65 protein-coding genes and 1 pseudogene (1 of these 66 running past the window's edge) are annotated in these 55,239 nt (G+C 45.3%); 49 read left to right on the top strand and 17 right to left on the bottom strand.

Features of this window, described 5'->3' with window-relative positions; translation table 11 throughout:
* Together cyoE and cotT are read right to left on the bottom strand one after the other, a co-directional pair.
* Nucleotides 1-674: pseudogene (gene cyoE, locus ACQXR1_RS18610) on the bottom strand (heme o synthase) (it extends 317 nt beyond the left edge of the window).
* A gap of 121 nt (nt 675-795) precedes the next feature.
* Nucleotides 796-1,032 (bottom strand): spore coat protein CotT, encoded by a 237-nt coding sequence (gene cotT, locus ACQXR1_RS18605; RefSeq protein WP_069149406.1) that lies wholly within the window; start codon nt 1,030-1,032, stop codon nt 796-798.
* Between the two features lie 252 nt (nt 1,033-1,284).
* On the opposite strand from cotT, the gene pdaC reads away from it, so the two are divergent.
* Entirely contained in the window at nt 1,285-2,688 is a 1,404-nt protein-coding gene (pdaC, locus tag ACQXR1_RS18600; protein WP_430772641.1) for a peptidoglycan-N-acetylmuramic acid deacetylase PdaC, read from the top strand.
* 38 nt (nt 2,689-2,726) lie between these two features.
* Here pdaC and ACQXR1_RS18595 read toward each other — a convergent pair whose 3' ends face one another.
* The gene (locus tag ACQXR1_RS18595; RefSeq protein ID WP_071580529.1) at nt 2,727-3,200 is read right to left on the bottom strand and encodes a YjfA family protein; all 474 of its coding nucleotides are present in this window, start codon (nt 3,198-3,200) and stop codon (nt 2,727-2,729) included.
* A 124-nt stretch (nt 3,201-3,324) separates the two neighbouring features.
* Nucleotides 3,325-3,492: a YjfB family protein gene (locus ACQXR1_RS18590; protein WP_014476499.1), complete on the bottom strand. Its 168-nt coding sequence runs from the start codon at nt 3,490-3,492 to the stop codon at nt 3,325-3,327.
* 125 nt (nt 3,493-3,617) lie between these two features.
* On the opposite strand from ACQXR1_RS18590, the gene ACQXR1_RS18585 reads away from it, so the two are divergent.
* Nucleotides 3,618-4,517: a DUF2268 domain-containing protein gene (locus ACQXR1_RS18585; RefSeq protein WP_071580531.1), complete on the top strand. Its 900-nt coding sequence runs from the start codon at nt 3,618-3,620 to the stop codon at nt 4,515-4,517.
* An 8-nt stretch (nt 4,518-4,525) separates the two neighbouring features.
* Here the strand turns inward: ACQXR1_RS18585 and ACQXR1_RS18580 are convergent, their stop codons facing one another.
* Nucleotides 4,526-4,912 carry a DUF2809 domain-containing protein gene (locus ACQXR1_RS18580; protein ID WP_306289894.1) on the bottom strand — a complete coding sequence of 129 codons (387 nt, stop codon included), beginning with the start codon at nt 4,910-4,912 and terminating at the stop codon, nt 4,526-4,528.
* 101 nt (nt 4,913-5,013) lie between these two features.
* Entirely contained in the window at nt 5,014-5,589 is a 576-nt protein-coding gene (locus tag ACQXR1_RS18575) for a YjgB family protein (protein WP_430772640.1), read from the bottom strand.
* A gap of 145 nt (nt 5,590-5,734) precedes the next feature.
* On the opposite strand from ACQXR1_RS18575, the gene fdhF reads away from it, so the two are divergent.
* From fdhF to ACQXR1_RS18555, 4 genes are all read left to right on the top strand, one after another.
* Complete coding sequence (gene fdhF / locus ACQXR1_RS18570) at nt 5,735-8,692, top strand: formate dehydrogenase subunit alpha (RefSeq protein ID WP_430772639.1); 2,958 nt, start codon at nt 5,735-5,737, stop codon at nt 8,690-8,692.
* On the top strand, nt 8,685-9,245 hold the full coding sequence (locus ACQXR1_RS18565) for a DUF1641 domain-containing protein (protein ID WP_430772638.1): 561 nt from the start codon (nt 8,685-8,687) through the stop codon (nt 9,243-9,245). Before fdhF ends, ACQXR1_RS18565 begins: the two co-directional genes overlap by 8 nt.
* Nucleotides 9,246-9,443: 198 nt before the next feature.
* Nucleotides 9,444-10,088: a DUF4352 domain-containing protein gene (locus tag ACQXR1_RS18560; protein ID WP_040083404.1), complete on the top strand. Its 645-nt coding sequence runs from the start codon at nt 9,444-9,446 to the stop codon at nt 10,086-10,088.
* Nucleotides 10,089-10,159: 71 nt separating this feature from the next.
* Nucleotides 10,160-10,786 (top strand): NUDIX hydrolase, encoded by a 627-nt coding sequence (locus ACQXR1_RS18555; protein ID WP_430772637.1) that lies wholly within the window; start codon nt 10,160-10,162, stop codon nt 10,784-10,786.
* Nucleotides 10,787-10,816: 30 nt separating this feature from the next.
* Here the strand turns inward: ACQXR1_RS18555 and ACQXR1_RS18550 are convergent, their stop codons facing one another.
* A complete protein-coding gene (locus ACQXR1_RS18550; protein WP_040083402.1) occupies nt 10,817-11,095 on the bottom strand; it encodes a hypothetical protein in 279 nt (92 codons plus the stop codon).
* Nucleotides 11,096-11,482: 387 nt separating this feature from the next.
* On the opposite strand from ACQXR1_RS18550, the gene yjiB reads away from it, so the two are divergent.
* Nucleotides 11,483-12,673 (top strand): monooxygenase YjiB, encoded by a 1,191-nt coding sequence (gene yjiB, locus ACQXR1_RS18545; protein ID WP_326274111.1) that lies wholly within the window; start codon nt 11,483-11,485, stop codon nt 12,671-12,673.
* A gap of 22 nt (nt 12,674-12,695) precedes the next feature.
* On the top strand, nt 12,696-13,874 hold the full coding sequence (locus tag ACQXR1_RS18540) for a glycosyltransferase (protein WP_326274109.1): 1,179 nt from the start codon (nt 12,696-12,698) through the stop codon (nt 13,872-13,874).
* A 43-nt stretch (nt 13,875-13,917) separates the two neighbouring features.
* On the opposite strand, the gene ACQXR1_RS18535 is transcribed toward ACQXR1_RS18540, so the two are convergent.
* Entirely contained in the window at nt 13,918-14,106 is a 189-nt protein-coding gene (locus tag ACQXR1_RS18535; RefSeq protein WP_003232781.1) for a hypothetical protein, read from the bottom strand.
* A 171-nt stretch (nt 14,107-14,277) separates the two neighbouring features.
* Between ACQXR1_RS18535 and ACQXR1_RS18530 the strand changes: the two genes are divergently transcribed.
* Nucleotides 14,278-15,090 carry a uroporphyrinogen-III synthase gene (locus tag ACQXR1_RS18530; protein WP_326274108.1) on the top strand — a complete coding sequence of 271 codons (813 nt, stop codon included), beginning with the start codon at nt 14,278-14,280 and terminating at the stop codon, nt 15,088-15,090.
* Nucleotides 15,091-15,135: 45 nt separating this feature from the next.
* Here the strand turns inward: ACQXR1_RS18530 and ACQXR1_RS18525 are convergent, their stop codons facing one another.
* From ACQXR1_RS18525 to ACQXR1_RS18515, 3 genes are all read right to left on the bottom strand, one after another.
* Nucleotides 15,136-15,888, bottom strand: coding sequence for an ABC transporter permease (locus ACQXR1_RS18525; protein WP_040083398.1), 753 nt, complete (start codon nt 15,886-15,888; stop codon nt 15,136-15,138).
* Nucleotides 15,888-16,640: an ABC transporter ATP-binding protein gene (locus ACQXR1_RS18520; protein ID WP_014663607.1), complete on the bottom strand. Its 753-nt coding sequence runs from the start codon at nt 16,638-16,640 to the stop codon at nt 15,888-15,890. Before ACQXR1_RS18520 ends, ACQXR1_RS18525 begins: the two co-directional genes overlap by 1 nt.
* Nucleotides 16,641-16,760: 120 nt before the next feature.
* Nucleotides 16,761-17,735 carry a DMT family transporter gene (locus tag ACQXR1_RS18515; RefSeq protein ID WP_430772636.1) on the bottom strand — a complete coding sequence of 325 codons (975 nt, stop codon included), beginning with the start codon at nt 17,733-17,735 and terminating at the stop codon, nt 16,761-16,763.
* Between the two features lie 129 nt (nt 17,736-17,864).
* Between ACQXR1_RS18515 and ACQXR1_RS18510 the strand changes: the two genes are divergently transcribed.
* The 13 genes from ACQXR1_RS18510 to ACQXR1_RS18450 all read left to right on the top strand — a co-directional run bounded on the left by ACQXR1_RS18510 (nt 17,865) and on the right by ACQXR1_RS18450 (nt 32,952).
* The gene (locus tag ACQXR1_RS18510; protein WP_430772635.1) at nt 17,865-18,362 is read left to right on the top strand and encodes a cupin domain-containing protein; all 498 of its coding nucleotides are present in this window, start codon (nt 17,865-17,867) and stop codon (nt 18,360-18,362) included.
* A gap of 387 nt (nt 18,363-18,749) precedes the next feature.
* On the top strand, nt 18,750-19,172 hold the full coding sequence (locus ACQXR1_RS18505) for a DUF1641 domain-containing protein (RefSeq protein ID WP_014663610.1): 423 nt from the start codon (nt 18,750-18,752) through the stop codon (nt 19,170-19,172).
* A 39-nt stretch (nt 19,173-19,211) separates the two neighbouring features.
* Complete coding sequence (locus tag ACQXR1_RS18500; protein ID WP_014663611.1) at nt 19,212-20,390, top strand: NAD(P)/FAD-dependent oxidoreductase; 1,179 nt, start codon at nt 19,212-19,214, stop codon at nt 20,388-20,390.
* 197 nt (nt 20,391-20,587) lie between these two features.
* Nucleotides 20,588-22,009, top strand: coding sequence for a glucuronate isomerase (gene uxaC, locus ACQXR1_RS18495; RefSeq protein WP_430772634.1), 1,422 nt, complete (start codon nt 20,588-20,590; stop codon nt 22,007-22,009).
* A gap of 67 nt (nt 22,010-22,076) precedes the next feature.
* Nucleotides 22,077-23,456: an MFS transporter gene (locus ACQXR1_RS18490; protein WP_430772633.1), complete on the top strand. Its 1,380-nt coding sequence runs from the start codon at nt 22,077-22,079 to the stop codon at nt 23,454-23,456.
* A gap of 105 nt (nt 23,457-23,561) precedes the next feature.
* On the top strand, nt 23,562-24,575 hold the full coding sequence (gene allD, locus ACQXR1_RS18485) for an ureidoglycolate dehydrogenase (protein ID WP_071580543.1): 1,014 nt from the start codon (nt 23,562-23,564) through the stop codon (nt 24,573-24,575).
* Nucleotides 24,576-24,580: 5 nt separating this feature from the next.
* Nucleotides 24,581-25,600: a zinc-binding alcohol dehydrogenase family protein gene (locus ACQXR1_RS18480; RefSeq protein WP_134975770.1), complete on the top strand. Its 1,020-nt coding sequence runs from the start codon at nt 24,581-24,583 to the stop codon at nt 25,598-25,600.
* 24 nt (nt 25,601-25,624) lie between these two features.
* Nucleotides 25,625-26,704 carry a mannonate dehydratase gene (uxuA, locus tag ACQXR1_RS18475; protein WP_430772632.1) on the top strand — a complete coding sequence of 360 codons (1,080 nt, stop codon included), beginning with the start codon at nt 25,625-25,627 and terminating at the stop codon, nt 26,702-26,704.
* Complete coding sequence (locus ACQXR1_RS18470; protein WP_430772631.1) at nt 26,701-27,537, top strand: SDR family oxidoreductase; 837 nt, start codon at nt 26,701-26,703, stop codon at nt 27,535-27,537. Before uxuA ends, ACQXR1_RS18470 begins: the two co-directional genes overlap by 4 nt.
* Nucleotides 27,538-27,584: 47 nt before the next feature.
* On the top strand, nt 27,585-28,853 hold the full coding sequence (locus ACQXR1_RS18465) for an MFS transporter (RefSeq protein ID WP_430772630.1): 1,269 nt from the start codon (nt 27,585-27,587) through the stop codon (nt 28,851-28,853).
* A gap of 87 nt (nt 28,854-28,940) precedes the next feature.
* The gene (locus ACQXR1_RS18460) at nt 28,941-29,942 is read left to right on the top strand and encodes a LacI family DNA-binding transcriptional regulator (RefSeq protein WP_430772629.1); all 1,002 of its coding nucleotides are present in this window, start codon (nt 28,941-28,943) and stop codon (nt 29,940-29,942) included.
* A 77-nt stretch (nt 29,943-30,019) separates the two neighbouring features.
* Entirely contained in the window at nt 30,020-31,462 is a 1,443-nt protein-coding gene (locus ACQXR1_RS18455; RefSeq protein ID WP_243571944.1) for a tagaturonate reductase, read from the top strand.
* On the top strand, nt 31,459-32,952 hold the full coding sequence (locus ACQXR1_RS18450; protein WP_430772628.1) for a UxaA family hydrolase: 1,494 nt from the start codon (nt 31,459-31,461) through the stop codon (nt 32,950-32,952). The genes ACQXR1_RS18455 and ACQXR1_RS18450 overlap by 4 nt, the downstream gene beginning before the upstream one ends.
* A gap of 38 nt (nt 32,953-32,990) precedes the next feature.
* On the opposite strand, the gene ACQXR1_RS18445 is transcribed toward ACQXR1_RS18450, so the two are convergent.
* Complete coding sequence (locus ACQXR1_RS18445; RefSeq protein WP_014663623.1) at nt 32,991-33,755, bottom strand: sulfite exporter TauE/SafE family protein; 765 nt, start codon at nt 33,753-33,755, stop codon at nt 32,991-32,993.
* 222 nt (nt 33,756-33,977) lie between these two features.
* Nucleotides 33,978-34,442, bottom strand: a complete 465-nt coding sequence (locus ACQXR1_RS18440; protein ID WP_014663624.1) for a DinB family protein — start codon at nt 34,440-34,442, stop codon at nt 33,978-33,980.
* Nucleotides 34,443-34,590: 148 nt separating this feature from the next.
* Here ACQXR1_RS18440 and yjoB point away from each other — a divergent pair, with 148 nt between their 5' ends.
* From yjoB to phrA, 3 genes are all read left to right on the top strand, one after another.
* Nucleotides 34,591-35,862: an ATPase YjoB gene (gene yjoB, locus ACQXR1_RS18435; RefSeq protein ID WP_147771788.1), complete on the top strand. Its 1,272-nt coding sequence runs from the start codon at nt 34,591-34,593 to the stop codon at nt 35,860-35,862.
* 144 nt (nt 35,863-36,006) lie between these two features.
* Nucleotides 36,007-37,143, top strand: coding sequence for a response regulator aspartate phosphatase RapA (gene rapA / locus ACQXR1_RS18430; protein WP_430772627.1), 1,137 nt, complete (start codon nt 36,007-36,009; stop codon nt 37,141-37,143).
* Entirely contained in the window at nt 37,133-37,267 is a 135-nt protein-coding gene (gene phrA / locus ACQXR1_RS18425; RefSeq protein WP_014663627.1) for a phosphatase RapA inhibitor PhrA, read from the top strand. Before rapA ends, phrA begins: the two co-directional genes overlap by 11 nt.
* A 30-nt stretch (nt 37,268-37,297) precedes the next feature.
* Here phrA and ACQXR1_RS18420 read toward each other — a convergent pair whose 3' ends face one another.
* On the bottom strand, nt 37,298-37,552 hold the full coding sequence (locus ACQXR1_RS18420; protein WP_069149431.1) for a YciI family protein: 255 nt from the start codon (nt 37,550-37,552) through the stop codon (nt 37,298-37,300).
* 121 nt (nt 37,553-37,673) lie between these two features.
* Here ACQXR1_RS18420 and ACQXR1_RS18415 point away from each other — a divergent pair, with 121 nt between their 5' ends.
* Complete coding sequence (locus ACQXR1_RS18415; protein ID WP_430772626.1) at nt 37,674-38,627, top strand: N-acetylmuramoyl-L-alanine amidase; 954 nt, start codon at nt 37,674-37,676, stop codon at nt 38,625-38,627.
* A 37-nt stretch (nt 38,628-38,664) separates the two neighbouring features.
* On the opposite strand, the gene ACQXR1_RS18410 is transcribed toward ACQXR1_RS18415, so the two are convergent.
* Nucleotides 38,665-39,042: a PH domain-containing protein gene (locus ACQXR1_RS18410; RefSeq protein ID WP_014479546.1), complete on the bottom strand. Its 378-nt coding sequence runs from the start codon at nt 39,040-39,042 to the stop codon at nt 38,665-38,667.
* Between the two features lie 104 nt (nt 39,043-39,146).
* Here ACQXR1_RS18410 and ACQXR1_RS18405 point away from each other — a divergent pair, with 104 nt between their 5' ends.
* The gene (locus tag ACQXR1_RS18405) at nt 39,147-39,749 is read left to right on the top strand and encodes a poly-gamma-glutamate hydrolase family protein (RefSeq protein ID WP_243571941.1); all 603 of its coding nucleotides are present in this window, start codon (nt 39,147-39,149) and stop codon (nt 39,747-39,749) included.
* Between the two features lie 76 nt (nt 39,750-39,825).
* A complete protein-coding gene (locus tag ACQXR1_RS18400; protein WP_014663631.1) occupies nt 39,826-40,662 on the top strand; it encodes a manganese catalase family protein in 837 nt (278 codons plus the stop codon).
* A 43-nt stretch (nt 40,663-40,705) separates the two neighbouring features.
* Here the strand turns inward: ACQXR1_RS18400 and ACQXR1_RS18395 are convergent, their stop codons facing one another.
* A complete protein-coding gene (locus tag ACQXR1_RS18395) occupies nt 40,706-41,302 on the bottom strand; it encodes an ImmA/IrrE family metallo-endopeptidase (RefSeq protein ID WP_151256957.1) in 597 nt (198 codons plus the stop codon).
* A gap of 163 nt (nt 41,303-41,465) precedes the next feature.
* Nucleotides 41,466-41,804 carry an HTH-type transcriptional regulator Xre gene (gene xre, locus ACQXR1_RS18390; protein WP_014663633.1) on the bottom strand — a complete coding sequence of 113 codons (339 nt, stop codon included), beginning with the start codon at nt 41,802-41,804 and terminating at the stop codon, nt 41,466-41,468.
* A gap of 178 nt (nt 41,805-41,982) precedes the next feature.
* On the opposite strand from xre, the gene ACQXR1_RS18385 reads away from it, so the two are divergent.
* The 21 genes from ACQXR1_RS18385 to ACQXR1_RS18285 all read left to right on the top strand — a co-directional run bounded on the left by ACQXR1_RS18385 (nt 41,983) and on the right by ACQXR1_RS18285 (nt 55,100).
* Nucleotides 41,983-42,162 (top strand): hypothetical protein, encoded by a 180-nt coding sequence (locus ACQXR1_RS18385; protein WP_003232712.1) that lies wholly within the window; start codon nt 41,983-41,985, stop codon nt 42,160-42,162.
* On the top strand, nt 42,149-42,985 hold the full coding sequence (locus ACQXR1_RS18380; protein WP_243571939.1) for a phage portal protein: 837 nt from the start codon (nt 42,149-42,151) through the stop codon (nt 42,983-42,985). Before ACQXR1_RS18385 ends, ACQXR1_RS18380 begins: the two co-directional genes overlap by 14 nt.
* Complete coding sequence (locus ACQXR1_RS18375; RefSeq protein WP_083252812.1) at nt 42,885-43,685, top strand: ATP-binding protein; 801 nt, start codon at nt 42,885-42,887, stop codon at nt 43,683-43,685. Before ACQXR1_RS18380 ends, ACQXR1_RS18375 begins: the two co-directional genes overlap by 101 nt.
* A complete protein-coding gene (locus ACQXR1_RS18370; RefSeq protein ID WP_071580555.1) occupies nt 43,685-43,852 on the top strand; it encodes a hypothetical protein in 168 nt (55 codons plus the stop codon). The genes ACQXR1_RS18375 and ACQXR1_RS18370 overlap by 1 nt, the downstream gene beginning before the upstream one ends.
* 84 nt (nt 43,853-43,936) lie before the next feature.
* A complete protein-coding gene (locus tag ACQXR1_RS18365) occupies nt 43,937-44,287 on the top strand; it encodes a phage portal protein (protein WP_069149434.1) in 351 nt (116 codons plus the stop codon).
* Entirely contained in the window at nt 44,284-44,490 is a 207-nt protein-coding gene (gene xtrA, locus ACQXR1_RS18360; protein ID WP_071580556.1) for a phage-like element PBSX protein XtrA, read from the top strand. Before ACQXR1_RS18365 ends, xtrA begins: the two co-directional genes overlap by 4 nt.
* 114 nt (nt 44,491-44,604) lie before the next feature.
* Entirely contained in the window at nt 44,605-45,114 is a 510-nt protein-coding gene (locus ACQXR1_RS18355) for a sigma-70 family RNA polymerase sigma factor (RefSeq protein ID WP_014663641.1), read from the top strand.
* Between the two features lie 117 nt (nt 45,115-45,231).
* Complete coding sequence (gene xtmA / locus ACQXR1_RS18350; protein WP_430772625.1) at nt 45,232-46,029, top strand: phage terminase small subunit; 798 nt, start codon at nt 45,232-45,234, stop codon at nt 46,027-46,029.
* Nucleotides 46,026-47,327 carry a PBSX family phage terminase large subunit gene (locus tag ACQXR1_RS18345; protein WP_430772624.1) on the top strand — a complete coding sequence of 434 codons (1,302 nt, stop codon included), beginning with the start codon at nt 46,026-46,028 and terminating at the stop codon, nt 47,325-47,327. The genes xtmA and ACQXR1_RS18345 overlap by 4 nt, the downstream gene beginning before the upstream one ends.
* Nucleotides 47,328-47,330: 3 nt before the next feature.
* Nucleotides 47,331-48,818 (top strand): phage portal protein, encoded by a 1,488-nt coding sequence (locus ACQXR1_RS18340; protein WP_430772623.1) that lies wholly within the window; start codon nt 47,331-47,333, stop codon nt 48,816-48,818.
* Nucleotides 48,819-48,837: 19 nt separating this feature from the next.
* Nucleotides 48,838-49,665: an XkdF-like putative serine protease domain-containing protein gene (locus ACQXR1_RS18335; protein ID WP_430772622.1), complete on the top strand. Its 828-nt coding sequence runs from the start codon at nt 48,838-48,840 to the stop codon at nt 49,663-49,665.
* A 25-nt stretch (nt 49,666-49,690) separates the two neighbouring features.
* Nucleotides 49,691-50,626 carry a phage major capsid protein gene (locus tag ACQXR1_RS18330; protein WP_003232690.1) on the top strand — a complete coding sequence of 312 codons (936 nt, stop codon included), beginning with the start codon at nt 49,691-49,693 and terminating at the stop codon, nt 50,624-50,626.
* Nucleotides 50,627-50,647: 21 nt separating this feature from the next.
* A complete protein-coding gene (gene yqbG, locus ACQXR1_RS18325; RefSeq protein WP_021479474.1) occupies nt 50,648-51,031 on the top strand; it encodes a protein YqbG in 384 nt (127 codons plus the stop codon).
* A complete protein-coding gene (locus tag ACQXR1_RS18320) occupies nt 51,028-51,384 on the top strand; it encodes a YqbH/XkdH family protein (protein ID WP_003232682.1) in 357 nt (118 codons plus the stop codon). Before yqbG ends, ACQXR1_RS18320 begins: the two co-directional genes overlap by 4 nt.
* Nucleotides 51,381-51,866: an HK97 gp10 family phage protein gene (locus tag ACQXR1_RS18315; RefSeq protein WP_021479473.1), complete on the top strand. Its 486-nt coding sequence runs from the start codon at nt 51,381-51,383 to the stop codon at nt 51,864-51,866. The genes ACQXR1_RS18320 and ACQXR1_RS18315 overlap by 4 nt, the downstream gene beginning before the upstream one ends.
* 12 nt (nt 51,867-51,878) lie before the next feature.
* A complete protein-coding gene (locus ACQXR1_RS18310; protein WP_430772621.1) occupies nt 51,879-52,319 on the top strand; it encodes a phage tail terminator family protein in 441 nt (146 codons plus the stop codon).
* A gap of 3 nt (nt 52,320-52,322) precedes the next feature.
* Nucleotides 52,323-52,541 carry a hypothetical protein gene (locus ACQXR1_RS18305; protein WP_003220589.1) on the top strand — a complete coding sequence of 73 codons (219 nt, stop codon included), beginning with the start codon at nt 52,323-52,325 and terminating at the stop codon, nt 52,539-52,541.
* Nucleotides 52,538-53,938, top strand: a complete 1,401-nt coding sequence (locus tag ACQXR1_RS18300; protein ID WP_306289877.1) for a phage tail sheath family protein — start codon at nt 52,538-52,540, stop codon at nt 53,936-53,938. Before ACQXR1_RS18305 ends, ACQXR1_RS18300 begins: the two co-directional genes overlap by 4 nt.
* Before the next feature lies 1 nt (nt 53,939).
* Nucleotides 53,940-54,383 (top strand): phage tail tube protein, encoded by a 444-nt coding sequence (locus ACQXR1_RS18295; protein WP_003232677.1) that lies wholly within the window; start codon nt 53,940-53,942, stop codon nt 54,381-54,383.
* An 88-nt stretch (nt 54,384-54,471) separates the two neighbouring features.
* Nucleotides 54,472-54,918, top strand: coding sequence for a phage tail assembly chaperone (locus ACQXR1_RS18290; protein WP_014663652.1), 447 nt, complete (start codon nt 54,472-54,474; stop codon nt 54,916-54,918).
* A gap of 41 nt (nt 54,919-54,959) precedes the next feature.
* Nucleotides 54,960-55,100, top strand: a complete 141-nt coding sequence (locus ACQXR1_RS18285) for a hypothetical protein (protein ID WP_003220596.1) — start codon at nt 54,960-54,962, stop codon at nt 55,098-55,100.
* Nucleotides 55,101-55,239: the final 139 nt, after the last annotated feature.

The raw sequence follows: 55,239 nt of genomic DNA, 5'->3' as shown, positions 1-55,239 counted from the left end.
GATATTCCTCTTTGCGTCTTATCCCAATCGCCCAGAAATGCGGGGGCTGCCACAAAAACATAATCGTGTACAACAGCACTGCTGCCATACTGAAATCTCCGGTTACGGCACAATACCCCATCAATGGCGGCGCAGCTCCAGGAAAGCTCCCGACAAATGTGCTCCACACAGACGTTCGTTTCACCCATACTGTATAGATGATCGCATAAAAAATAAAGGCGGCCAGTCCGAGAAGGGCCGTTAATGGATTGAGGGAATAAAGCATGGCTAGACCTGCGATTCCTAACACAGTGCCATATGTTAGGATCATGGCTGGCGGCATTTTCCCTGTGACCGAGGCCCTGCTGCGAGTGCGTGCCATTTTTGCATCCATATGCCGATCAAAATAGTTGTTATAGACAGTGCCGGAAGCCATCACAAACGCGGTTCCCAACATTGCTGTCACCATTGTCATCAAAAAAGCCATTCCGGTTAATTGTTTTTCTGCGCTTGCAAACGCGATCCAAAATCCGCCAAAGGCTGCTATCGAGTTTGATATGATAATGCCGGGTTTTGCAAGTTTGATAAAATCGTAAATGGTTACCCGGTTCGAAACTTTTATGTATTTCGTTTCAGATATGGCTGCCGAATCTCTTGTATTCCCCAAAAAATAGACGCCTCCCCCAAAACTGCATGCTTTAGTTATCGTAACAAGAGGGCTATGGAATCACAATTGTTTCCTATATTTGTCATGATATTGTCATTTTTAATAAAAAAAATGGGGAGCTGGACTGCCCCCATTTTGGCAAGCGACGCTTAATATCCGTAACCGCCGCCGAATCCTCCGCCATAACCTCCGCCGTAACCGTACCAAGGGTAGTAAGGCCGCGGGCGCGGGTAATAGTAAGGCGGACGCGGATAAAACGGATAGTACGGTCTTGGATAATAATAAGGCGGATAAAATGGCGGTCTCGGACGCGGATAAAAATAAGGCTGTCTCTCATCATAAGGTGTCATTTGTTCAAATAGCTGTTCATTCAAAGGATAATCCAAGAGGAAAACCTCCCTGCTTTTTTTATTCCTTTTACCATATTCTTGATGCTTAAGTTGGGTGTATGTACATTCATGAAACCCGGTTTATTTTATGACGAAATTCCTTAAAAAGGATTGACATGAACTTCTAAATCTCATAGTATTACAAATGTGAAATAAATGTTACTGAAATATTACAATAGTGTTTCTGAACAGATACAGTTCTAACTGATGAAGAATAAATCGAAATGGCTACGAAAGAAGGAGTTTTTGTTGTTAGTAAAAAGAATCAAATGGTTTCATGTATTAATAGCAGTTGTAATTGTGGTGGGCCTTATCGGCTTTTTCCATAATCATTCGTTGAAAAAAGAAATTGTCATGAATAAAGTAAGAACTGATTCTCAGTATGGGAATGTTGAGATCGCAACGCTTGTCAATGACGGGAAAACGTTTAACTACGCGGTAAACTATCCCGTTTTCAAAAATAAAAAAATGGATTCGGTATTAAAAAGATTCGCAGAAAAAGAGGTTCGCCAATTTCAAAAGGAAACAAAAAACGTTGACCAAGAGCATACGACTAAGCGCAACGAATTAAATGTTGATTATAAAATTGTCCATTATGCCAAACAGACAGTGGCGATTGTATTTAATGAATATAAATATATCGGGGGCGCACACGGTCAAACCGTGAAAAAAACGTTTAACTATGATTTTAGTAAACAAGCGTTTCTTTCCATTGATGATATTTTCAAAGAGGACGCTGACTACTTACACAAGCTTTCGTTAATCGCTTATCACGAGCTGAAAAAGAATAAAGACATTGCAGCGGACGATGCGCTGTTAAAGGAAGGGACGGCTCCGAAAAAAGATAACTTCAGCCGGTTTGCCATTAAGGAAGATTATATTGAACTTTACTTTGATACATATCAGGTTGCAGCAGGCTATCTTGGAGAGCAATCAATTGCCATTAAGAAAAGTCTTTTGAAAGACATTCTGAAAGAACAATATATTGATAAAGCAAAAAATAAAAATAAAATCAAAGAACAAAAGCCGAAGCATGAAGTGATTTCTTTACCCAAAGAGGAAACGGTTGATCCAAATCAAAAAGTCATTGCACTTACTTTCGATGACGGGCCGAATCCTGCGACAACAAATCAGATTGTGGATTCCTTGAAGAAATATAAGGGGCATGCCACGTTTTTTGTTTTGGGGAGCAGGGTTCAATATTATCCGGAAACGCTAATCAGAATGCTGAAAGAAGGAAATGAGGTGGGGAACCATTCGTGGAGCCACCCGCTTCTCACAAGGCTTCCAGTGAAAGAAGCGCTAAAGCAGATCAATGACACGCAAAACATCATTGAAAAAATAAGCGGATACCGCCCGACGCTTGTAAGACCCCCATACGGCGGCATTAATGATGAACTGCGGAGTCAAATGAAAATGGATGTCGCATTATGGGACGTTGACCCGGAAGATTGGAAAGACCGTAACAAAAAAACAATCGTTGACCGTGTCATGAGCCAGGCGGGAGATGGAAGAACCATCTTGATTCACGATATTTACCGCACCTCTGCTGATGCGGCCGATGAAATTATGAAAAAGCTCACCGATCAAGGTTATCAATTGGTCACAGTTTCTCAGCTTGAAGAGGTTAAAAAACAAAGAGAAGCAAATTAGTAGGAAAAGGCTGCCCGTATGGACAGCCTTTTTTCTATTTAATAAGAGCCTGTGGTGGCCCAAACATTCAAGTTCGGCCCTGAATACTTGCCGAAAGCGTAAGAAGTCCTTGGATCTAAATCATATACCATCGGTGTATAACAAGATTTTTGGCCGGCGACCGCTTTTCCGTTGCCGCCTGTAGAATCACAGTTATATCTTTTTCCGTCCGTGTTCCGGGTAATCTCCGCATTTGCTTCAAAGCCTGACGTCAATGTATTATTCATCGTGATTTTTGCCCAAGCCGTTTTACATGTACTGCTGAATTTAAGCTCGACTACTCCAATGACTTGATTGCTGGCATTCACTAAGTTTGAGGATTTTTTTGTAGAGCCGCTGGACGCACAATCATTGTAATAAGGGCTTTTACCATCGTAGGCATGGGTTTCCGCCTTTGCGGGTGCACCTTTGACGGCAAAAACAAATACTACTGCGAATAACACCAATGAAGCCTTCATAAACAGTCTTTTCAATTTATGACCTCCTTAATATGGCAAACAATAAATCATATGGAGGAACAATCAAAACATGCATGCTTTTTTGTGAACAATAAAGGCGGCCGGGAGGATGGAGTTCTTGGCCGCCTTTGGTGTGAGGTTATGCTTTTACATCAATGGTTTGTCCGAGAGTCGGGTGCTGAATCATCTTTAAGGTTTGATCGGCATTTTGCTGGGCGGTGTCCAGCATTTTTTTCGTTAAAGCGATATTTACATTCTGGGCAAGGGATGCTTGATGCATCGCAACCGATAAAGCAGGAATATCCATGGTTCCACCTCCTATGCCTTACCTATCGGCGGGTTTGTATGATTTTACAGTGAAAAATGGCTTAATTTCTCCTGTTGACCCTTACGCTGCGTCATACCGTATGTTTTTGACAAGGAGGGATCAAGATGAATCTTGTCATGGAAAAGACCTTTGAGCAATATGAAAAGCTGTTTTTAATGGAAGAACAAAAAAGAAAGGATGAATTTCGGTATACGATGATGAGTCCGTTTGAAAAGATGTGGGCCGCCATCCATGTTCCGCTGAAAGCGAAGGAGCCAAACGGCTATGATGTGATGATGGCTGCGAAAATGCTTGGCTATTTGGATGTCCGTGATGTTGAAATCGGGCAGAAAGCACTGCGAATACTGAAGGAATCACATGCTTCAGAGACAGCGGAATCTGCACTTCGACAATGCATCCTTTTTGCTGAGCGCGAACAGTTGCGGGTGAATGCAGAGGAGATCAAATTCGGCCTTTATATCGCCGATCCAAATAAGCTTCAGCTGCAAAAAGGCTACTGCGGGTTTGGCGGGATACCGGGCTTTATTCATGTATGGATTCATCCGAACAGTTATAACCTGCCAAGGATTCCTTCCATTATTGCTCATGAGTTTCATCATAATGTGCGGTTTTCGTATACTGATTTTGATCATGGCTCTGTAAGTGTCGGGGATTATCTTGTGATTGAAGGATTGGCCGAATCATTCGCCCGAGAGCTATTTGGCACAGAACGATTGGGCCCTTGGATAACTCGTTTTGATCATGAGGATTTGCAGTATTCCATTGATGTGATCAATGAGGTGCTGGATGTGAAAGGCTTTTCGGAAGTCAGCCGTTATATGTTTGGTGATCCAATTGCTAAAGACCAAGGTTTTAAGCCTGCAGGTTTATCGGCTTTTGCAGGTTATGCGGTTGGATATCATGCCGTTCAGTCATTTATGAATCAACATCATATCACGATAAGCGAGGCCACACGTTTGGATGCGAAGACCATTCTTTCTCAATGCGGGCTGTTTTCTACATGAAAAAAGCGTCACTTTTTGATTCCCAAAACGAGCAGTTCAATGGCGGCACAGGCTGCAATTCCAATTGTATATGCTTCGATATCGCTCCATAAAAAACCGTACCCCAGTACAAGCCCGCCAAGAGAAGTATCCCTAATCTGGTCGATCCATTCGGCATGATAGAGCTGGCTGAATTCAATGACAAAACAGAAAGAAAGACTGATAATGCCCGTTTTCATTGTCTTCAGCTTCCGAAATAGAAATCCGCATCCCGTAAAGATCATGGCGGCCCACAGCGAGTCTCCCAGATAAGTATTGAGGGAATCAGGAAGAGCACTGGCGAATGCTCTGGATCCAAGCCCGAGCCCCATGATCAGTATGGTGAAAGCTGCATATATCCATCGATTTCGCTTCATTGCGAATTGATACCCCGTCTCTTCTTCATCTCCCTGTATTGTAAGAAATATATCTTTTATTTGTCCACTAAAAAAGCGGCTGGATTAGCCGCCTAGGGTGTTTATTTTGCTTTTAGGTTTACATGGTCGGCTGTCTGATCCGTGCCTATTACAAAATGAAGTTCATAGCGGCCTGTGTCATATACATAGTCGATTTCATCGGTAAACGGGACGGTCAACACTCGATTCGCTGGGCCTAATTGCTTCTGCAGCACTTCCGGCGTAACACCGCCTAAATTCAGATGCCGTTCCACACCGGTTCCAAAATAGCGGATTTCTGAAATAGTCATGTCTTTATGATAGGAAAATCCGTAGCCCGGCTGCCCCATATTCCAGTGATATAAATCAAATCGATTGTCTCCCCCGACTGGTCTTTCCGGTTCCCCAAACGCAGCATGGACATCTCCTTTTGTGCTTTTGTTAATGGTAAGGCCTTGCGCCTGCTGAGGCATTTCTCCTTTGTAGGCGGTGTTGTAAAGGTTTTTGACGAGCTCAGCGGCTGATTGGTTTGTGTTTTCATAGAGTGTATTTGTTTGAGCTGCGGCCTTTGCCGGTGCTGAAAAGGACACAGCCCCAAAGCCGGTAAAACAGCTTGTTACTGCTGCTGCCGCAGTTATAGCAGACATTGTCTTTTTCATGTTAATCCCTCCTTATTCATCTACCATTCCGTTTCCCCGTGTTTTTGCAACAAAACATGTGAGTGCGCTTTGTATGTTTTATTGAGTTGTTGTAAGGGAACTGAAATAGGTAATTCGGTATATATAGCAAGAAAGGGGAATGGAGATGGCTGGCAAGAAAAAAATCACAATAAACGGCGTTGAAATGGAAGCGTCAGAGGAACAGACGGTGCTGCAGCTTTTGAATAACAGCTCGATTGAAGTGCCGCAAGTTTGCTATCATCCAAGCTTAGGGCCGATTGAAACATGTGATACGTGCATCGTCAGCATCAATGGTGAGCTGAAGAGGTCGTGCTCCGCTGAATTAAAGGATGGGGCTGTCATTGATACGCTCTCACCTGACGTAAAAAAAGCGCAGGTGATCGGAATGGACAAGATTTTATATAATCATGAGCTTTATTGCACAGTTTGCGATTACAACAATGGGGGATGCGAAATACATAATACGGTGAAGGAAATGAAAATCAATCACCAAAGCATTCCGTTTGATCACAAGCCATACCATAAGGATGAATCCCATCCGTTTTATCGGTATGATCCAGATCAATGTATTTTGTGCGGACGCTGTGTTGAAGCGTGCCAGGACGTTCAGGTCACTGAAACGCTGACCATTGACTGGGAGCGGAAACGCCCGCGCGTCATTTGGGATAACGACGTGCCGATCAATGAGTCGTCATGTGTGTCATGCGGCCATTGTTCAACCGTCTGTCCGTGCAACGCGATGATGGAAAAAGGAATGGAAGGGGAAGCCGGATATTTAACAGGCATCAATAACGAATCGCTGCGTCCGATGATCGAGATCACGAAAGGCGTAGAGACAGGCTACGGTTCAATTCTCGCTATTTCTGATATGGAATCCGCTATGCGTGATGAACGAATCAAAAAAACGAAAACAGTCTGCACCTATTGCGGCGTCGGCTGCAGCTTTGATGTTTGGACAAAGGGCAGAGACATTCTGAAAGTCGAGCCCCAAGAGGAAGCGCCGGCCAACGGCATTTCTACTTGTGTGAAAGGAAAGTTCGGCTGGGATTTCGTCAACAGTGAAGAACGTCTGACAAAGCCGCTGATCCGAGAAGGCGAGCATTTTCGTGAAGCAGAGTGGGAGGAGGCGTTATCGCTGATCGCCAGCAAGTTCACGGAATTGAAAGAAGCGTTTGGACCGGATTCACTTGCTTTTATTACATCGTCTAAATGTACGAACGAGGAATCCTATCTCATGCAAAAGCTGGCCAGAGGAGTCATTGGCACAAACAATGTGGACAACTGCTCGCGCTATTGCCAATCTCCTGCGACTGCCGGCCTGTTTCGGACAGTCGGCTATGGCGGTGATTCAGGCTCAATAACAGATATCGCACAAGCCGACCTTGTTTTGATTATTGGTTCGAACACGTCTGAGTCGCATCCAGTCTTGTCCACTCGCATTAAACGGGCCCATAAGCTGAGAGGGCAGAAAGTGATCGTCGCGGATATCAGAAAACACGAAATGGCAGAGCGCTCCGATTTATTTGTCCAGCCGCGTGCCGGATCGGATATCGTCTGGCTGAATGCGATCGCCAAATATTTAATTGAAAACGGCAAAGCTGATGAGCGCTTTTTGCAGGAAAGAGTGAACGGACGGGATGAATATGTAAAAAGCCTGGCGCCGTACACACTTGAATATGCCGAGGAGAAAACCGGGATCAATCAAGAGACCCTTATCCAGATGGCAGAGATGATTGGGCAAGCTGACAGTGTGTGCGCATTGTGGGCGATGGGCGTGACACAGCATATTGGAGGAAGCGACACGAGCACGGCGATCTCTAATCTGCTGCTTGTGACAGGAAACTATGGAAAACCGGGAGCAGGTTCTTACCCACTGCGCGGCCATAACAATGTGCAGGGAGCAAGCGATTTCGGAAGCATGCCTGACAGCTTGCCGGGCTATGAAAAGGTGACGGACGAACAAGTCCGCCAAAAATACGAACGGGAGTGGGGTGTGCCGCTGCCGAAGGAGCCGGGTATGACTAACCACGAAATGATCGAAAAAATCCATTCCGGCCAGCTGAAAGCGATGTATGTAAAAGGTGAAGAAATGGGTCTTGTCGACTCCAACATCAATCATGTGCACGCCGCATATGAAAAGCTTGATTTCTTTGTGGTGCAGGACATTTTCCTTTCACGTACAGCCGAGTTTGCTGATGTGATTCTTCCTGCGAGCCCGAGCCTTGAAAAGGAAGGAACCTTTACAAACACAGAACGCCGGATTCAGCGGCTGTATCAGGTGTTTGAACCGCTGGGCGAATCAAAGCCTGACTGGCAGATTATTATGGAGGTAGCCAATAAGCTTGGCGCCGGCTGGCACTATGAGCACCCTGCAGACATTATGGAGGAAGCAGTCAAACTGTCGCCAATTTATGCCGGTGTCACCTATGAACGCCTTGAAGGCTACAATTCCCTGCAATGGCCTGTAAGCGCTGATGGAAAGGATTCGCCTTTACTCTTTACGGATCGCTTCCCTTTCCCGGATGGAAAAGCCATTCTTTACCCCGTTCAGTGGACAGAGCCTGAGGAGTTCGGTGAGGAATATGACATTCACGTCAACAATGGACGGCTCTTAGAGCATTTCCACGAAGGGAACCTCACCTACAAATCGAAAGGGATTTCGGAGAAAACACCGGAAGTGTTCTTGGAAATTTCTCCTGAGCTTGCGGCAGAACGAGGGATTCAGGACGGAACCCTCGTCAGACTCGCATCGCCTTTTGGCAATGTTAAAGTGAAGTGTGTGATGACTGATCGTGTCAAAGGGAAGGAAGTGTATCTGCCAATGAACGATTCAGGGGAAGCGGCGATCAACCTGTTAACAGGCAGCCATGCCGATAAGGATACCGATACGCCAGCTTACAAAGAAACCTCAGCCAAGATGGAAATTTTGAAGCGCGATGGAATCAACCCGCTGCCTAAGATCAATCACCGCAACGGCAATCCGCAGCCGCAAATCGGTGTGCAGGTTCAAAAGAAATGGGCGCGGAAGGATTATATTTTCCCTGGCGACGCAGTGAAAAGGGGGATTGGGCATAATGGCTAAAGCGATTAAACGAATTCAGAAAATCCAGGTAACCGAAGAGGATCAGCGAAAGCGTGATTTGCGGGAAATTGAAGATGCCTTAGTCGATCACAAAGAAGCGATTCTCGAAACATTGCATATGCTGGGCCATATGAACGAGCGCGGTGTCCTGCCGTTGCTCCGCGGCCTTTTTGGCCAAGGGGATAAAGTTCTTGATATCCTGGTGAAAAAAGCAGATACAGAGGAAACTGCCAACACGCTGAAAAATCTATTGCTTCTGTTTGGGACGCTCGGCATGCTGGACGTGAAACAGCTGGAGCCTCTCATTTTAAAAGTGAATGCGGGTGTGGCAAGCGCTGTAGAACAGAAAAACAGCGAAGAAAAGACAGGATATTTTGATATTATCCGCTCGCTCAAAGACCCGGAAATCAACAAATCAATTACACTGCTCTTTTCCTTTTTAAAAGGAATGGGACAAGATACAAAGGAGATGGAACGCACGACACAGCCTCCCGAGCACCAAAAACATCATCAGGAACCACGAGAGAAAAGAGGAATGAATAAGCGAGATTGACCTCCCGCCCGAGCCGGCTTCAGCCAGCTCGGGTTTTTTTGATGAAAAGGTCTAATGGACTAGTAAAAAATATTCAAATACTAGGAAGAAGTAAGTTTGTGATGAATGAGATAGAAATAATCGTTACTTTCTTACCTGTTAGGGAAAGGGGATATATGATTATAATGGAAATCGATTACTTTAGATGGGGGAACAATCATGAAAAAAGTCTTATTACTATTATTTGTACTGGTGATTGGGTTTTCACTTTCCGCGTGCAGCCAATCGAGCGATGCATCAGAGAAGGAAAAACCGAAAGAGAAAAAATCGCAAGAAGAGCTTGAAAAGGAACTTGATAAGGAATTGAAAAAAGGCGGTGAGCCGAAGATCAAAAAAGATGATCAAATACATAAAATAGGAGAAACAATTAAAGTAAATGATATTAATTTCACGGTGAATAAAGTGGATCGTGAACAGAATGGCCAATATGGAGATTTGGGTGGAAAAGAATCTGATAAAATAAAAACACTAAAAGGTAATGAAGAGCGGTTAATTATAGAAGTGACCCTAGAATACGTTGGAAAAGGTTCAATGGAATACAGCCGATTAGGATTAGATCTGAAAGACAAGAAGAATAAATCAGTTCGCTCAGTCATTTCATTGGAGGATAAAGGAAAAATGTTTTTGGGGGGGAATCTGGCGTCAGGAAAAAAGGTGACAGGAGTAGTTAGTTATGTAATACCCAAAGGAGAACAGAAAAATTACACATTAGTGTACAACCCTTTTTTAACAGATACTAGAAGTGATAGAATTGAAGAAAGCGCAAAATACAATAAAGATTATTTGATAAAATTAGAAAAATAGATTAAAAAAAGCACGTTTTCATCAGGGAAGAAGCGTGCTTTTTTATAGTGACAAATAATGTGAAGGGGAGAGTGATAAAAGTGCAAACCAAATGGCTGGAACGGGCACAGCGGATTCGGGCTATAGCACAGGCGGGGCTTACTTTTTCCAAGGATGTGTACGACAGGGAGAGGTACGAAGAGCTGATGAAGCTCAGCGCGGAGATGATGGCGGATTACTCACAGACGGACTTGGAAGTTATCACTGATTTATGGAATAGGGAGAGCGGCTATCCGACGCCGAAAGCGGATGTGCGCGGCGCAGTATTTCGAGAGAATCAGATTTTGCTAGTCCGGGAGAAGCATGATGAGCTGTGGTCGCTGCCGGGCGGATTTTGCGAGATTGGTTTATCGCCAGCTGAAAACGTCGTCAAGGAAATCAAAGAAGAGTCGGGGTATGATACAGAACCGTCTCGATTGCTTGCCGTGCTAGACAGCCATAAGCACTCCCATCCCCCTCAGCCTTATCACTATTATAAAATCTTCATCGCATGCAGCATTACGGGCGGACAGGGGGAAGCAGGGATTGAGACGAATCATGCCGCTTTTTTTCCGGAAGACAGACTCCCGCCGCTTTCTCCAAAACGAAACACACCCTCACAGCTCGGCATGCTGTTTGACTTTTTGCGCCATCCGGACAAGAAAACGATATTCGACTAAAAAAGAAAGAGCCTCCGGGCTCTTTCTTTTTTATAGTGTAATGTGTTTTTCGTTGGCGAGTTTCAGAAGGGTCAAAATAGAATCGGCTTCTTTATGGCCGAGTTTTTGCTTTAATTTGTTTTCCTCAACTAGTCGGCTGCCATAAATTTTGACAGAGGCTTTGTCGACGACAGCATGCCAGTTTTCCTGCTTTTTTCCCTCAACAAGCGGTTTTTCATGTCTCTCAGAAAAAGAGAACACAAACAGTGCGAATGCCAGTGAAAGTAGGATGCCGACAACTAGTTTTTTGTAATCAGTCTGTGCTGCCATGTTGTTCTCTCCTTCACCTTTTACCTTCTATTTAATCATAGAACCAGTTTATTTTACATAATGGGAAAGTCATTTTTTGGAGTTAGTGCATTTGGTTGAAAACAGAGATGTTTTTTGAGCGGAGCGGTGCAATTGAATGCATTTTGGATGTGCGTGCTTATGCCTAAGGTCACGTTGTGAGCCAAAACAGCAGCGCAGAATAGAAAAAAATTGAAAGATTATGGTAAGATGAACGAAATTCGAGGGGGAATATATGGTGCCTGCATCGAACATCGTGATCGCCTGCTGTTATTAATTTGATTATATGTGGTAGTCCCTCTCTTTTACGAAAGCGGGAGGTGAAGTGGCACATCAATTGCTAAATTCTTTCAATGGGAGTGACTATACATGAATGTGTTAAACCGCCGGCAAGCCTTGCAGCGAGCGCTGCTCAATGGGAAAAACAAACAGGATGCTTATCATCCGTTCCCATGGTACGAATCGATGAGAAAAGATGCGCCTGTTTCCTTTGATGAAGAAAACCAAGTGTGGAGCGTTTTTCTTTATGATGATGTCAAAAAAGTTATTGGGGATAAAGAGCTGTTTTCCAGTTACATGCCGCAGCAGACAAGCTCTATTGGAAATTCCATCATTAACATGGACCCGCCGAGGCATACAAAAATCCGTTCAGTCGTGAATAAAGCCTTCACCCCGCGCGTGATGAAGCAATGGGAACCGAGAATTCAGGAAATCACAGATGAACTGATTCAAAGTTTTCAGGGGCGTAGTGAGTTTGACCTTGTTCACGATTTTTCATACCCGCTTCCGGTTATTGTGATATCTGAGCTGCTGGGAGTGCCTTCAGAGCATATGGATCAGTTTAAAGCATGGTCTGATCTTCTGGTCAGCACACCAAAGGATAAAAGTGAAGAAGCGGAAAAAGCCTATTTGGAAGAACGAGATAAATGTGAGAAAGAACTGGCCGCGTTTTTTGCCGGCATCATAGAAGAAAAGCGAAACAAACCGGCACAGGATATTATTTCTATTTTAGTGGAAGCGGAGGAAACAGGCGAGAAGCTTTCCGGTGAAGAGCTGATTCCGTTTTGCACGCTGCTGCTTGTGGCCGGAAATGAAACCACAACAAACCTGATTTCAAATGCGATGTACAGCATATTAGAAACGCCAGGTGTGTACGAGGAACTGCGCAGCCATCCTGAATTGATGTCTCAGGCAGTTGAGGAAGCCTTACGTTTCAGAGCGCCCGCCCCGGTTTTGAGACGCATTGCCAAGCGGGATACGGAGATCAGGGGGCACCTGATGAAAGAAGGTGATATGGTTTTGGCGTTTGTGGCATCGGCAAATCGTGATGAAGCAAAGTTTGACAGACCGCACATGTTTGATATCCGCCGCCATCCCAATCCGCATATCGCGTTTGGCCATGGCATCCATTTTTGTCTTGGTGCGCCGCTTGCCCGTCTTGAAGCAAATATCGCGTTAACGTCTTTGATTTCTGCTTTTCCTCATATGGAGTGCCTCAGTATCACTCCGATTGAAAACAGCGTGATATACGGATTAAAGAGCTTCCGTGTGAAAATGTAATAGATAAGGAGACTGGAGATTCATGAAAAAGTACCATATCTCGATGATTAATATCCCGGCGTACGGTCATGTCAACCCTACGCTTGCTTTAGTAGAAAAGCTTTGTGAGAAAGGCCATAGTGTCACGTACGCGACGACTGAGGAGTTTGCGCCCGCTGTTCAGCAAGCGGGTGGAGAAGCATTGATCTATCATACATCCTTGAATATTGATCCTAAGCAAATCAGGGAGATGATGGAAAAGAATGATGCGCCTCTCAGTCTTTTGAAAGAATCACTCAGCATTCTGCCGCAGCTTGAAGAGTTATATAAGGATGATCAGCCTGATCTGATCATCTATGATTTTGTCGCGCTGGCTGGAAAATTGTTTGCTGACAAGTTTAATGTTCCGGTCATTAAGCTCTGTTCGTCATATGCCCAAAATGAATCCTTTCAGTTAGGAAATGAAGACATGCTGAAAAAAATAAAAGAAGCAGAGGCTGAATTCAAAGCTTACTTGGAAAAAGAGCAGTTGCCGGCTGTTTCTTTTGAACAATTAGCTGTGCCGGAGGCCTTGAATATTGTCTTTATGCCGAAATCTTTTCAAATACAGCATGAGACGTTCGATGACCGTTTCTGTTTTGTCGGCCCATCTCTTGGAAAACGGACGGAACAGGAAAGCTTGGAAATGAAAAAGGGCGATCAACCGCTTATGCTGATTTCATTGGGAACAGCGTTTAACGCCTGGCCGGAATTTTACAAGATGTGCATTGAGGCATTTCGGAATTCTTCATGGCAGGTGGTCATGTCGGTCGGAAAATCAATTGATCCAGAAAGCTTGGATGATATCCCTGCTCACTTTACCATTCGCCAAAGCGTGCCCCAGCTTGAGGTGTTAGAGAAAGCTGATTTGTTCATCTCCCATGGCGGGATGAACAGTACGATGGAAGCGATGAATGCCGGTGTACCGCTTGTCGTCATTCCGCAAATGTATGAGCAGGAGCTTACTGCTAAGCGTGTCGATGATTTAGGCCTCGGCGTTTATTTGCCGAAAGAGGAAGTGACGGTTTCCAGCCTGCAGGAAGCGGTTCAGGCAGTATCCGGTGATCAAGAGCTGCTCAGCCGCGTTAAGAATATGCAAAAGGATGTCAAAGAAGCTGGCGGAGCGGAGCGTGCGGCTGCTGCGATTGAAGCGTTTATGAAAAAATCCGCTGTATCGCAGTAAACGACAAAAAACCGAAATCATCAATTCGATTTCGGTTTTTTGTTTAAATATTTTTTTTCATCCCGCATCTCCTGCATTCTCTAAGGAATTTTCCGCCTTTTACAGAGCTTTTGAACAGTGTGTAATCACAATTGTCACAGCGCCCGCTGCGGGCATCCGGATATTCATTGAACTCGTAAACGATCGATGTATCGTAGCCTTTTGTTTCATATTCTTCTTTTTTTGTTTCCATGTCGATCCTCCGTCAAAACGTGTCTGTTGTTTATCTTACAGCAAGCTTCCGGCGTATTCAATGGATTTTGGAGGTTTGGGTTTATCTTGATTTCTCCCTTGGTTTGCGCCAAAATAGCTTTATTAAGCTTGTATACATAAAAAGCCTATACAAAGAGGAGAGGAATCGGGTATGGGAAAAGGGTTACATGGAAAGCGCGTAGCAATCGGGGGCTCCCGAAAAACGGAAGAAATCAGTACAATCATTGAAAAACAGGGCGGAACACCTGTCATCAGGCCTCTCCAAGGCACGGTTTACTTAGCGGAGAAGCAGGTGGAACCGGACTTGCGAACGTTTGTCGAGGAAAAAGCTGACTGGGTCATTTTCACGACAGGCATCGGCACGGAAACTCTGCTCGATATGGCAGAGAAAATCGGTCTGAAAGACGAGTTTCTGCAGGCGATTCGCCAGGCAAAAGCGGCATGCCGGGGATACAAAACCCTGTCTGCGCTGAAAAAGCTTGGGATCACACCGGAAGCTTCAGATGCAGATGGGACAACAAGAGGCTTAATCCGTTCCTTGGAGCCTCACGACTTTTCAGGGAAAAAAGTCATGGTGCAGCTTCATGGAGAAAATGCGCCGGCCCTTATCGCATTTCTTAAAGAAAAGGGCGCGTCTGTCCTGCCGATTCTTCCTTATCAGCACATTCCGCCGGAGGAGGAAACGGTGGAGCGGTTATGCGGGGAGCTGATGAATAATGATATCGACGCTGTTTGTTTTACAACGGCCATTCAGGTTCGTTCCCTGTTTGATTTTGCCAGGGAGCGAGGCTATATCAATGAAGTGAAGACAGTATTCGAAGAGCGCACCATAGCAGCTGCTGTCGGAAAAGTGACTGCTGAGGCGCTGCGGGAAGAAGGCATCACGAGACTGCTTGCGCCAGAGATTGAGCGGATGGGCGCGATGATTATTGAGCTGGCCAAATATTATGAAGAAAAGGAATAACAAGTACAAAAAGCCGCTTTCCAAGGGAAAAGCGGCTTTTGTCTGTTATTCATTCTCCTTTAGCTGCTGATGAACGGTGAATAATGACGGGTATGTCAGCACGCTTAAGATTACGCAAGTCAGCGCGGCTGAGGCCATTGTTGTAAACACGATTAAGAGCTGAAAGCGCACTGCCTGAATCGGGTCCGCCCCGGCTAGAATCTGGCCTGTCATCATGCCGGGAAGCTGGACAAGTCCCAGTGTTTTCTGGCTTTCGAGCGTCGGGATCATACTCATTTTCATCGCTGAAGTAAGAATGCGCTGTATGGATTGCTTCGGTGTGCCGCCAAGCGACAATATTAATTGAATTTCTTCTTTGCGAACGCCAACTTCTGAGCTGAGCCGATTTAAAAACAAACTCGAAAGCACCATCGAGTTTCCGATGACCATCCCGCTGATCGGAATGACATATCGTGCTGTAAGCGGAATGATATGAAGAGACAGCAGAATTCCCTGCGTCACAATTTCTACAATCGCTAATGCAGCAAACACCCTCCAGAACGAACCGATTGTATTTTTCTTTCGTTTGATGACATTTTGTGCCGCCACCGCGAGCATTAACAGCACCATCAGCAGGATAAAAACAGGGTGGTCTCCGCGAAAAATCAGAGACAAAACATAACCGATGATAAGCAGCTGCACCGCGGCCCGGATGGTGGCAATGATCATATCTTTTTCTACGCCGGCTTTAAAGGATTTTGATAAAAACAAGGCGATCAAAACAAAGATCATCGTTAAAGAGAGAGAAAGGTAATCCATTACCGAGTGCCTCCCTTCAAAAACTCTTTGGCTGCTTCATGCTGCGGAGCGGAGAAAAATGTTTCGGTTTCAGCGATTTCAAGCAGCCGCCCCTCCGCCATAAACCAAATGGTATCGGCTACTCGTTTTGCCTGCTCCATATTATGAGTGACCCACATGACTGTCCATTTTTTTTCTCGATGCTGACGTTTGATCAGTTCTTCAATCTCAAGAGCAGAAACAGGGTCCAAGGCCGACGTGATTTCGTCCAACAATAGAATGGAGGAAGGATTTGAAATCGTTCTGGCCAGTGACAGCCTTTGCCGCTGTCCGCCCGATAAGTCTCTGGCGCTTCTGTCTAACAGCTCTGGCGAAAGCCCTGCAAGAGAAGCCAGCTTTTCTGGAGCGTACAGCTGGGATTGATGCAGCCTTTGGACCAGACTTAGATTGTCACGCACTGTCCCGTCGAGCACAGGAGCCGACTGAAACGCGAGGGCAGCCGTTCGTCTCAGCTCATTGACATTCCATTCTCTGATTTCCTTTCCATATATGTTGACTTCGCCGCTGTCAGGCGTTCTCATTAAATTACACAAGGAAAGGAGGGTGCTTTTGCCTGAGCCGGAAGGGCCTAAAACGGCTACGATTGCACCCTGTTGAATGTCTCCGGTGACATCCCGCAGTACATCATAGGTTTGTCCATCTTGTTTATAGCTTTTTCTGACTGATCTGAAGGAGATCGCTGGTATGTTTTGTGTTTGATTATTTGCTTCCATTCCAATAATCACCTTTCAATAATAAATAGGCAGATATTATATTTAACTATACCGTGAAACAGATGCCTTTTGGTAGCAAAGATAAAGGAGAACAGGTTTTCACCTATTCTCCTGCAAATGCTACGCGGTCAGGTTTGACTGTGCTTTCTTTTTCGGTTTTCTCGGCTGTGAAGCGAAGGTATGTAACACCATCCCCGCTATAATAATGAACAAACCGGCAAATGATAATAGAGATGGGAAAACGCCTGACAGAAGAACAATTTCACCAAGCAGCGTGAAAATTACTTCACCGGATTGAGTGGCTTCAACGGCTGCGAGTTTTTGCGGATTGTCTCTTACCATATCAGTGGCCCAGAAAAATAAAACAGTCGCAATGATGCCTGAGCTGACGGCAACGATAAAGGATTGAACGGTTTGCCCCGCTGTCGGCAGGCCGTCTGACCACCAACCGTAAGCTGCTAATAGAAGCCAGAACGGAAGGCTTGCCAATGTCATTCCAAGCACGCGCTGAAATGTATCAAGCCGGCCACCGTATTCCTCGAGCATTCTCCTGTTTCCTAACGGATAGGCAAAAGCCGCAATGACAACCGGCAGCACACTGAAAAGCAGCATCTTTCCTGAAAGCGATTCCGCATGCTGAAGCTGAATCAGAGCCGCTCCAATCAGGATGATCACGGAAGTGCCAAGTGAAACCAGAGGAATCTTTTGCCGAACGAGCTGAGGACCGCCCGGCATATCTTGTTTGACATAAAACAAAGGAGACAAGAGCACACCGGCTACAATTGTAATTTGCCAGGTGCCGGCTATAAGCCATCCCGGACCGTATGCAGCCGCAAATGTGATCGGCGCGTAAAAAAGCACGAAGCCGATAAAGCTCCATTTGAGCCAAAAGAACGGCTTTTTCCGCATCTCTTGTACGAGAGGCGTGAATGTCCCTCTCATGATGACAATCACACATAAAAACGGCACCATAAAAATAAAGCGCAGCGAAGAGCTCCAGAGCCAGCTGCCTCCAGATAACTCCATCGCTCTGTTTAATATAAAGGTAACGGCGAAAAAGAGTGAAGCTAAAATTCCGATAACAATAGCTTTCATGGTATCCCTCATTCTGGCATTATTTTTTATACTATACTATTTGGTATCATGCAGATCAATGGAATCGTGAGAAAAACATCATGTTTTGCGAACCGCTATGTGTGGAAGATAAAAAGGGAGGTGAAATTGATGGAAGCAAAGACACAGACATATTTTTTTCCGGATGACGGCAGGATTCCGAATCACCCTGAGTATCCGCTCGTGGTATATCAAAACGCGATTAAGGATACCAGCCAGGCAGAGCGGATCGTCACCCGGCATGGCTGGTCAAACAGCTGGTTAGGAAGTGTTTTTCCATACCATCATTATCACAGCAATACGCATGAAGTCCTGATTGCATTTAGGGGAGAGGCTGTCATTCAGTTCGGGGGAGAAAAAGGAGCTGTCATCCCTTTCAAAACAGGCGATGCAGTCGTGATTCCAGCCGGAGTCGGTCATAAAAAGCTAAGCTCAAGTCCCGATTTTACTGTCCTTGGCGCCTATCCCGGAGGCATTCAGTATGATATGAAGACGGGAAAGCCGGATGAGCGGGAGGAAGCGGTCAAACAGATAAAGAAGGCGGCGTTGCCGGCGAATGATCCGATCACAGGAAAAAGAGAGCCTTTATTGGAAATATGGGTAAAGTGAAGGGAGAAATTGCTGGATTGTCAATAACTAGTGTCACAGAAACGTTATGACATGAACTCCATATAAATTAATTTCATAATCGAAGCAATTCACGTTCAAATTTTGTTCAAAAAGTGTTATCATATAGAAGGTAATCGAATTGGAGTTTTTTGTGTTTGCTATTTTCAGAGAGAGTAAAGGATTTTGACTTATTCAATTGTTTATTTTTTGATAAAAATAATACTGAATATGGCAAGATGAAAAACTGGGTAGTAAACATTTATTTTTGTAAATGATTGTGCACGAATTCACAATCCTTATTCTTATGCCTTAAAAGCGTGAGACAGGGAGAGGCACTACCCTTTCCAAACAAATCAGCAAACTGCTTATAGTAAAGGAGAATTGGATATGCCAGAAACAATCGATCAAACAAATGCGTCTGTCAGCCAAAGCCAGCAAGATCTTATTGATCAGCTATTAAAGCCAGAAGTTCAAGAATCATTGACTGTTTTAGTTGACCAGCTTCCGAAGCTGACTGAGTTAGTCAATATTTTAACGAAGTCTTATGATTTCGCTCAGTCTGTAGCGACTGACGAAGTGTTAAAAAACGACACAGTCGGTGCGATCACTGAAATTCTTGAGCCTGTAAAAGAAACAGCGAAAGAAGTAGCTGCGACTGCGATCGAAGCAAAAGACCGCGCGGAAGCAAGCAACGAAACAATTGGTCTTTTCGGCCTGCTGCGTATGCTGAAAGATCCTCAAGCTCAAAAGCTGTTCCGTTTTGCTAACAGCTACCTTGAAGTCATGAACGAACGCGAAAACCAAAAATAATCTCAGATTCAAATTGATATAAAGGACGGAGGATATACGATGTCAAAACATATTGTCATTCTAGGCGCTGGTTATGGCGGAGTTCTTTCTGCTCTAACAGTTCGCAAACATTACACAAAAGAACAAGCACGCGTGACAGTGGTAAACAAATACCCAACTCACCAAATCATTACGGAATTACACCGTCTTGCTGCAGGCAACGTGTCTGAAAAAGCGGTTGCTATGCCATTAGAAAAACTTTTCAAAGGCAAAGACATTGATCTTAAAATCGCGGAAGTAAACTCTTTCTCTGTTGATAAAAAAGAAGTTGCGCTTGGTGACGGTTCTACATTATCTTACGATGCGCTTGTTGTAGGTCTTGGTTCTGTAACGGCTTATTTCGGCATCCCAGGTCTTGAAGAAAATAGCATGGTGTTGAAATCTGCTGCTGATGCGAACAAAGTCTTCCAGCATGTTGAAGATCGTGTGCGCGAGTACTCTAAAACGAAAAACGAAGCAGACGCAACAATCCTTATCGGCGGAGGCGGCTTAACAGGCGTTGAGCTTGTTGGTGAGCTTGCTGACATCATGCCTAACCTTGCGAAAAAATACGGCGTAGACCATAAAGAAATCAAATTAAAACTTGTTGAAGCTGGTCCTAAGATCCTTCCTGTTCTTCCGGATGATCTTATCGAACGTGCGACTGCAAGCCTTGAAAAACGTGGCGTTGAGTTCTTAACAGGTCTCCCTGTTACAAATGTAGAAGGAAACGTAATTGATCTGAAAGACGGATCTAAAGTTGTTGCCAACACATTTGTTTGGACTGGCGGCGTACAAGGTAACCCATTAGTCGGTGAATCAGGCCTAGAAGTGAACCGCGGACGCGCGACTGTAAACGACTTCCTGCAATCTACATCTCATGAAGATGTATTCGTTGCTGGAGACAGCGCCGTTTACTTCGGACCAGACGGCCGTCCATACCCGCCAACTGCACAAATCGCATGGCAAATGGGTGAGCTGATCGGTTACAACCTATTCGCTTACCTAGAAGGCAAAACACTTGAAACATTCAAGCCAGTTAACTCTGGTACACTTGCAAGCCTTGGACGCAAAGACGCGGTTGCCATTATTGGTGCTAATTCTACACCGCTTAAAGGTCTTCCTGCTTCCTTGATGAAAGAAGCAAGTAATGTACGATATTTGACACATATTAAAGGACTTTTCAGCCTGGCTTACTAATCCTTTTAATGAATCTGGCATTGCCAAAAGCATTCCTTTCCGAGTGCTTTCTGGCAATGTCTTTTTTTATGTTTATGACAGCGTTAACATTTCATTTTCAAAAAAGAGATTGATCCCAGAGGAATATAAAGGTAAAATAAAAACAAATCAAAATGTTAACGTTAACATTTTGAAATAGAATGAAAGACGGTGAGGACATGGAACCCTTCATGGGCGAAAACTTTTTATTGAAAAATGAAACCGCTGTCACCCTCTATCACAAGTATGCGAAAGACATGCCGATTATTGATTACCACTGCCACTTAAGCCCGAAAGAAATCTATGAAAATAAAACATTTCAAAACATCACGGAAGCCTGGCTGTATGGTGACCATTATAAATGGCGCATCATGAGAGCCAATGGAATTGAGGAGACATACATCACCGGAGATGCGCCAGATGAGGAGAAATTTATGGCTTGGGCGAAAACCGTGCCGATGGCGATCGGAAATCCGCTCTATAACTGGACCCACTTAGAATTGCAGCGTTTTTTTGGCATTTATGAGATTTTAAACGAGAAGTCCGGGCCGTCTATATGGAAACGAACAAATGAACTGCTCCAAGGGGAAGGCTTCGGGGCAAGGGATTTAATCATGAAATCAAATGTAAAGGTTGTGTGCACAACGGATGACCCTGTCGATTCTCTTGAATACCATCTATTATTAAGAAAAGACAAAGATTTTCCTGTCAGCGTGCTGCCTGGATTTCGGCCGGATAAAGGACTTGAGATCAATCGTGAAGGCTTTCCGGATTGGGTGCAGTCACTTGAAGATGCCGCCGCCATATCCATTACAACCTATGATGAGTTTTTAAAAGCGTTGGAAAAACGAGTGCGATTCTTCCATTCAGCTGGCGGCAGAGTGTCTGATCACGCGATAGATTCAATGGTATTTGCCGAAACGACAAAAGAAGAAGCTGGACGGATTTTTGCTGACAGATTACAAGGAACAGAGGTTTCTTATGAAGATGAGAAGAAATTTAAGACATATACGCTTCAGTTTCTTTGCGGGTTGTATGCGGAGCTCGATTGGGCGATGCAGTTTCATATCAACGCTTTAAGAAACACGAATACAAAAATGATGAAAAGGCTCGGTCCTGATACAGGCTATGATTCTATGAACGATGAAGAAATTGCGAAGCCTTTATACAAGCTGCTGAACTCAGTTGAGATGAAGAACCAGCTGCCGAAAACGATTTTATATTCACTGAATCCCAATGATAACTATGTCATTGCCAGCATGATCAACAGTTTTCAGGACGGTATTACCCCGGGAAAAATACAATTTGGCACAGCCTGGTGGTTTAACGATACTAAAGACGGGATGCTGGACCAAATGAAAGCGTTATCAAACGTTGGCCTTTTCAGCCGTTTTATCGGCATGCTCACCGATTCCAGAAGCTTTCTTTCGTATACGCGCCACGAATATTTCAGACGAATCGTCTGCAATTTAATTGGGGAATGGGTGGAAAACGGCGAAGTGCCGCGCGATATGGAGCTTCTGGGAAACATCGTTCAGGGAATTTGCTATGACAATGCGAAACACTACTTTCAATTTCAAGAAGAGAAAGCAAACGTGTAACAAAGTGTCCGCTCAGCATCACTGAGCGGACCACTGCCCGAAAATTCTTAAGACACAGAGGTGGAACATGCGAACTGAACTGGCAAATAAGGTTGTGTCGGTCGAAACGGAAAAAAGGCTTTCGTTGAAGGAAAAAATCTCCTATGGTTTTGGTGATTTTGGCAACGGTTTTATGTTTGATCTCGGCCAGATTTATTTATTGAAGTATTTCACTGATGTAGCGGGAATTCCGGCTGCGATGGCCGGCGGCATTTTTTTAGTCAGCAAGCTGTTTGCGGCGATAACAGATCCAATTGTCGGCTCATCAATCGATTATCGCAAAAACATCGGCAAACGGGGGAAATTCAGGCCTTATTTATTAATCGGCAGCATCGTGCTCGCGGTGCTTACTGTTCTTATTTTTCTGTCTCCAAATGTATCAACGACCGGAAAACTGATTTATGCCTATGCATCCTATATGATTTGGGGCATCGGCTATTCGTTTGTGAATATTCCCTACGGCTCATTAGGAGCAGCAATGACTCAAAATTCTGAGGACCGAACCTCCATTTCGACGTTCCGCCAAATCGGATCACTTGGCGCCTTGTTTATCACAAGTGTGGCCGTAATGCCGCTTCTCGTCAAATTTGATAATCCGAAGGTCGGCTACCCCGTGGTCATGGGCTTGTTCGCGTTACTCGGTGTGCTTTGGTTTTATATTTGCTACCGCAATTGCAAAGAGCGCGTTGTCATATCGGAAGCTCCTAAAGAAAAATTAACATTCAAATCTGTCGTCAAAACATTTATTACAAATAAACCGCTGTTAACCCTTGTCCTAATGACGATTTTTTCAATCTCCGCATACAACATCAAATCCGCCATGCTCGTCTATTTCGCACAATATAACCTGGGCAATGTTGAATTAATGGCTTATATGAACTTCATCATTATTGGTTCTTCCTTTTTGGGCGTCGTATTCCTTCCAAAGCTCGTCAAGATGTTTGGAAAGAAACGAACGGCAATGATTGGCTTTGCCATCAGTGTGGCCGCGGATCTGATCAACTTTATGCTTCCATCTAACGTTTATGTGTTTACCATTCTCGCCAGCATCGCCTTTATCGGAATCAGTATCCCAAACGGCATCACGTGGGCTCTTGTCTCCGATATTATCGACTATGGCGAATGGAAATCCGGCGAACGGAAAGAAGCAACGACATATTCACTTTTCAATTTTTCCAGAAAGCTAGCTCAGTCTTTGTCTGGGTTTCTTTCGGGGATCGGTTTGGGGATAATCGGCTACGTGCCGAATGCAGTTCAGACAGCACAGGCACTGATCGGCATCAAAGCGCTTTTGCTTCTGTATCCGGCCATTGCTTTGGCATTGGCGATGATCATTATTGGTTTTCTTTATAAACTCACAGACCAGCAGCATGCTCAGATTGTTCAGGATCTTCATCAAAAGAGCTGACGATGTAATATAAAGAATATTTGAAATAATCGGTAAATAAAATGTGTTTGCAGGGGTTTTCACTAATGGGTGCCCTGAAGCACTGAAAAGGAAGGAGGCACTTAATTGAAAACGATAACAATTGCAGCTGAAGAAGCAAAGGGATTCGTTCGGAAAAAGCTTGCCGGTGCCGGTTTGAATGAACGAGATGCTGAAAAAGTAGCAGATGTCCTCGTGCACGCTGATTTGCGCAATGTACATTCGCATGGCGTGCTGCGCACAGAACACTATGTGAACAGGCTTTCAGCGGGAGGGATCAACCCTGAGGCACAGCCTGTTTTTAAAGAAACGGGGCCTGTGACTGGAGTGCTGGATGGTGATGACGGATTCGGCCATGTGATTTGTGATATGGCAATGGACCATGCAATTGTCATGGCCAAGAAAAATGGTGTCGGCATGGTCACGGCCGTCAACAGCAGCCATTGCGGGGCGCTAAGCTATTTTGTGCAAAAAGCGGCTGACGAAAAACTGATCGGATTGGCAATGACGCATACGGACAGTATCGTTGTCCCGTTTGGAGGAAGGGCTCCTTTTTTAGGGACAAATCCGATTGCTTACGGTGTTCCGGCTAAGCATAAAAAACCGCTTATCCTCGATATGGCGACGTCCAAAGTGGCTTTCGGGAAGATTCTGCAGGCCCGTGAAGAGGACAAGGAAATTCCTGAAGGATGGGGAGTCGATGAAAACGGAGAAGCAGTAACGGATCCTGACAAGGTTGTTTCACTTTCAACATTCGGAGGCCCGAAAGGCTATGGACTATCGATTGTGGTGGATGTGTTTTCTGGATTGCTTGCTGGCGCGGCTTTTGGCCCTCATATTGCGAAAATGTACAGCGGCCTTGATCAAAAAAGAAAGCTGGGGCATTACGTTTGCGCGATCAATCCCTCCTTTTTTACCGACCGGGATACGTTTTTAGAGCAGATGGATGCCATGCTTCATGAACTGCAGCAGTCTCCTCCAGCTGCTGGAGTCGAGAGAGTGTTTGTGCCTGGTGAGATCGAGCAGCTGCATGAAGAAAGAAATAAGGAACACGGAATATCAATTGCTCGGAGTGTGTATGAATTCTTAAAAAGCAGGTGAGAAAAATGAAAGCGGTTCAAGTACGAAAACCGTATGATCTGGCGACAGAGGAGATAAAGAAGCCGGTTCTTTCAAAGGGTGATGAAGTGCTCGTAAAAGTTAAGCGAGTCGGGATTTGCGGATCAGACATGCATATTTATCATGGGACGAATCCGCTGGCTACCCTCCCGAGAGTCATCGGACACGAGGTAACGGGACAAGTGGAGGCAGTTGGGGCGAATGTACAGAGCCTAAAAGCCGGTGACCATGTGGTAATTGAGCCGATTTCTTATTGCGGAACTTGCTATGCCTGCCGCAAAGGGCGGCCGAATGTTTGTGCCAAGCTCTCTGTGTTTGGCGTACATGAAGATGGGGGCATGCGGGAATATATTGTGCTTCCGGAAAGGCAGCTTTACGCGGTTTCAAAGGACTTGCCTTGGGAGGAAGCGGTCATGGCCGAGCCTTATACGATAGGGGCCCAGGCAGTGTGGAGAGGGCAGGTGGAAAAAGGTGATACCGTTCTGATCCAAGGAGCGGGGCCTATTGGGATCTGTGTGTTAAAAATGGCAAAGCTGGCGGGTGCTGCTGTCATGATGACTGACTTGAACAACGAGCGGCTGGCGTTTGCAAAAGAAAACGGCGCCGATGCTGTTGTAAATGTCCAAGCAGAAAATGTTGCCGAGCGGGTCCGTGAATGGACTGGGCATGAGGGAGCAAATGTGGTCATTGATGCTGTTTGCCTGCCGGAGACTTTTGCGTTTTCCGTTGAGGCCGTTTCACCTGCGGGACGTGTGGTTGTGCTTGGATTTGATGAAAGAGCGGCACAGATTTCTCAGCTGCCGATTACAAAAAAAGAAGTCACAATAACCGGGTCGAGATTGCAGACCAATCAGTTTCCCAAGGTGGTAGAGCTTTTGAATAAAGGCCGGTTAGCGCATAACGGGCTTGTGACCCATACATTTTCAGTGGATGATGTCCATCACGCATTTCAGTTTATTAAGGAGCATCCAGATCAGGTACGGAAAGCCGTCATCGCGTTTGATTAATCGACTGAATCCGGAGGTGAAAGCATGAATATGACATTTCGATGGTATGGCCGAGGAAACGATACAGTCACACTTGAACACGTGAAGCAAATTCCCGGTGTCAAAGGCATCGTTTGGGCTCTTCATCAAAAGCCTGTCGGCGACGTGTGGGAAAAAGAAGAAATCAGAGCCGAGACCGAATATATTCAATCCTATGGTTTTCATGCTGAAGTTGTAGAGAGCGTGAATGTTCACGAAGCGATTAAACTCGGGAACGAAGAACGCGGCCGATATATTGAAAACTACAAACAAACGATCCGCAACCTTGCCGGATTTGGCGTGAAAGTGATCTGCTATAATTTTATGCCGGTTTTTGATTGGACACGCACGGACATGTTCCGGCCGCTGGAAGATGGATCAACCGCTCTGTTTTTTGAAAAGGCCAAGGTGGAAAGCCTTGAGCCCCAAGAGCTGATTCGGATGGTGGAGCAAGCATCTGACATGACACTGCCGGGGTGGGAGCCCGAAAAATTGGCTCGGATCAAAGAGCTTTTTTCGGCCTACAGAACGATCGATGAAGAACAGCTATGGGACAATTTATCATTCTTTTTGCAGGAAATTCTTCCTGTTGCAGAAAGTCACGGTGTTCAAATGGCCATTCATCCGGATGACCCGCCATGGCCGATTTTTGGACTGCCGCGCATTATCACGGGGGAGGCAAGCTATAAGAAACTGCGGGCGATATCAGATTCACCGTCTAATTGCATCACTCTTTGTACAGGTTCAATGGGAGCCAATCCCGCTAACGACATGGTGGAGATCGCTAAGACATATGCCGGCATTGCTCCGTTTTCACATATTCGCAATGTGAAAATTTATGAGAATGGCGATTTTATTGAAACATCGCATGTAACAAAGGATGGTTCGATCAACATTCAAGGCGTGATGGAAGAACTGCATAAGCAGGATTACGAAGGATATGTCAGACCGGATCATGGTCGCCATCTTTGGGGTGAGCAATGCCGACCGGGATATGGCTTATACGATCGTGCCCTTGGCATCATGTATTTGAACGGACTGTGGGACGCCTATGAAGCAATGGTGAAAAAAGAGGTGGACATATGATCCCGCTGCATGAGAACCTTGCTGGTAAAACAGTTGTCATCACTGGCGGCAGCGGTGTGCTTTGCTCTGTGATGGCCAGGGAGCTAGCCCGTCATGGCATGAAGGTGGCGATATTGAATCGGACGGCTGAAAAAGGCCAGGCGGTCGTGAAGGAGATAACGGCGGCGGGCGGCACAGCGTGCGCTGTTGCAGCGGATGTGCTGGACAGGGAGTCACTGGAGCGGGCAAAGAAAGACATCCTTGGCCGATTCGGCGCTGTTGATCTGTTAATTAACGGGGCTGGCGGCAATCATCCTGACGCGATAACCGATGTGGAGACATATGAAGAAGCGGGAGAAGGCCAATCCTTTTTTGATATGGATGAGGGCGGCTTTTCAACTGTTTTTTCCACCAACTTCACCGGTGCGTTTCTGGCCTCGCAAGTGTTTGGAAAAGAGCTGCTGAAGGCGGATTCACCGGCGATTATCAATCTTTCTTCCATGAGTGCTTATTCACCTATGACGAAGGTTCCGGCATACAGTGCTGCCAAGGCGTCTATCAATAACTTTACGATGTGGATGGCCGTTCATTTTGCCGAAACCGGGCTGCGGGTCAATGCGATTGCCCCAGGCTTTTTTCTGACAAAACAAAATCATGATCTGCTGATTAACCAAGACGGAACGTTCACCAGCCGATCTCACAAAATTATCGCGGGAACACCGATGAAGCGCTTCGGAAAACCGGAGGATTTGCTCGGCACGCTTCTTTGGCTGGCGGATGAATCCTATTCGGGTTTTGTCACCGGAATCACCGTTCCTGTCGATGGAGGATTTATGGCTTATTCAGGTGTGTAACGAAAGCGGCGCAACAGAAACTGAACCAACATAGGGGTGAGGTTGAGATGTTTTCAAAAGATAAGCTTCCCATTATCCTTTTTTTGTTCCTGGCAGGGGTGATTAATTACCTGGATCGCTCGGCGCTTTCCATTGCAGCTCCTTTTATTCAGGATGATCTCACATTGTCAGCCACGCAAATGGGCTTGATTTTCAGCAGTTTTTCGATTGGTTATGCCATTTTTAACTTTCTTGGGGGCGTGGCATCCGACCGCTACGGGGCAAAACTGACCCTATTTGTCGCGATGGTCGTTTGGTCGCTGTTTAGCGGAGCAGTCGCCCTCGCTTTTGGTTTTGTCAGCCTGCTGATTATCCGTATCCTTTTTGGAATGGGAGAAGGCCCGCTGTCTGCGACCATCAACAAGATGGTGAATAACTGGTTCCCGCCGACCCAGCGGGCGTCCGTTATCGGTGTAACCAACAGCGGCACCCCGCTCGGAGGAGCCATTTCCGGTCCGATTGTCGGCATGATTGCAGTGGCGTTCAGCTGGAAGCTATCCTTCGTTCTCATTATGATCATTGGTTTGATATGGGCAGTGCTCTGGTTCAAGTTTGTCAAAGAAAAGCCGTCAGAGAGGATGAAGGAAGCACCGGCAATCAAAGCAGAAACGTCTCCTAGAGAAAAAATGCCGCTCACCTTTTACCTGAAGCAAAAAACGGTCCTGTTCACGGCGTTCGCTTTTTTCGCTTACAACTACATCCTCTTCTTTTTTTTGACGTGGTTTCCAAGCTATCTTGTCGAAGAGCGGGGCTTAAGTGTTGAATCGATGAGTGTGATCACGGTCATACCGTGGGTTTTAGGCTTTATCGGGCTTGCTGCAGGAGGATTTGTTTCTGACTATGTGTACAAAAAAACGTCTCGAAAAGGCGTGCTGTTCTCACGCAAGGTTGTGCTTGTCACGTGTTTGTTTTCATCAGCTGTCCTAATTGGTTTTGCCGGGCTGGTGGGAACGACTGCGGGCGCTGTCACACTGGTCGCTTTGTCAGTATTTTTTCTATATTTAACAGGTGCTATCTATTGGGCTGTGATTCAAGATGTGGTTGATCAAAACAATGTCGGTTCTGTTGGCGGCTTCATGCATTTCCTCGCCAACTCAGCAGGAATTATCGGCCCGGCTTTAACCGGCTTTATTGTTGATCAAACGGGCACGTTTTCTGGAGCGTTTTTGCTTGCCGGAGGGTTAGCTGTCTTCGCGTCACTCGCTGTAATTCGTTTTGTCCGTCCGATCATCGGCAAACCAACAGGAACAGAAGCTGAGAAACCGGTGTCTTATTAATCTGGAAATATAGTGGGAGAGGCGGTATGTTTGATGATACAATATACAGTAAATAATCGCAGCCGGTATGATAAGGAAGGGAATTAGATGGTAACCATAAAAGATATCGCAAAACTCGCTAACGTATCCCACACAACCGTTTCCAGAGCACTCAACAATAGCCCTTACATCAAAGAGCATACGAAGAAAAAAATAGTAGAGCTCGCAGAGAAGCTCAATTATACACCAAATGTAAATGCGAAAAGCCTGGCGATGCAAAAGTCACATACGATCGGGCTTTTCTTTACAAGCATCACAAACGGAACCTCACACAGCTTCTTTGCAGACACAATCAAAGGCGTCAATCAAGCCATAAGTGAGGATTACAATCTCTATGTGCGCGGCATTGATGATCTGAAAAACTATGACTCCGTTACACCGATGAGGTATGACGGCATCATTTTAATGAGCCAAAGTGATATTGATAATTCTTTCATTTACCATATACGAGAAAAAAACATTCCGCTTGTCGTGCTGAATCGTGATATTGATGACCGCACCATCACGAATATTTTATCCAATGACAAGGAGGGCTCCCAGGAAGCTGTAGAATACTTTATTAAGAACGGACATCAAAACATCGCCATCATCGAGGGGATGGAAGGCTTTAAATCCTCCCAGCAGCGAAAGGAAGGCTACTTATCCGCACTGATTCAACATCATATTCCAATCAAGCATGAATACAGTGTCAAAGGACAGTACGATATGGAAAGCGGCTTTCAAGCGATGGAGCGGCTGCTGGCGCTGCCGAATCTTCCAACCGCTGTCTTTTGTTCGAATGATGACATGGCAATCGGAGCGATGAATGCGATATTCGCAAAGGGCATGCGCGTCCCTGATGATATTTCGGTGATCGGGTTTGATGATATTGGGTTTTCACAATACATCACGCCAAGGCTTTCAACAGTTAAGCGCCCAGTGGAGAAAATCAGCGTGCTCGGCGCGCAAAAACTATTGTCGCTGATCAGCGAGCCGGAAACAAAAGCGGAGAAAATCTTGGAAAACACAGAATTCATCGTACGTGATTCAGTCAGACGATTGACAACGTGATGCCCCGATTTTTTAGCGGGCATTCTTTACACAGAAAAATGTTAACGTGTGCATAAAAGGAGAGGGAGGCAATAAGGGTGCAGAAGCTGAATAAACATGTGTACGATCACTATACTCAGTATCCAGAAAAAATTCTCCAATTCGGAGAAGGAAACTTTCTTCGGGGATTTGTCGATTGGCAGATTGATCAATTGAATCAACACACTGATTTTAATGGGAGCGTGGCAGTTATCCAGCCAAGAGGCTCAGAAAAAATCAAACGATTAAATCAGCAAGATGGGCTATATACGCTCTTTTTACAAGGAATGAAAGACGGAGAAGCGGTAAACGAGCATATGATTATCAACTCAATCAGCCGAGGAATTGACCTGTTTTCTGATTATGAGGCATACAAAGAATTGGCATCAAGCGAAGAGCTGCGGTTTATCATCTCCAACACGACGGAGGCCGGGATCGTATGTGATGAAAAAGATCGTTTAGAGGATAGGCCGCCAAAAACATTCCCTGGGAAATTAACTGCATTTCTCTACTTCCGCTATCAGGCTTTTAAAGGAGATCAGACAAAAGGGTGTGTCCTAATCCCATGTGAGCTGATCGAGAAGAACGGCGAAAAGCTGAAGGAAACGGTTCTTCATTATGCACATCAGTGGAAGCTGGAGAAAGGATTTACACAGTGGATTCATGAGGCCAATACATTTTGTAATAGTTTAGTAGACCGGATTGTCCCGGGTTTTCCGATCGACAGCATTGATGAGATCACGGCAGAACTGGGCTATCAAGATGAACTGATAGTTGTGGGAGAGCAGTATTATTTATGGGTTATCGAGGGGCCGGATTGGATTGGAAAAGAAATTCCCTTTGCGGCTGCAGGGCTCAGTACAAAAATCGTCAGCGACCTCATCCCGTATCGGACAAAAAAAGTAAGAATTTTAAATGGCGCTCACACAGCAATGACGCCAGTGGCATTGTTGTACGGCTTAAAAACTGTTCGGGATGCTGTCGAGCATCCGGAAGTGGGGCGGTTTATTAGAGAGCTGATCAATGATGAAATTCTTCCTGTTTTAAAACTGGAAGGTCTTTCTCAGTATGCTGCCGATGTGCTGAACCGTTTTAAAAACCCGTATATGAAGCATTACCTGGAAAGCATTGCATTGAATTCTGTTTCCAAATTCAAAACGAGAAACCTGCCGACTCTTAAGGAATATGCTGAACAAAAGAGACAGCTCCCTGAACGCTTGGTGTTTTCTTTCAGCGCTCTTCTGTATTTTTATCAGGGATACGAGACATTGCAGGATGATCCGGCAGTTCTTCAATTTTTCAAAGAGGTTTGGAGCCAGGAGAATGAAGACATGCTTCGGATTGCATCAAGAGTGTTAGGCGAACAGCGGCTGTGGGAGGCAGATCTCAATGAGATACCGAAGCTGACTGAGAGAGTCGCTGATTACTTGAATCATATTCATGAGCTGGGCATGCAGCGGGCTCTTGAACAATACTGCATACAAAGGGGAGAGGTACGTTGAAGTCGTTTATAAAGATTCATAAGCAAGATAATGTCCTTCTTGCTCTGCGGGATATCCAAAAGGGAGAGCGGCTGCATGCGGGCGGCGTGTCGATTGAAGTAAAGGATGATATAAAAAGAGGCCACAAGATTGCATTGCAGTCTATTAAAGAAAACGACAGCATCATTAAATACGGGTTTCCAATTGGGCATGCATCACAAGATATTTCGATCGGAGAGCATATTCATGTCCATAATACGAAAACAAACCTGTCAGATATCCAATCATACAGCTATACACCGAGATTTGATGAAAATCCGTATTCTAATGAGAACCGGACGTTTAAAGGCTTTAGAAGAGAAAACGGTGATGCGGGTGTACGCAATGAATTGTGGATTGTGCCAACTGTCGGCTGCGTCAATGGAATTGCAGAAAAAATGCTGCAGCGTTTTGTCAGAGAAACGGGAGATATCGCTCCATTTGATAACGTACTCGTGCTGAAACATCAATACGGATGCTCGCAGCTTGGCGATGATCACGAAAATACGAAGCAAATCCTGCTGAACGCCATTCGCCATCCAAATGCCGGCGGCGTCTTGGTGCTAGGGCTAGGGTGTGAAAACAATGAACTGGCAAAAATGAAGGAAGCACTCCAGGATGTAAATCTGAATCGAGTGAAATTCCTCGAATCCCAGTCGGTGACCGACGAAATGGAGGCAGGCGTTGCTTTGCTAAAGGAAATACATGAAGCGGCCAAAGGGGATACGAGAGAAGACATTCCGCTGTCCGAACTGAAGATCGGACTGAAGTGCGGAGGTTCGGATGGTTTTTCCGGCATAACCGCAAACCCGCTGCTTGGCCGTTTTTCAGATTATCTCATTGCACAGGGAGGGAGCACGGTGCTGACGGAAGTTCCGGAAATGTTCGGTGCGGAAACCATCCTGATGCAGCGGGCTGCCAGTGACGAAGTGTTTCATAAGATAGTCCAATTAATCAATGATTTTAAACAATATTTTATCAAACATGATCAGCCGGTGTACGAAAATCCTTCACCGGGCAACAAAGCGGGCGGCATTTCTACACTTGAGGATAAATCGCTGGGCTGTACGCAAAAAGCGGGGATTTCTCCTGTCACGGATGTCCTGAAATACGGGGAAGTACTCAAGACAAAAGGGCTGACGCTTTTGAGCGCGCCGGGCAATGATTTAATCGCTTCCTCCGCATTGGCGGCGGCCGGCTGCCAAATTGTCCTCTTTACAACGGGGAGAGGCACGCCATTTGGCACCTTTGTCCCGACCGTGAAGGTAGCAACAAACACCGAGCTGTATGAGGCGAAGCCGCATTGGATTGATTTTAACGCAGGCCTTTTAGCAGAGGATGATGTTCATGAGGAGTATGTGCTGCGTGAGTTTATCCACTATATGATTGAGGTGGCAAGCGGCCAGCTTGTGAACCATGAAAAAAATGATTTCAGAGAACTCGCCATTTTTAAATCGGGTGTGACGCTATAATAATAGAAGGCTATCCTTCAAGCGGATAGCCTTCTTCATTAAATCAATTTTAAACCGCTGACTAAAATAATGGACGCCATAATAAATTGCAGTGGACGCGGGGAGAATCGAGGCGAAAGATGGCTTCCGATCAGCACGCCGGGAATTGAACCAATGAGCAGATTAGCTGCCAGCATGTAATCCACGCTTCCGAAGCTTGCGTTCAAAATGCCTGCTGCAGTTACGAGAAGAAAAGCATGCGCGATATCAGTTCCGACAATCTGTGATGCTTTCATGTTGAATAAGTAGATCATGGCAATTGCAAATAATGACCCGGAACCGATTGATGTTAATCCAACAATAAATCCAAACACAACACCAATAAGAATTGTCAGCGCCCGCTTATTTTCAAGCGGCATCAGCTGCCAGCGGTTCGGGCGAAGCTTTCTATCCAAAAACAAACGAACGATGATTGAAATGGCAACAAGCGTTAACACATAGCCAAGAGCGTGCTTAATAATTTCTTCCTGATGCTGGTGAAAGGCGGGGAACAAATGCAAGATGCCAATGGCTAGCGAGGCACTTGGAATACTGCCGATGGCTAAGTATTTTACCAATTGAAAGTTAATCGTTTTCTGCCGCCAATGGGAGGCAACGCCAAACAGCTTTGTGATCGAGTTATATACAAGATCCGTACCGACCGCGATGGAAGGGTTAATTCCAAGCACAATTAAAAGGGGAGTCAATAAGGCGGCTCCGCCCACACCCGTCAATCCGACTAAGGCTCCGACAAACAAACCCATCAATATGATGCTTACACTCATGATAAAGGCCTCCTGAAAACCCGACTATTTTTATCAGATTATATATGATTAGGTCACGTTAATCAATTAAATTTTTTGAATTTTTGCACGTTAGCTGTTTGAAATTTTGGTATGCTCCATATCTTTATTCATTTGCCCTATGATGAGTGTCTGGTCGAAGCCGGGAAGTGAGGCGGAAGCACAAAAAAAGATACCTTTTAACAGGTATCTTTTTTTCGTACGCTACATGCGCTGCTGATAGAAAGGAAGCTCTGTGTGGCCCATTTCCCGCACATAAACGAACAGGTTGCCTTTATGGTGAATTTCATGTTCCATTGCAAGCTGAAGCAGCGCGCGGCCTGTGACTTTTCTGCCGAAAGCGGATGTCAGATCAATTTCTCTGTCCAGCTGTTCTTCAGTCAGCTGTTCAAGGATAGCGACCGTTTTGTCCGTATATGTTTTTGCCAGAACATTGAGATCGGTTTCTGTTTCTTCCTGCTTGTTTTGAAAAGGTGAAGCATTGCCTTCTTTAATGACATTTGCGAACAAGTGGAACGACGTAAGAATGTGTTTGACCAATTCTTCCGCTGACATTGATGTTTCTGCCGGTTTGTAGCTGTAATGGTCTTGGCTGATTTTTTCAGCAAGCTCATTCGTCACGTTTCGATGGGATAAAAAATGGCTGACAATTTGATTGGATTGGCTCATTATGATCTCCTCCATATGTAAAAATAAATGGTGCAATGAAATCCTATATCAACGGTTACGAATTCACAAGTAATATGCTGTGGGATGAAACAAAATGCTATGTCAATCGTATATATAACGTTCACAAAATATGAAATGGAGTATAAACATGACAACCATACCTTTCATTTATCAGTACGAAGAAAAAGAGAATGAAAGAGCTGCAGCGGGCTACGGCACTTTCGGTTACCTTATCACACGGATTGAAGAAACGCTTTATGATCAATACGGTGTATTCTATGAGCTCTATGCCAGTGATGACCCGAACACGGAATACTGGGAGCTTCTTGTAGAAGATGTCCGCAGCGGTTCATTGGAGCCTGAGCATGTGGCATATATATTTGAAAAGCTTGAAAAGAAAACCTTTGCTTACGATGAAGATGAAAAAGAACCGGATTATACCGTTCATAAGTCTATAAGAAACAGTGTATACGCGTATCCTGAAAAGGGAGTTGCTTTTGCCAGAATTCCTTATTTTCAAGATGGGAGCATCATGAGTTTCGATTGTCTGTTTGCGGTTAACGATGAAAAGATGCGTGCATTTCTGGAGGGAGTCAGACCGCGTCTCTGGGAAAAAAGCAAGCGGAAAGTGACCGTTTTTACGGATGGAGATGGAGGGACTTCAAGAGAGCAGGAAGCCATTGTCAGAGAGGTTCAGCGGAGTCAGGTAATCATGAATCCGCTATTGAAAAAAGAGATATACAGATCAATTGATCAGTTTTTTCATAGTGATAAATCGTTTTATCAAACGTATGACATCCCTTATAAGCGCGGCATTCTGTTATATGGACCTCCTGGAAACGGAAAGACGACATTAGTGAAGTCGATCGCAGGCAGTATCGATGCACCAGTTGCCTATTGGCAAATTACTGAATTTACGTCGAGCGAGACAATAGAAGAAGTCTTTCAGGCAGCGAGACGCCTCGCTCCTGCAGTTCTCGTCATCGAGGATATAGATTCGATGCCGGAAGATGTGCGATCCTTTTTTCTCAATACGTTGGACGGCGCGACATCAAAAGAGGGGCTATTTCTCATCGGCACGACAAACTATCCCGAAGAGATCGATCCAGGTTTGATGAATCGTGCAGGACGGTTTGACCGTGCCTATGAAATCGGGCTTCCGGATGAAGAGCTGCGGCTGGAATATATGAAAATGAGAGGCTTTGACATCTTTTTGAGTGAAGAAGAAATAAAAAACGCCGCAAAGCTTACAGAAGGCTTTTCCTTTGCACAGCTGGGAGAATTATATGTATCTTCAGCGCTTCAATGGCACCAAGAAGGGAATCATCATATTGAAACCATGGTGAAAGACATGACAGGAGAGCAAAGAAAAAGCCGGCAGGGAAGCTGGATGGAAAGAAACAAAGTCGGTTTTCACTAAAAGAAAGCGCGGGTTTTTGAAAAACCCGCGCTTTTTTGTTGCGGTTAGCCGAAATTCGACAATTGCGGTTATTTTGCGTTCTTCTTTTTCTTGTAAATATGATAAAATATGACATATCTCGGGTAATTCAAAAGGGGGGATTAATTGAGGATGAAGCAGACGATTCCGTCCTCTTATGTCGGGCTTAAAATTAATGAATGGTATACTCATATCCGGCAGTTCCACGTCGCTGAAGCCGAACGGGTCAAGCTCGAAGTAGAAAGAGAAATTGAGGATATGGAAGAAGACCAAGATTTGCTGCTGTATTATTCTTTAATGGAGTTCAGGCATCGTGTCATGCTGGATTACATTAAGCCTTTTGGAGAGGACACGTCGCAGCTGGAGTTTTCAGAATTATTAGAAGACATCGAAGGGAATCAGTACAAGCTGACAGGGCTTCTCGAATATTACTTTAATTTTTTTCGAGGAATGTATGAATTTAAGCAGAAGATGTTTGTCAGTGCCATGATGTATTATAAACGGGCAGAAAAGAATCTTGCCCTCGTCTCGGATGATATTGAGAAAGCCGAGTTTGCTTTTAAAATGGCTGAGATTTTTTACAATTTAAAACAAACCTATGTTTCGATGAGCTACGCCGTTCAGGCATTAGAAACATACCAAATGTATGAAACGTACACCGTCCGCAGAATCCAATGTGAATTCGTTATTGCAGGTAATTATGATGATATGCAGTATCCAGAAAGAGCATTGCCCCACTTAAAACTGGCTTTAGATCTTGCAAAGAAAGAAGGCAATCCCCGCCTGATCAGTTCCGCCCTATATAATCTCGGAAACTGCTATGAGAAAATGGGTGAACTGCAAAAGGCAGCCGAATACTTTGAGAAATCTGTTTCTATTTGCAAGTCGGAAAAGTTCGATAATCTTCCGCATTCTATCTACTCTTTAACACAAGTTCTGTATAAACAAAAAAATGACGCCGAAGCGCAAAAAAAGTATCATGAAGGATTGGAAATCGCCCGTCAATACAATGATGAATTATTTGTGGAGCTTTTTCAATTTTTACATGCGTTATACGGAAAAAACATTGACACAGAATCAGTCTCACATACCTTTCAATTTCTTGAAGAACATATGCTGTATCCTTATATTGAAGAGCTGGCGCATGATGCTGCCCAATTCTATATAGAAAACGGACAGCCCGAAAAAGCACTTTCATTTTATGAGAAAATGGTGCACGCACAAAAACAAATCCAGAGAGGAGATTGTTTATATGAAATCTAAATGGATGTCAGGTTTGTTGCTCGTTGCGGTCGGGTTCAGTTTTACTCAGGTGATGGTTCATGCAGATGACACAGCAAACACAGAGGGGAAAACATTTCATATTGCGGCACGCAATCAAACATGATGCATAAAAAAAGACCCTTATGGGTCTTTTTTATTTCAGCTTCCATTCTTTTATCGTCAGCTCAGAAGATCCGCTTGCCACCAGCGGATCTGCATGCCCGATTTCCGCTGCCTCTTCCAGCGAATCTGCTTCGATGACATACGCTCCGCCTGTGGCGTCGCTGAATGGCCCAAACATTTTTAAGCGCTTTTCTGACTGTAAGCGGTCCAGAAATTCATAGTGCCCAGCTACATGCTCCTGATTAAATTTCTCCGTTCTCATTGTGAGCATTAAGTATGTATGCATATTCAGCCCTCCCATTGAAATTCAGTTTAACACATTTAACCATATAGCAGTGATAGATGATATGAGCTTTTCGTCCTACGAATGCCACCTATTTATGAAAAAAGAAAAGGAGAGATGATAGGTGAGCATTCCAGTAAAGAAAAATTTGGTATCTGAGGCGAAATACGCATTGAAGTGTCCGAATGCAATGTCCGCTGAATACATTACCATCCACAACACGGCAAACGATGCGTCAGCAGCCAATGAAATCAGCTATATGATCGGGAACACAAGCTCGACAAGCTTTCACTTTGCGGTCGATGATAAAGAGGTCATTCAAGGTCTGCCGCTTGACCGAAACGCCTGGCACACAGGTGACGGCACATACGGTCCGGGGAACCGCAAATCAATTGGCGTTGAGATTTGCTACAGCAAATCGGGAGGTCCAAAGTATGAGGCAGCTGAAGCCTTAGCGATTTCATTTGTCGCACAGCTTTTGAAGGAGCGCGGCTGGGGAATCGATCGGGTGAGAAAGCATCAAGACTGGAACGGAAAGTACTGCCCGCACCGCATTTTATCAGAGGGGCGCTGGGATCAAGTGAAGGCGGCAATTGAAAAGGAATTAAACGGGAGCGTATCAGCGAAAAAGGCAGCAGTCACTTCTTCGGCGTCTGAATATCATGTGAAAAAAGGCGATACACTGTCAGGGATTGCCGCATCCCACGGAGTCAGTGTAAAAACGCTGCAAAGCATCAATCATATCACTGATCCGAATTACATTAAAGTCGGACAAGTGATCAAACTGCCTCAGACGGCATCTGCTTCTAAAAGCCATGCCGCATCCTCATATCCGCTCCCATCCGGGGTGATGAAAGTGACAAGCCCGCTGACGAAAGGGACAAAAGTGAAGCAGGTGCAGGACGCTTTAGCCGCCCTTTATTTTTATCCTGATAAAGGAGCGAAAAATCACGGCGTTGACGGCGTCTATGGCCCGAAAACAGCTAATGCAGTCAAACGTTTTCAGTCTGTCAGCGGTTTAACGGCTGATGGGATTTACGGTCCGAAGACGAAAGCGAAGCTGGAGGAAAAGCTGTAATGAAATGACGGAAGCTTCACAGCTTCCGTCATTCATCTTACATACAAACTGCGGCAAGCACCTTTTGAATATCATAAATGCTTTCATCTTTTTTAAACTGCTTCGAGACGGCGGGAAGTTCCGCGCCAGAGATCCAAATTTTCAGCTCTGAATCAAGATCAAAGCGGCCGGCAGTTTCCACGCTGAATCTGGAAATGCTTTTGTACGGAATTGATTGAAACTCCGTTTTCTTGCCTGTGATTCCCTGCTTATCTACAAGAATAAGCCGCTTGTCAGTAAAGACAATCAAATCGCGAACCAGCTTAAACGCGGCTTCAACCTTCTCACCCTCAAGTAAAATATGAGCAAGCTCTTCTTTCACAGCAGCCGTTGACAGTGTTGACGCATTACCTAGTAAACCATCAATAAATCCCATCATATACCTCCTGTCCGTATTCTATCAAATCATACTATAAAAAGGTTTTCATTCATAGAAGAGTAGAGTAAACTGATGCTGACTGGAAAAGGAGGGCGTTCAAAATGAAAGATCGGTATGACAGCTTTGCGGCCCTTTCTGCTTCTGAATCGGAGTACCGGATTATTTATGAAGAAAAAAACGGAAGTGAACTTATCGTCCTCGGTCCCCACGGCGGCAGAATTGAGCCTGGTGTCAGTGAACTGGTGCGGGCATTTTCCGATCGATGTTCCATTTACTTGTTTGAAGGTGTAAAACAGCGAAACAATCGTTCTTTGCATCTCACTAGCATTCGTTTTGATGAGCCGTTGGCTTTAGAAAAAGTGAATGCCCACGATTACGCATTAGCGTTTCACGGGTATTATGATCCAAACATCCCAAAAACATTGGTCGGCGGGACGGATCGCAAAAAAGCCGAGCTCATTTGTGAGCGTCTGAATGAAGCGGGTTTCAGCGCCGAACTCACTAGTGAGAAAGATCGGCTGGCAGGTGTACATCCAAACAATATTGTCAATCGGACGAAGAGAGAAATGGGGCTCCAATTGGAGGTGAGCACTGCACAAAGAAACGCGCTGTTCTGCAATTTTGGGTGCCGTGATAAAAGCTACATACAAAACGATTTGTTTGATCGATATGTGGAAGCCGTCAAGCTTGGCTTTTATAAATAAAACCAGACGAGACATGCACGGTCGGCCCATTCCTTCATACGCTGGGGGTGTGCGAAAGTGTAGGGAGGAATGATTCATGTTTTATCATATAAAAGAGCTTCAATATCAAGCAAAGCCAGCTCATCCCGATCCGGTTTATGCGAAAAAGCTCCAAGAGGTGCTGGGCGGCCAATACGGTGAGATCAGTGTTATGATGCAATATTTGTTTCAGGGTTTTAACTGCCGTGCAGATGCGAAATATAAAGATTTGCTTTATGATGTCGGTACAGAAGAGATCGGGCATGTGGAAATGCTTGCGACGATGATCTCCAGGCTTTTGGACAATGCACCGGCTGATGTGCAGGAAAATGCTTATAAAAGTGATCCTGCTGTGGCAGCGGTGTTGTCCGGAATGAACCCGCAGCATGCGATTGTCGCAGGTTTAGGCGCGATGGCGGCTGACAGCGAAGGATATCCATGGAATGCCAAATATATTATTTCAAGCGGAAATTTGCTCGCAGATTTTCGCGCCAACTTAAATGCGGAATCCCAAGGGCGCCTTCAGGTGACACGTCTTTATGCCATGACCGATGATCCAGGGGTAAGAGATATGCTGTCATTTTTGATTGCAAGGGATACTTATCATCAAAATATGTGGTATGCGGCCATTAAAGAGCTGGAGGAAAGAGAACGGGATATTGTCGTCCCGACGACGTTTCCGCGTGAGCTCGAAAAGCAGGAAGTCTCCTATGATCTGTTTAACTTTTCCAGGGGGGATGAAAGCTCACAAGGAAGATGGGCACATGGGGAAGCCTTTGATGGCCGGGGTGAATTCAGGTATATCCCGGCTCCGATTGCGTTCGCATCTGCGCCTCATCTTAAACCGGCGCCAATGTGGCTGCAGAATACCATTCCACCGATGTCAAAATATTAATATCTCTGCCGGGCTGAGGATAAATGTCCCCAGCCCTTTTGGATCAGATGTTTTTGCCGACATGATAGAACGCTTTTTCCTCTGCGACTTGCAAGTGCTGCTGATCGCTTTCCTCGTACGCATTTGGCCGCTTGTGAGCTAATAAATAAGCGAGCCGCTTCTGAAATTGAATACCTGCTTTACGCCGTTCAAACATGTCAAGCCTTTTTTCAGCAAATTCCTTTGTTACCCGGAATACCGCCGAAATTGTGGCGAGTGCCTGGCTTCTCCATTGCGGCAGTTCCATCTGCAACAGCATAAAGGTTGGCACACAGAAGTGGTACATAAATTGATTCGCCTGAAATTCCTGTAGTTCTCTGAAGAGCTTGTTCATCTGAAAGTGATTGCCTGCATGCTTTAGCACGTGGCACAGCTCATGGCCAAAATCCTCCCATTGCTCTTCCCGTGACTTTTTTTGGTTCAATACGATACTGTACATGCCGTCGTATTTCACCATCATGCTCCCCATATCCTCAAAATGCACCCAAATATCCAGGTCCTTTGCAATTTTCAGCATGTCAATGTGATGAGGGGATGTGATACCCAGTCTGCTGTACAAATTTTTAACGTATTCCTCCAGATGTGATAAGTAATCGCCCAATTGAATACTCCCTTTCGAACGTGTGTTCTGTTTTTAGCGAGAAAGAAAAGCCCGTATAGGACTGGAAAGTGGTGTAGAAATCTTTCCCTTTTCTTTAAAAAATAAACACTTTTTCTTATATCGGTCTATTTTTAATATGTTTTAGAGAACAGAGAACGATTTATTAATTTTTCGGCTTGCGGTTTTTCTCTTTTTCTTTTAAATAGTTGATAAATTCGATGGCCTGCTGTTTGCTTTCTGGGGAAAAATCCTGCATATCACGGTACGCAAGCTGCAGGTCCGGATCTGAGAACATATCGTCGTCGGATTTTTTGTCTTTACCCGTTAATAAGTAATCAGTCGTTACTTGAAAGTAATCAGCCAGTTTTTGGAGTGTGTCGTAATCAGGTTCGCTTCGCCCGTTTTCATAGTGGGAATATCGTGCCCGTGACACACCGATGTGTGATGCGATTTCTTCCTGTGTCCTTTTCCCTCTGAGACTTTTCAATCTGCCGCCTATCATACTATGACCTCTCTTTTTTAAACTCCCTAAGTTACTTATGATTATAGATACAATATGTATCAAAATAAAGTTATGATAAAAAAAGTATCAAAAATAACTTGATGATACCGATTGTATCGTTTATACTTGGTAACAGTTGATACGAAATGTATCGAAAACAAATCAGGAGAGTGATCACATGTATCCAATCCAAATTGTTTTTAGTGAAAATCCCATAGATCAGCGCCATCTCGGACAATCCGGCGGCACTATTTCGTTTACGGCATGCGGCCTTCCGGTGTTCCACTTTGAAACGCAAGAGCAGTTTCAAGCATACATGATGTTAAAAGGAGAAGCGGCGTACAATGAAAAACGATAAAAGCTATCCTTTTCCGATGTATTCAGGACTATTGAATTCAGAACATTATGACAAAATTGGACCGGCACTATGGCTGTTTCTCTGGTTTATCAGCTCAACAACAAAAGAAATCGAAAAAGACGGCGTAAGCTGGGGCATCGTACTCGGCCATAAGCCATTAAAAGCGAGAGAAATGGCGGCAGTCTTCGGTGTAAGTGAAAAAACCGTCAGAAGGTGGCTAGAGCTTCTCGAAACCCATGAGTACATAAAGGCAGTCCGTGCGCCATACGGACTGGTGATTTCGGTCAAGCATTCCAAAAAATTCACCTTCAGATCGGACAAAATGGTGCACCGGAGTATAAAAGAACGGCCATTTTCGCCGCAGACACCGGACACAAGCGACCGCACAGATAAAGATAAAACAAACAAATATACTGCTGCTGATGAGGCAGTGGATCACATTGCGAAGCGGTTTACACAATTACGGTCGGCTCAAGAAGGACGCACCGTGTATCCTTCCTCAAGAGATTATCAAGCCATCGCCCGCATTGTTGCTATCGGCGTTCCTGTCACGCAAACAATCAAATGGCTTGAGGAATGCTTTCAAGCTTTTGAAAATCGGCGGACTTCCGCTTCAGAAACAATCAAGGCCTTTCGCTACTGCTCGAAATTCATTGAAGACCGATTTAACGCGCAGCAAGCCAAAAAGAATGTTGCAATTCAGCATGAGAGGATGAAAAAACATGACAAAACGAACAATCGAACAGATTTTAGACGAGCTGAGAAGAGGGAGACGTCCATTACTGGCGGACAAACCGGCCGAATTAGACGCAGGCCGGTATGATTGCCTGCGCTGCAAGGATCAGGGAGGTTATCTCGTCAGGCAGAATGGCCTGGAAGTCTGGACGATGTGCAGCTGCATGGCAGAACGGAAAGTGAAGCGGCTGCTGGGGGCAAGTGAGATTACTCACGCTTTCAGACAGCTGGGCTTCAAGGAATTCCGCACGGAGGGAAAGCCGCAGGCCATAAAAGACGCGTTTGAATGTACTAAAGAGTATGTGGCGGATTATGGACAAATTAAGGATTGCCGGAAAAACAGCATTGCCCTTCTAGGACAGCCCGGTTCAGGGAAAACGCACCTATTGACAGCCGCTGCCAATGAATTAATGAGAACTTGCTATGTGCCTGTCATTTATTTTCCGTTTGTGGAGGGCTTTACCGATCTGAAAAATGACTTTGACCTATTAGAAGCAAAGCTGAACCGGATGAAGCAAGCGGATGTGCTGTTCATAGATGATCTGTTTAAACCGGTTAACGGCAAACCCCGCGCTACAGATTGGCAATTAGAGCAAATGTATTCGGTACTCAACTACCGCTACTTAAATCATAAACCGATTTTGCTTTCGAGCGAGCTGACAATTGAAGCACTTGTACGGATCGATGAAGCGCTCGGCACGAGAATCTACGAAATGTGCAGTGACTATTTAGTGATTATCAAAGGGGCAGCCTACGAGCTGAACCATAGATTGGAGGGCGTCAGATAATGTGCAAGCTTTGTCAGACAAAGAAAGTCATTGTGGAGCATACAGGGATTGGAGTCGTTTTTCATCCATGTCCGAACTGCAGGTCCGGCACTGATTTAACGCCTGTCATTCAAAAGCTGGAGCGAATGCTGACAGCGGGAAAAGCGAGGCTGAATGTCCGTGATTAAACAGCTGACTGCCCTGATCGCTTTGCTGTTTCGGGCAAAGCGAACAGAAAAAAACATTGAACAATGGTATAAGGATGACGGGAAGTGAAAGTGTTGGAAAAAACAAAACAGACAGAGAAAAGCCCTGCGCCGTGGCATGCTGTCCCGTGCGGGGATACAAAACCAATCTATATTTATTCAGCTTACAGTGAAGAAGAAAAAGAAAGATTTCCGTATTCAAACGGGCGGCTGATTGCCGCTGTATTTGACCTCAGCTCTTATTCGCAAAAAAGCAATGCCGCTTTGATGGCCGCTGCGCCTGAATTGCTGGAAGCGTCTAAAGCAGCTCTTGATTTTCTGAAGGGAAATTCTGTTCATTCAAAGGAGCGCATCATTCAGCTGTTAGAAAAAGCCGAAGCAAGCGCTGCACCGAAAAAGGGAGGAAAAGAAACATGATTCATCCTAAAAAACTGCTGCATATTGATTCCATCACGCTGGAGAGCCAGCTGGAAGACGGAAAAATCCGTGTCATTATTGTGGATGGGATCAAGCAAGAAGCATGGATTACAGAAGCGCCGGAGCATGGAAAAACGCTCGTTGAAACAAGAAAGGGCGACCTTGCCCGTGTGGAATTTGAAATCGGCTACAAATTAAATTAAAGCGAAAACAGAATACGTCCAAGACGGAAAGCCTGCGGACACTGATCAACTGCACAGCATTTGTGCGTTGATTGGTGTCCGTTTTTTATTTCCAAAAATGAGGAGGATCATAGAATGCAAGACTTACTATTTGAATATAAACGCACGCTCAAACAAACAAGAACACAATATAAACCGCTCGCTGAGGCAGATGAATCCGTGCTCTCAGCTGAAGAGCTGAAGGATAAAAAAATTATCAGAAATATAATTACTGATCTTGAATATGTAACAGAATGGCTTGAAAAAGGAAGACAGCCCGGCATCAGACGGGCGATTGACCGGCGTGATGCGTACCAGCGGCTTATGATTAAGGATCCGAGAATCATCGAATCATTTTCCAGCGCTATGATGTTTGAGCCGGACGGACAGGTATCAGAAGAAGACAGAGAGAGAATTCAAGCAGCATTAGCCCTGTTAACGGACAGAGAAAAAGAAATGTTTTTGCTGCACAAGGTAGAATGTTTTTCTTATGAACGGATCGCTGATCTTCTCGGCGTAAAAAAATCGACAGTGCAAACGACGATCAAACGGGCGATTGGAAAGATGCAAAGACAGCAGGAAGAATTGAATCGATCACTTGCATGAAAGCTTGTCATACGTTTGCCACCTATAAGTGAATAGAGCATGACACATAAGCGGCTGGGATAATCAGCCGCTTTTATGAATAAACAACCATGCTGGAGGTGGCGGTGATGCCGTAGCATGAAAACACAACAGCGCGAACAAGCATTAGCAATCTATCAACAACATCAAGGAAAGATCACAAATCGGGCGATCGCGGACACCATCGGCGTTTCCGCGAAAACAATCGGCGTCTGGAAAAAACAAGACAAATGGAAAGAGGCCCTGTTTTCTGCGTCCAAAAACGAACAAACACAGCGCCGGATAGACAACGATGAATTAAATGAACGCCAGCGGCTGTTTTGCCTGTATTACGTCAAAAGCTTCAATGCCACGCAGTCAGCAATCAAAGCGGGCTATTCTCCGGACAGCGCTCATGTGACGGGGAGCCGGCTCTTAAAAAATGAAAAGGTCGCTGCTGAAATCAGACGCATAAAAAAAGAAATGGTCAACGAGATGTTTATTGAAGCAATGGACGTGCTGCAGGTTTATATCAAGATCGCGTTTGCGGATATTACGGACTATGTGACCTTCGGAAAAAAAGAGGTTCAGGCTGTCGGGAAATCAGGTCCGCTGTTTGATGAAGATGATAACCCGATTATGAAGGAAATCAGCTTTGTCGATGTCAAAGACTCCGGGCTCGTTGACGGCACCATTGTGACGGAAGCAAAGCTTGGCAAAGAAGGCATTGCCATCAAGCTTGCAGATAAAATGAAGGCGCTTGAGAAGCTGTCCTTATATTTTGATTTGTTTCCAGATCAATTTAAACAAAAAATTGAAAATGAGAAATTGAAGCTTGCCAAACAAAAAGCGGAGAAAACAGATGACAGCCAGGAACCGATTGAAATTATGATCAAACGAAAAGAGGGCAAGTCATGATTGTAAAAGAAATCAACCCTCATTTCGAAGATTACGTGTTCAATTGGGAGCAGACGTACCAGTTTCTCGTCGGCGGCTACGGCTCATCCAAAAGCTATCATACGGCATTGAAAATCGTGCTAAAGCTGCTGAAGGAAAAACGGACGGCCCTTGTGATCCGGGAGGTGTTCGATACCCATCGGGATTCGACCTTCGCCTTGTTTCAAGAGGTGATCGAAGAGCTCGGTCTCACAAAGGCTGTGGCATCTCTTTCTTCCCCGCTGCAGCTGCGATTTCACAATGGCAGCCGGATCATGTTCAAAGGAATGGACAATCCGGCAAAATTAAAATCGGTTCATAACATTTCATTAATATGGATTGAAGAGTGCTCAGAGGTGAAGTATGAGGGGTTCAAGGAGTTAATCGGACGTCTTCGCCATCCTGAGCTGAAGCTTCATATGATCTGTACCACCAATCCCGTCGGCACCTCCAATTGGACGTATAGGCATTTTTTTCGGGATGAACGCAAGAAACGGTTTGTGCTGGATGACAGCGAACTTTACGAAAAGCGGACGATTGTGAAGGGAGATACGTATTACCATCATTCCACCGCTAACGACAATCTTTTTCTCCCGGAAAGCTATCTGAAACAGCTTGACGGACTCAAAGAGTATGATCCCGACCTGTACCGGATTGCCCGCAAAGGACGATTCGGCGTCAACGGGATCAGGGTGCTGCCGCAGTTCGAGGTGCTCCCGCATGATCAAGTAAATGAATCTATCTCAGCCATCAGCAAGCCGATTTTTCGTACAGGCATGGATTTTGGATTCGAGGAATCCTATAATGCCGTCGTCCGGCTTGCTGTCGATCCTGAAAAAAAATATCTCTACATTTATTGGGAGTATTATCAAAACAAAATGACAGATGACAGGACGGCTGAGGAGCTTCGTGAGTTTATCGATACACAGGAATTGATCAAAGCCGACTCGGCTGAGCCGAAAAGCATCCAATATTTCCGCCAGCAGGGCTTTCGGATGGTTGGAGCCAGAAAATTTCCCGGCTCCAGGCTTCAATATACCAAAAAGGTAAAACGGTTCAAAAAAATCTTCTGTTCGGATCGCTGTGAAAATGTCATCTATGAGCTCAAGACACTTACGTATGCCAAAGATAAAAACGGAGCTCTGATTGAGGATGAATTCACGATTGACCCGCATACGCTTTCTGCCATTTGGTATGCGCTTGATGATTATGAGGTTGCTGATATGAAAGAGACAGCACACAAACGAATCCGGCCGAACCGAGAAAGGAGGAGGTCATAAATCATGCACAATCAAACAGTCAGAGCAACTGTATTTAAAGCCAATGCCGCGGCTCCACAAACAAAGCAACTCTATGAAGATGACTTTTCTGAGCTGTACGGAGAGGACATTATCGCTCCGCCCTACAATATCATCGAGCTCAAAACCATTGCCGAATACTCGACTATTCTTCAGCAATGCATTGATGCGTACAGAGTGAATATTACAGGCTTTGGATTCGATGTTGAGTACACATTTGATGTCAACGCAAGTGATGTCGATCAGGCAAAAAAGAAAAGAGCGGAAAAAGACTGGGCCAGACTCGAAGCCTTTTATAAATGTCTTCACTTTGATGAATCAGCTGAAATGATTTTAGGCTATGCCATCGAAGACAGAGAAAAAACAGGCAACGGATTTATGGAAGTGCTTCGCGACGGGGCGGGAAAACCTGCCGGCATCGAATATTTAGATGTGAAATATATGCGTGTATGCGGAGCAGGCGAGCCTGTAGAGGTTTCATTCGTATATGAAGAAAACGGGAAAATGAAAAGGATCAAAAGGCAAAAACGCTTCCGAAAATATGTGCAGATGATCAATGGAAAGAAAGTATTTTTTAAAGAATACGGCGATCCGCGAAAAATGGATATTCGCACAGGTGAATATGTAAACACATTGGCAGAGAAGTATCAAGCAAATGAAGCCATTCACCTCAAAATCGGAAGCGGCGTATACGGTGTACCCCGCTGGATCGGCAATATTGTCAATTTATACGGGGCCCGAAAAGCAGAAGAGCTCAATTTTATGTATTTTAAGCAGGGACGTCACGTCCCCGCTGCGATTACAGTGGAAAACGGGATGCTGTCTGAAGCTTCTTACCGGGAGCTGCAGGAATACATGAATGATCTTGAAGGCGTGGAAAACGCCCATAAATTTCTCCTGATCGAAGCGGAAGGAATCGCAAAAGAAAAGGATCTCCACGGAGGCGAGGATATTACGCCGGTTTCCGTGGAAATCAAATCCTTGGCCGAAATTCTCCAAAACGACGCCTTGTTTCTTGAATACGATGAAAAAAGCAGAAATAAGCTGCGTTCAGCGTTCCGCCTCCCGCCGCTGTATACAGGCGAGGCCCAGGAATACAACCGGGCGACAGCTGATACGGCTAGAAAAATTACGGAGGAGCAGGTTTTTCAGCCGGAGCGAAAAACGCTCGTGAATAAACTGAATACGCTGCTTTTGCCGGAGCTGAATATCCATGACGTCAGGCTGACATTAAAAGGACCAGACTTTCGTGATCCGCTTGAGATTGCGAAGGTGCTCGGTCCTTTTATTACAGCAGGAGCGGTCTCGCCGAATGATTTACGCGACCTTGCCGGACGGGTGCTTGGCAAAACACTGGAGGAGTGGCCGGAGGACATTTATAAACGGCCTGCAGGACAGGATGCGGAAAAGACAAACCTGACTGCGCTCATGCAGGAGTTGAAAGAAAGCATCGAAGATATCAAAACGTCCTGAAGGGAGGTGAATCAAGCAGGTGGCGCGAGAATTAAGAAATGCCAAAATCAGCTTTGTCAGTTATGTGGACAAGGCGGCTAACCAGACAGAATTTTTCTTTACGAAGTCAGCCAAACCTCCGTCATTTGAAAAAAAGGTTCGGCTGTTTACAAAAAGTGAGCAGGATGAACAAAAGCTCGTGTACGGAATCGTGTATGAGCCTGATGTTCCTGATGCCCACGGCGATTTTATGACCGCCGAGGAAATTGAAAAAGCGGCGCACGGTTTTCTCGCGGAGGCACGGGAGATTGATATCAATCACAACTTTGAGGGCGGAACCGGCGTCGTGGTCGAGTCCTATGTGGCGCCCGATGATTTTATGATCGGGTCAAAGCGGATTACAAAGGGCTCATGGGTACTCGTGACAAGAGCGTCTGACGAGGTGTGGGAACAGATTAAGGCTGGAATTATCACCGGCTACAGCATGGCTGGCACTGCAGATGTGTATGAAGAAGAACCGGTCGAAAAAGCAGGGTTCTTTAGTGTATTCAAGCAAATGCTTGCTGACAAAACAGGGAAGGAGACTGAAGAAATGAGAAAAGAAGACATGAAAGAATCATTCGAGCATGCGCTTTACCCTCTGCTCAAACGGCTTGAGCGGATTGAAAAAAACACAGACACGGAGGAAAAGCCGGAGCAGACGGGTGATGACGAGCGTCTGAAAAAGCTCGTTGAAGACATGCTTGCCCCGCTGATCGAACGCATCGAGGCGTTGGAAAAAGCGCGAGGCGCGTCTAAGCAGACAGCGGACGATACGGGCGGCAATACAGAGCAAGTCAAAAAATCAATCTGGAGCGGACTGCTGTAAAACCAGTCAAGGAGGAGGAAATCAATTGAGAAATCAAGAGATCATTCGGAAAGCGGAAATGTCGCTTTCTGCTTTAAAAAGCGGCGGGCTTATGAACCCTGCGCAAGCATCGGCTTTTATCCGCATGGTGCAAAACACGCCGACCATTTTCAGTGAATCCCGCGTGATTCAAATGGAAAATGACTCGCAAAAATTTGAGAAAATCGGCTTCGGCCAGCGTATTCTGCGGGCTGCGCAAGAAGGAAAAGCACTGTCAAACGACGAGCTGACAGTTCCAACGACAAGCACTGTCCAGCTGAACACGAAGGAAGTCATTGCGGAAATTAACATTACGTATGACACACTTGAAAACAATATTGAAAAAGACGGCCTGCAGCAGACAATCATGCAAATTTTAGCAGAGCGCGCAGCAGTTGATATTGAAGAGCTGATCGTTAACGGTGATACAGCATCAGCTGATCCGTATCTGGCACAGCTGGACGGCATCCGTAAACAGGCGGTTTCCCATATCGTTGACATGAACGGTGAAGAACTGTCCAGAGCGACATTCAAGAAAGGCTTAAAGGCAGTTCCGCCAAAATATTTGCGCATCCCTCAGGAATTCAGATTCTATACGTCTCACGGCTTAGAAGTTGAATGGAAGGACCGCGTGGCAGACCGCCAGACAAACCTTGGGGACCAGGCTGTTCAGGGCGGCTTGTCAACAGCATTCGGCGTACCGGTCAAAGGAGTATCCAATATTCAGCCGTACACAGTCGGTGAGGGAGACGCGCAATATGACGCTTCTGATATCATTCTCACACATCCGAAAAATATCATTCTCGGCTTCTCCCGCAATATCCGAATTGAAGTCGACAAAGACATCCGCTCCCGTAAATTCATTATTGTCTTAACGGCCAAGCTGGACAGCAAGTTCGAGGAAGAGGATGCCTGCGCGAAATTAATTAACGTAAAAGAATAATAGAAACGAGGTGGTCAGCTCATGCTCATTGAACCGACTGACGTAGCCTCCTATTCGGTCTATGATCGGGTGAAAAACAGGCCGGAAGAGCTGCTGGCGCAGGATATCATCGAGGCGGAAGCAGAAGCGGCTCTCATCACGGGCCACCGCTTTGAAGACAGCTTGTATGATCCGCTGCCCGGTAAGGTGAAGCTGGCTTTAGTAAAGCTTGCCCAGTATTTTGCGCTTGTCAACAGCGATGAATCTGCCTCATCAAGCTATCAGTCTGAGAAAATGGGGGATTATTCCTACACGGTTTCCGGAGAAGGCGGGATTCAGCGGCCTGAGGTGTATCATTTGCTCGAAGAGTTTATCAAGCCGGGCTACGTCCCTGAATCCTCCAGACTGAAGGTGAGATCTTTATGAGCTACAAGCAGATGCTCATTCACCGTTGCGACATTTATCATGAAGCAGCCCAAGCGCCGTCTGCAGGCCGATTTGGGATTCCGGCAGACAGGCTGCAGCCGGTGATTTCATATCCCGATACACCCGATGAACAAGATGTCCCTTGTTATTTTACCGAAAAAACACAGCAGCTGATTCAGGAGAAGCCGGATCAAACTGTATATCATAGCTTTCTCGTCCATTTTCCGTTGTCAGCGGACATCCGAGTGAACGATAAAATCATTTGGGAGAATCATAAATATATACTAAAGCTGCCGAAAAGGATCAGGCATCATCATTGGGAGGTCGTCGCAGTCAGGGATGAAAGCCTATGAAAATAGCGGGATTGAAACAGCTGAACACGGCATTAAAAGAAGCGGCTTCAGGCGGTTTTTCCAGACAGGCGTCCCGGTGGCTTGAGGAGTGCGGGCAAGATTTTCTGGAGATCGTCCAATCTGAACTCATCAGCACACAAACGATTGATACAGAAAAACTGCTCAGTTCCTTTGAGAAAGGCGCAGAGGACAATCTCTGGATTGTGCAAAGCGGCGGGCTTTCGCTTGAGGTGGGGACACAGCTTGATTACTCCTCATTTCTTAATGACGGCCATTGGACGTCAAAACAAGATGTGAGATGGGTGCCGGGGCGTTTTCAAGGCTCACGGTTTATTTATGATCCAGCGGCTTCAACGGGAATGGCGCTCAAGAGAAAATGGATACCGGGCACGGGCTACTGGGATCATGCACTGCTTTTATATGAACAGCTGTTTGAAAAATCGCTGGAAAGCAAACTGCGCCAGTGGCTGAAGAAGCTGTAAAGGAGGAGCAGGATGAACAGTGAAACAGGATCGATCATGGCATTTTTGTACAGCCGGTGGTCTGTTCCCATTTATGAACGCGAGCTTCCTGATCACTTTCAGGTGCCGTCGTTATACGTCCCGCCACCATCTGTTTTCGAGGAAACAGATACGGTCTCCACATTTAAAAAAACCTACAGTCTCAATGTGAAGCTGTTTCATCATGACTCCGTTCAGGCGCTGGATGAAGCGGACAGGCTCGCGGATGCCATCAGAGAAGCGAGAAACATGGTTCCGCTGCTCAGTGAATCCGGCGAGAAAACGGGGGATATGGTTCGCGTTACCCGAATTGAGACAAGGGTAGGAGACAGGGGCGAGGCGGTCATGGTGATCAGGTGGAGCAGCCGATATTATTATCACAAAACAGAACAGCCTGTCTTACAGGATATCGACATGAACAGCGGGGTGAAATAAGCGGTGGCAAAGAATAAACAACAGAAGAAGGCTGTACATACGGAGAGCCGGGAAGCTCTTTTTGATACAGCGGATTTGATTAAGCACGCGAAGGAACTGTTCGGCGTTAAGCCGGATATTCTTCAGGGGGCTTTATTTGGCGTGGATCAAACACGTATGACGAAATCAGAAGCCAATCAATTGATTCAAACATTTCTAACCAAGGAGGTCATGTCATCATGAATGGCGGAACATTTACAACAGGCAAAGAAAAAGAACGTGCAGGCATTTATTTTAACTTTAAAACAACGGCACAGGAGCGGGTATCACTCAGTGAACGGGGAACAGTCGCACTTCCGGTCGCATCAAGCTGGGGCGAAGCGAAAACGTTCGTCTCCATTTCAAGCGTTGAAGACCTAAACAAAAAAGTGGGTCTCAGCATTGATGACCCGTCTTTATTGCTGCTGCGTGAAGCGAAGAAAAACGCGAAAACGGTATTGATGTACCGTCTAACCGAAGGCGTCCGAGCGTCTGCTGATATTGCTGAAGGCGTTAAAGCGACTGCGGTATATGGCGGAACAAAAGGTAATGATATTATCATCCGTATCAATCAAAATGTGCTGGATGCTGATTCTTTCGATGTGACAACATATATGGACGAATCAGAGGTTGACAAACAGACCGTCAAAAAGGCTGAAGAATTAAAAGCTAACGGCTATGTCACTTTTACTGGAACAGGCGATCTTTCTTCGACGATTCCTCTCACTGGATCAGAAGGAGACACTGCCGGTGAAACGCTGAATGCAACCGCTGGAATCCGTTTATCCGGAGGTACGGATAAAGCCCCTGTCAACTCCGACTATACAGATTTCTTAGCCGCGGCTGAAACAGAGAGCTTTGATGTGATTGCGCTGCCTGTTGCGGAGGGGGACCAGCTAAAGGCGACATTTGCTGCTTTCATTAAACGTCTGCGCGACGGCCAAGGACAAAAAGTACAAGGCGTCACAGCCAATTATGCCGGTGACTACGAAGGCATCATCAACGTAACAGAAGGTGTCCTGCTGGAAGATGGCACGGAAGTTACACCGGACAAAGCAACAGCTTGGGTAGCTGGAGCGAGTGCAGGAGCAACCTTTAATCAATCACTTACATTTGTAGAGTACGAAGGCGCCGTTGATGTGTTACACCGCCTTGACCACGACACGATTGTTGAACGTCTGGGCAAAGGCGAATTTTTATTCACATTCGACGCCCGCGATAAATCCGTCAGTGTAGAAAAGGATATTAACTCACTCGTGACGTTCACAGCTGAGAAAAACAAGAAATTTGCGAAAAACAAAATCGTTCGTGTCCTGGATGCTGTGAATAATGATTTAACACGCGAGCTGAAAGCCTTAATTAAATCAAGAAAAGGCAGCGGGAGCGATATCCCGGCGTCTGAAGACGGCCTTCAGTATGTAAAAACGATGATCACGCAATACATGACAACGCTTCAGGATGCGGGCGGCATCACTGGCTTTGATTCCGATGAAGATATCACAATTTCAATGAATGAAGATCGTGACGGCTTCTTGATTGATCTGGCTGTACAGCCTGTCGACGCAGCAGAAAAATTCTACTTTAATGTGGAGGTAAACTAATATGGCATTAAAAGCACAAAACACAATTTCAGGAAAAGAAGGCCGCTTATTTCTCGATGGTGAGGAAATGGCGCACATCAAAACATTTGAAGCAAACGTTGAGAAAAACAAGTCTGAAGTCAACATTATGGGCCGCCGCATGACAGGCCATAAAACAACAGGGGCAAATGGAACAGGGACCGCGACGTTCTACAAAGTCACATCGAAATTCGTGCTATTGATGATGGACTATGTCAAAAAAGGCAGCGACCCTTATTTCACACTCCAAGCCGTGCTGGATGATCAATCCTCCGGCCGGGGCACAGAGCGAGTTACGCTGTACGACGTCAACTTTGACTCTGCCAAAATCGCAAGCCTTGATGTCGATTCAGAAGCGTTAGAGGAAGAAGTTCCATTTACCTTCGAAGACTTCGACGTGCCTGAAAAGCTTTCTGACACGTTTTAATCAAAACTGAAATAGCCATACGCAGACCTTTCTCAGAAAGGTCTGTTTTTCATGATGAAATCAATCAAAAGACAAGGGAGTTTTTTACATGAGCGAGAAGAACGAAAACGTATATGATCTTTCCTTTTTTATGCCGGGAAAAACAATTGAAGCTGAAGAAATCAAAGTGCCGATCTCAAAGCGTTTTGTTGATAAAAAAGGGAACATCGTGCCATTTATTTTTAAAGCGATCACGACGGAGCGTATTGATGAATTGGAGAAAGAAACAACAACGTATAAAAATGTCAAAGGCAGAGGCCGTGTTAAAGATTTAGACAGCCAGCGCTTTTATGCCCGAATCGCAGTTGAATCAACCGTTTACCCTGACTTCCGTTCAAAAGATCTTCGAGAAGCTTACAAAACGGCTGACCCGGTAGAAGTTGCGAAACGCGTCCTCTCAGTTGGAGGCGAATACGCGAACTGGTTAAACAAAGCGATTGAGATTAATGGATTCGAAGATGAATTAGAGGATCTGGAAGAAGAAGCAAAAAACTAATCAAGGATGGGCATAAAGAAGCCGTGTATCTCTACTATGCGATGCACGAGCTTCACTATTCTCCATCAGATTTATTAGCGCTTTATGAAGCGCCGCGCAATTTTAAGGCGCTGTTGTATGGACTGATCGGATATAAGCTCGATCTTCTTGAAAAACAAGCAAAGAAAGGAGGGGCATCGTAATTGGCAAAGCTGACAGCAAGATTTGACTTGGAAGACCGGGTAAGCAAAAAGCTAAGAAAGATACAAAATGGATTTAGAGCGCTTGAAAAGTATAGAAAAATGACGCAGCGAAATAGAGCTATCGATATACGAAAAGAAA

Source organism: Bacillus sp. ATD, assembly GCF_050585765.1.
In the GTDB taxonomy this organism is placed as follows: domain Bacteria; phylum Bacillota; class Bacilli; order Bacillales; family Bacillaceae; genus Bacillus; species Bacillus stercoris.
This window is presented reverse-complemented; position numbering and strand designations above follow the sequence as displayed.

What these genes read in the sequence shown, in the direction of transcription:
- ACQXR1_RS18525 (WP_040083398.1), bottom strand. Translation starts at nt 15,888, where the DNA reads ATGGATTACCTTTCTCTCTCTTTAACGATGATCTTTGTTTTGATCGCC.
- yjoB (WP_147771788.1), top strand. Translation starts at nt 34,591, where the DNA reads ATGACAACCATACCTTTCATTTATCAGTACGAAGAAAAAGAGAATGAA.
- ACQXR1_RS18500 (WP_014663611.1), top strand. Translation starts at nt 19,212, where the DNA reads ATGTCAAAACATATTGTCATTCTAGGCGCTGGTTATGGCGGAGTTCTT.
- ACQXR1_RS18505 (WP_014663610.1), top strand. Translation starts at nt 18,750, where the DNA reads ATGCCAGAAACAATCGATCAAACAAATGCGTCTGTCAGCCAAAGCCAG.
- ACQXR1_RS18585 (WP_071580531.1), top strand. Translation starts at nt 3,618, where the DNA reads ATGAATCTTGTCATGGAAAAGACCTTTGAGCAATATGAAAAGCTGTTT.
- ACQXR1_RS18320 (WP_003232682.1), top strand. Translation starts at nt 51,028, where the DNA reads ATGAGCTACAAGCAGATGCTCATTCACCGTTGCGACATTTATCATGAA.
- ACQXR1_RS18310 (WP_430772621.1), top strand. Translation starts at nt 51,879, where the DNA reads ATGAACAGTGAAACAGGATCGATCATGGCATTTTTGTACAGCCGGTGG.
- phrA (WP_014663627.1), top strand. Translation starts at nt 37,133, where the DNA reads ATGAAATCTAAATGGATGTCAGGTTTGTTGCTCGTTGCGGTCGGGTTC.
- ACQXR1_RS18575 (WP_430772640.1), bottom strand. Translation starts at nt 5,589, where the DNA reads ATGAAAAAGACAATGTCTGCTATAACTGCGGCAGCAGCAGTAACAAGC.
- ACQXR1_RS18540 (WP_326274109.1), top strand. Translation starts at nt 12,696, where the DNA reads ATGAAAAAGTACCATATCTCGATGATTAATATCCCGGCGTACGGTCAT.
- ACQXR1_RS18420 (WP_069149431.1), bottom strand. Translation starts at nt 37,552, where the DNA reads ATGCATACATACTTAATGCTCACAATGAGAACGGAGAAATTTAATCAG.
- ACQXR1_RS18465 (WP_430772630.1), top strand. Translation starts at nt 27,585, where the DNA reads ATGTTTTCAAAAGATAAGCTTCCCATTATCCTTTTTTTGTTCCTGGCA.
- ACQXR1_RS18315 (WP_021479473.1), top strand. Translation starts at nt 51,381, where the DNA reads ATGAAAATAGCGGGATTGAAACAGCTGAACACGGCATTAAAAGAAGCG.
- ACQXR1_RS18580 (WP_306289894.1), bottom strand. Translation starts at nt 4,912, where the DNA reads ATGAAGCGAAATCGATGGATATATGCAGCTTTCACCATACTGATCATG.
- ACQXR1_RS18340 (WP_430772623.1), top strand. Translation starts at nt 47,331, where the DNA reads ATGCACAATCAAACAGTCAGAGCAACTGTATTTAAAGCCAATGCCGCG.
- ACQXR1_RS18480 (WP_134975770.1), top strand. Translation starts at nt 24,581, where the DNA reads ATGAAAGCGGTTCAAGTACGAAAACCGTATGATCTGGCGACAGAGGAG.
- ACQXR1_RS18550 (WP_040083402.1), bottom strand. Translation starts at nt 11,095, where the DNA reads ATGGCAGCACAGACTGATTACAAAAAACTAGTTGTCGGCATCCTACTT.
- ACQXR1_RS18290 (WP_014663652.1), top strand. Translation starts at nt 54,472, where the DNA reads ATGAGCGAGAAGAACGAAAACGTATATGATCTTTCCTTTTTTATGCCG.
- ACQXR1_RS18460 (WP_430772629.1), top strand. Translation starts at nt 28,941, where the DNA reads ATGGTAACCATAAAAGATATCGCAAAACTCGCTAACGTATCCCACACA.
- ACQXR1_RS18405 (WP_243571941.1), top strand. Translation starts at nt 39,147, where the DNA reads ATGAAAGATCGGTATGACAGCTTTGCGGCCCTTTCTGCTTCTGAATCG.
- ACQXR1_RS18520 (WP_014663607.1), bottom strand. Translation starts at nt 16,640, where the DNA reads ATGGAAGCAAATAATCAAACACAAAACATACCAGCGATCTCCTTCAGA.
- ACQXR1_RS18440 (WP_014663624.1), bottom strand. Translation starts at nt 34,442, where the DNA reads ATGAGCCAATCCAATCAAATTGTCAGCCATTTTTTATCCCATCGAAAC.
- ACQXR1_RS18400 (WP_014663631.1), top strand. Translation starts at nt 39,826, where the DNA reads ATGTTTTATCATATAAAAGAGCTTCAATATCAAGCAAAGCCAGCTCAT.
- ACQXR1_RS18535 (WP_003232781.1), bottom strand. Translation starts at nt 14,106, where the DNA reads ATGGAAACAAAAAAAGAAGAATATGAAACAAAAGGCTACGATACATCG.
- ACQXR1_RS18295 (WP_003232677.1), top strand. Translation starts at nt 53,940, where the DNA reads ATGGCATTAAAAGCACAAAACACAATTTCAGGAAAAGAAGGCCGCTTA.
- xtrA (WP_071580556.1), top strand. Translation starts at nt 44,284, where the DNA reads ATGATTCATCCTAAAAAACTGCTGCATATTGATTCCATCACGCTGGAG.
- ACQXR1_RS18510 (WP_430772635.1), top strand. Translation starts at nt 17,865, where the DNA reads ATGGAAGCAAAGACACAGACATATTTTTTTCCGGATGACGGCAGGATT.
- ACQXR1_RS18560 (WP_040083404.1), top strand. Translation starts at nt 9,444, where the DNA reads ATGAAAAAAGTCTTATTACTATTATTTGTACTGGTGATTGGGTTTTCA.
- yqbG (WP_021479474.1), top strand. Translation starts at nt 50,648, where the DNA reads ATGCTCATTGAACCGACTGACGTAGCCTCCTATTCGGTCTATGATCGG.
- uxuA (WP_430772632.1), top strand. Translation starts at nt 25,625, where the DNA reads ATGAATATGACATTTCGATGGTATGGCCGAGGAAACGATACAGTCACA.
- yjiB (WP_326274111.1), top strand. Translation starts at nt 11,483, where the DNA reads ATGAATGTGTTAAACCGCCGGCAAGCCTTGCAGCGAGCGCTGCTCAAT.
- ACQXR1_RS18345 (WP_430772624.1), top strand. Translation starts at nt 46,026, where the DNA reads ATGATTGTAAAAGAAATCAACCCTCATTTCGAAGATTACGTGTTCAAT.
- ACQXR1_RS18530 (WP_326274108.1), top strand. Translation starts at nt 14,278, where the DNA reads ATGGGAAAAGGGTTACATGGAAAGCGCGTAGCAATCGGGGGCTCCCGA.
- ACQXR1_RS18565 (WP_430772638.1), top strand. Translation starts at nt 8,685, where the DNA reads ATGGCTAAAGCGATTAAACGAATTCAGAAAATCCAGGTAACCGAAGAG.
- fdhF (WP_430772639.1), top strand. Translation starts at nt 5,735, where the DNA reads ATGGCTGGCAAGAAAAAAATCACAATAAACGGCGTTGAAATGGAAGCG.
- xtmA (WP_430772625.1), top strand. Translation starts at nt 45,232, where the DNA reads ATGAAAACACAACAGCGCGAACAAGCATTAGCAATCTATCAACAACAT.
- uxaC (WP_430772634.1), top strand. Translation starts at nt 20,588, where the DNA reads ATGGAACCCTTCATGGGCGAAAACTTTTTATTGAAAAATGAAACCGCT.
- ACQXR1_RS18410 (WP_014479546.1), bottom strand. Translation starts at nt 39,042, where the DNA reads ATGGGATTTATTGATGGTTTACTAGGTAATGCGTCAACACTGTCAACG.
- ACQXR1_RS18355 (WP_014663641.1), top strand. Translation starts at nt 44,605, where the DNA reads ATGCAAGACTTACTATTTGAATATAAACGCACGCTCAAACAAACAAGA.
- ACQXR1_RS18445 (WP_014663623.1), bottom strand. Translation starts at nt 33,755, where the DNA reads ATGAGTGTAAGCATCATATTGATGGGTTTGTTTGTCGGAGCCTTAGTC.
- ACQXR1_RS18370 (WP_071580555.1), top strand. Translation starts at nt 43,685, where the DNA reads ATGTGCAAGCTTTGTCAGACAAAGAAAGTCATTGTGGAGCATACAGGG.
- ACQXR1_RS18490 (WP_430772633.1), top strand. Translation starts at nt 22,077, where the DNA reads ATGCGAACTGAACTGGCAAATAAGGTTGTGTCGGTCGAAACGGAAAAA.
- xre (WP_014663633.1), bottom strand. Translation starts at nt 41,804, where the DNA reads ATGATAGGCGGCAGATTGAAAAGTCTCAGAGGGAAAAGGACACAGGAA.
- ACQXR1_RS18385 (WP_003232712.1), top strand. Translation starts at nt 41,983, where the DNA reads ATGTATCCAATCCAAATTGTTTTTAGTGAAAATCCCATAGATCAGCGC.
- ACQXR1_RS18515 (WP_430772636.1), bottom strand. Translation starts at nt 17,735, where the DNA reads ATGAAAGCTATTGTTATCGGAATTTTAGCTTCACTCTTTTTCGCCGTT.
- ACQXR1_RS18380 (WP_243571939.1), top strand. Translation starts at nt 42,149, where the DNA reads ATGAAAAACGATAAAAGCTATCCTTTTCCGATGTATTCAGGACTATTG.
- ACQXR1_RS18285 (WP_003220596.1), top strand. Translation starts at nt 54,960, where the DNA reads ATGCACGAGCTTCACTATTCTCCATCAGATTTATTAGCGCTTTATGAA.
- ACQXR1_RS18590 (WP_014476499.1), bottom strand. Translation starts at nt 3,492, where the DNA reads ATGGATATTCCTGCTTTATCGGTTGCGATGCATCAAGCATCCCTTGCC.
- ACQXR1_RS18470 (WP_430772631.1), top strand. Translation starts at nt 26,701, where the DNA reads ATGATCCCGCTGCATGAGAACCTTGCTGGTAAAACAGTTGTCATCACT.
- ACQXR1_RS18375 (WP_083252812.1), top strand. Translation starts at nt 42,885, where the DNA reads ATGACAAAACGAACAATCGAACAGATTTTAGACGAGCTGAGAAGAGGG.
- ACQXR1_RS18300 (WP_306289877.1), top strand. Translation starts at nt 52,538, where the DNA reads ATGAATGGCGGAACATTTACAACAGGCAAAGAAAAAGAACGTGCAGGC.